This is a genomic window from Haloplanus salinarum, from assembly GCF_024498175.1.
In the GTDB taxonomy this organism is placed as follows: Archaea; Halobacteriota; Halobacteria; order Halobacteriales; family Haloferacaceae; genus Haloplanus; species Haloplanus salinarum.
The window spans coordinates 2,470,343-2,523,136 of record NZ_CP101823.1; the positions used below are offsets into that span (position 1 = coordinate 2,470,343).

At 64.2% G+C, this 52,794-nt stretch carries 69 protein-coding genes, 2 tRNA genes and 3 rRNA genes (2 of these 74 only partly in view); 41 read left to right on the forward strand and 33 right to left on the reverse strand.

All coding sequences use genetic code 11. The features are described from left to right. Positions 1 to 275 carry the 5' portion of an NAD(P)-dependent oxidoreductase gene (locus tag NO364_RS12820; RefSeq protein ID WP_157691248.1) on the reverse strand. Its footprint begins 655 nt before the window's first position, so the window shows 275 of its 930 coding nt (coding positions 1-275); the start codon lies at positions 273 to 275; the stop codon falls past the left edge of the window. Between the two features lie 67 nt (positions 276 to 342). On the opposite strand from NO364_RS12820, the gene NO364_RS12825 reads away from it, so the two are divergent. Next, entirely contained in the window at positions 343 to 870 is a 528-nt protein-coding gene (locus tag NO364_RS12825) for a CinA family protein (protein WP_157690460.1), read from the forward strand. Here the strand turns inward: NO364_RS12825 and NO364_RS12830 are convergent. Beyond that, on the reverse strand, positions 867 to 2,057 hold the full coding sequence (locus NO364_RS12830) for a redox-regulated ATPase YchF (protein ID WP_257627706.1): 1,191 nt from the start codon (positions 2,055 to 2,057) through the stop codon (positions 867 to 869). The two genes, NO364_RS12825 and NO364_RS12830, sit on opposite strands and share 4 nt — an antisense overlap. 134 nt (positions 2,058 to 2,191) lie before the next feature. On the opposite strand from NO364_RS12830, the gene NO364_RS12835 reads away from it, so the two are divergent. Continuing rightward, entirely contained in the window at positions 2,192 to 2,485 is a 294-nt protein-coding gene (locus NO364_RS12835; RefSeq protein WP_157690458.1) for a DUF8124 family protein, read from the forward strand. Next, positions 2,482 to 2,847, forward strand: a complete 366-nt coding sequence (locus NO364_RS12840) for a hypothetical protein (RefSeq protein WP_157690457.1) — start codon at positions 2,482 to 2,484, stop codon at positions 2,845 to 2,847. Before NO364_RS12835 ends, NO364_RS12840 begins: the two co-directional genes overlap by 4 nt. Positions 2,848 to 2,856: 9 nt before the next feature. Here the strand turns inward: NO364_RS12840 and NO364_RS12845 are convergent, their stop codons facing one another. The 5 genes from NO364_RS12845 to NO364_RS12865 form a co-directional block, all read right to left on the reverse strand. Beyond that, a complete protein-coding gene (locus tag NO364_RS12845; protein WP_257627707.1) occupies positions 2,857 to 4,710 on the reverse strand; it encodes a hypothetical protein in 1,854 nt (617 codons plus the stop codon). Between the two features lie 196 nt (positions 4,711 to 4,906). Further along, positions 4,907 to 5,028: ribosomal RNA gene (gene rrf, locus NO364_RS12850) — 5S ribosomal RNA — on the reverse strand. Positions 5,029 to 5,154: 126 nt separating this feature from the next. Next, positions 5,155 to 8,072: ribosomal RNA gene (locus tag NO364_RS12855) — 23S ribosomal RNA — on the reverse strand. Positions 8,073 to 8,283: 211 nt separating this feature from the next. Then, a tRNA-Ala gene (locus NO364_RS12860) sits at positions 8,284 to 8,355 on the reverse strand. Between the two features lie 132 nt (positions 8,356 to 8,487). Next, a 16S ribosomal RNA gene (locus tag NO364_RS12865) occupies positions 8,488 to 9,957 on the reverse strand. The 16S, 23S and 5S rRNA genes sit together here with 1 tRNA gene alongside, the layout of an rRNA operon. Before the next feature lie 464 nt (positions 9,958 to 10,421). On the opposite strand from NO364_RS12865, the gene NO364_RS12870 reads away from it, so the two are divergent. Continuing rightward, entirely contained in the window at positions 10,422 to 10,982 is a 561-nt protein-coding gene (locus tag NO364_RS12870) for a TATA-box-binding protein (RefSeq protein ID WP_157690455.1), read from the forward strand. Between the two features lie 79 nt (positions 10,983 to 11,061). Next, positions 11,062 to 12,873 (forward strand): DEAD/DEAH box helicase family protein, encoded by a 1,812-nt coding sequence (locus NO364_RS12875; RefSeq protein ID WP_257627708.1) that lies wholly within the window; start codon positions 11,062 to 11,064, stop codon positions 12,871 to 12,873. Between the two features lie 19 nt (positions 12,874 to 12,892). On the opposite strand, the gene NO364_RS12880 is transcribed toward NO364_RS12875, so the two are convergent. Further along, the gene (locus NO364_RS12880) at positions 12,893 to 13,951 is read right to left on the reverse strand and encodes a pyridoxal-phosphate-dependent aminotransferase family protein (protein ID WP_257627709.1); all 1,059 of its coding nucleotides are present in this window, start codon (positions 13,949 to 13,951) and stop codon (positions 12,893 to 12,895) included. A gap of 101 nt (positions 13,952 to 14,052) precedes the next feature. On the opposite strand from NO364_RS12880, the gene NO364_RS12885 reads away from it, so the two are divergent. Further along, positions 14,053 to 15,015, forward strand: a complete 963-nt coding sequence (locus tag NO364_RS12885; protein ID WP_257627710.1) for an AIR synthase family protein — start codon at positions 14,053 to 14,055, stop codon at positions 15,013 to 15,015. 37 nt (positions 15,016 to 15,052) lie between these two features. On the opposite strand, the gene NO364_RS12890 is transcribed toward NO364_RS12885, so the two are convergent. Then, positions 15,053 to 15,823: a hypothetical protein gene (locus NO364_RS12890; protein WP_257627711.1), complete on the reverse strand. Its 771-nt coding sequence runs from the start codon at positions 15,821 to 15,823 to the stop codon at positions 15,053 to 15,055. Between the two features lie 96 nt (positions 15,824 to 15,919). Here NO364_RS12890 and NO364_RS12895 point away from each other — a divergent pair. The 12 genes from NO364_RS12895 (at position 15,920) to NO364_RS12950 (ending at position 24,913) form a co-directional block, all read left to right on the forward strand. Beyond that, positions 15,920 to 15,993: transfer RNA gene (locus NO364_RS12895), tRNA-Tyr, on the forward strand. Positions 15,994 to 16,858: 865 nt separating this feature from the next. Next, positions 16,859 to 17,125, forward strand: coding sequence for an HNH endonuclease signature motif containing protein (locus NO364_RS12900; protein WP_257627712.1), 267 nt, complete (start codon positions 16,859 to 16,861; stop codon positions 17,123 to 17,125). Further along, complete coding sequence (locus NO364_RS12905; RefSeq protein ID WP_257627713.1) at positions 17,125 to 19,014, forward strand: hypothetical protein; 1,890 nt, start codon at positions 17,125 to 17,127, stop codon at positions 19,012 to 19,014. Before NO364_RS12900 ends, NO364_RS12905 begins: the two co-directional genes overlap by 1 nt. A 97-nt stretch (positions 19,015 to 19,111) precedes the next feature. Next, the gene (locus tag NO364_RS12910; RefSeq protein ID WP_257627714.1) at positions 19,112 to 19,450 is read left to right on the forward strand and encodes a hypothetical protein; all 339 of its coding nucleotides are present in this window, start codon (positions 19,112 to 19,114) and stop codon (positions 19,448 to 19,450) included. Beyond that, positions 19,450 to 19,854, forward strand: coding sequence for a DUF8023 family protein (locus tag NO364_RS12915; protein WP_257627715.1), 405 nt, complete (start codon positions 19,450 to 19,452; stop codon positions 19,852 to 19,854). Before NO364_RS12910 ends, NO364_RS12915 begins: the two co-directional genes overlap by 1 nt. Before the next feature lie 118 nt (positions 19,855 to 19,972). Further along, the gene (locus tag NO364_RS12920) at positions 19,973 to 21,337 is read left to right on the forward strand and encodes an Env/VP5 family phage fusion protein (RefSeq protein WP_257627716.1); all 1,365 of its coding nucleotides are present in this window, start codon (positions 19,973 to 19,975) and stop codon (positions 21,335 to 21,337) included. After that, the gene (locus tag NO364_RS12925) at positions 21,334 to 21,480 is read left to right on the forward strand and encodes a hypothetical protein (protein ID WP_257627717.1); all 147 of its coding nucleotides are present in this window, start codon (positions 21,334 to 21,336) and stop codon (positions 21,478 to 21,480) included. The genes NO364_RS12920 and NO364_RS12925 overlap by 4 nt, the downstream gene beginning before the upstream one ends. A 53-nt stretch (positions 21,481 to 21,533) precedes the next feature. Continuing rightward, positions 21,534 to 22,082, forward strand: coding sequence for a DUF8063 family protein (locus tag NO364_RS12930; RefSeq protein ID WP_257627718.1), 549 nt, complete (start codon positions 21,534 to 21,536; stop codon positions 22,080 to 22,082). An 88-nt stretch (positions 22,083 to 22,170) separates the two neighbouring features. Beyond that, positions 22,171 to 23,016: a DUF8125 domain-containing protein gene (locus NO364_RS12935; protein ID WP_257627719.1), complete on the forward strand. Its 846-nt coding sequence runs from the start codon at positions 22,171 to 22,173 to the stop codon at positions 23,014 to 23,016. Then, positions 23,009 to 23,134 (forward strand): hypothetical protein, encoded by a 126-nt coding sequence (locus NO364_RS12940; protein ID WP_257627720.1) that lies wholly within the window; start codon positions 23,009 to 23,011, stop codon positions 23,132 to 23,134. The genes NO364_RS12935 and NO364_RS12940 overlap by 8 nt, the downstream gene beginning before the upstream one ends. Further along, positions 23,134 to 24,096: a hypothetical protein gene (locus NO364_RS12945; RefSeq protein WP_257627721.1), complete on the forward strand. Its 963-nt coding sequence runs from the start codon at positions 23,134 to 23,136 to the stop codon at positions 24,094 to 24,096. The genes NO364_RS12940 and NO364_RS12945 overlap by 1 nt, the downstream gene beginning before the upstream one ends. 133 nt (positions 24,097 to 24,229) lie before the next feature. Beyond that, the gene (locus NO364_RS12950) at positions 24,230 to 24,913 is read left to right on the forward strand and encodes a hypothetical protein (RefSeq protein WP_257627722.1); all 684 of its coding nucleotides are present in this window, start codon (positions 24,230 to 24,232) and stop codon (positions 24,911 to 24,913) included. A gap of 15 nt (positions 24,914 to 24,928) precedes the next feature. Here NO364_RS12950 and NO364_RS12955 read toward each other — a convergent pair whose 3' ends face one another. Then, on the reverse strand, positions 24,929 to 25,411 hold the full coding sequence (locus tag NO364_RS12955) for a Med9 domain-containing protein (protein ID WP_257627723.1): 483 nt from the start codon (positions 25,409 to 25,411) through the stop codon (positions 24,929 to 24,931). Positions 25,412 to 25,702: 291 nt separating this feature from the next. Further along, positions 25,703 to 25,993: a helix-turn-helix domain-containing protein gene (locus NO364_RS12960; protein WP_257627724.1), complete on the reverse strand. Its 291-nt coding sequence runs from the start codon at positions 25,991 to 25,993 to the stop codon at positions 25,703 to 25,705. Between the two features lie 235 nt (positions 25,994 to 26,228). Here NO364_RS12960 and NO364_RS12965 point away from each other — a divergent pair, with 235 nt between their 5' ends. Genes NO364_RS12965 through NO364_RS12980 form a run of 4 tightly spaced genes read left to right on the forward strand, consistent with a single transcriptional unit; the run spans position 26,229 to position 27,770 of the window. Beyond that, entirely contained in the window at positions 26,229 to 26,417 is a 189-nt protein-coding gene (locus NO364_RS12965) for a hypothetical protein (RefSeq protein WP_257627725.1), read from the forward strand. Further along, positions 26,414 to 26,542, forward strand: coding sequence for a hypothetical protein (locus NO364_RS12970; RefSeq protein ID WP_257627726.1), 129 nt, complete (start codon positions 26,414 to 26,416; stop codon positions 26,540 to 26,542). The genes NO364_RS12965 and NO364_RS12970 overlap by 4 nt, the downstream gene beginning before the upstream one ends. After that, positions 26,539 to 26,724 carry a hypothetical protein gene (locus NO364_RS12975; protein WP_257627727.1) on the forward strand — a complete coding sequence of 62 codons (186 nt, stop codon included), beginning with the start codon at positions 26,539 to 26,541 and terminating at the stop codon, positions 26,722 to 26,724. The genes NO364_RS12970 and NO364_RS12975 overlap by 4 nt, the downstream gene beginning before the upstream one ends. Then, positions 26,721 to 27,770 (forward strand): site-specific integrase, encoded by a 1,050-nt coding sequence (locus tag NO364_RS12980; RefSeq protein ID WP_257627728.1) that lies wholly within the window; start codon positions 26,721 to 26,723, stop codon positions 27,768 to 27,770. The genes NO364_RS12975 and NO364_RS12980 overlap by 4 nt, the downstream gene beginning before the upstream one ends. Before the next feature lie 104 nt (positions 27,771 to 27,874). On the opposite strand, the gene NO364_RS12985 is transcribed toward NO364_RS12980, so the two are convergent. Genes NO364_RS12985 through NO364_RS12995 form a run of 3 tightly spaced genes read right to left on the reverse strand, consistent with a single transcriptional unit; the run spans position 27,875 to position 29,731 of the window. Then, the gene (locus NO364_RS12985) at positions 27,875 to 28,885 is read right to left on the reverse strand and encodes a tyrosine-type recombinase/integrase (RefSeq protein WP_257627729.1); all 1,011 of its coding nucleotides are present in this window, start codon (positions 28,883 to 28,885) and stop codon (positions 27,875 to 27,877) included. Continuing rightward, entirely contained in the window at positions 28,878 to 29,465 is a 588-nt protein-coding gene (locus NO364_RS12990; RefSeq protein WP_257627730.1) for a J domain-containing protein, read from the reverse strand. The genes NO364_RS12985 and NO364_RS12990 overlap by 8 nt, the downstream gene beginning before the upstream one ends. Next, positions 29,462 to 29,731, reverse strand: a complete 270-nt coding sequence (locus NO364_RS12995; RefSeq protein ID WP_257627731.1) for a hypothetical protein — start codon at positions 29,729 to 29,731, stop codon at positions 29,462 to 29,464. The genes NO364_RS12990 and NO364_RS12995 overlap by 4 nt, the downstream gene beginning before the upstream one ends. A 555-nt stretch (positions 29,732 to 30,286) precedes the next feature. Here NO364_RS12995 and NO364_RS13000 point away from each other — a divergent pair. The 3 genes from NO364_RS13000 to NO364_RS13010 are packed head-to-tail and all read left to right on the forward strand — an operon-like array spanning position 30,287 to position 31,350. Then, positions 30,287 to 30,595: a winged helix-turn-helix domain-containing protein gene (locus NO364_RS13000; protein WP_257627732.1), complete on the forward strand. Its 309-nt coding sequence runs from the start codon at positions 30,287 to 30,289 to the stop codon at positions 30,593 to 30,595. Then, complete coding sequence (locus NO364_RS13005; protein ID WP_257627733.1) at positions 30,596 to 30,934, forward strand: hypothetical protein; 339 nt, start codon at positions 30,596 to 30,598, stop codon at positions 30,932 to 30,934. It begins immediately after the preceding gene. Between the two features lie 56 nt (positions 30,935 to 30,990). Then, the gene (locus NO364_RS13010; protein ID WP_257627734.1) at positions 30,991 to 31,350 is read left to right on the forward strand and encodes a hypothetical protein; all 360 of its coding nucleotides are present in this window, start codon (positions 30,991 to 30,993) and stop codon (positions 31,348 to 31,350) included. Positions 31,351 to 32,144: 794 nt separating this feature from the next. On the opposite strand, the gene NO364_RS18215 is transcribed toward NO364_RS13010, so the two are convergent. The 5 genes from NO364_RS18215 to NO364_RS13030 all read right to left on the reverse strand — a co-directional run bounded on the left by NO364_RS18215 (position 32,145) and on the right by NO364_RS13030 (position 34,322). Further along, positions 32,145 to 32,378, reverse strand: coding sequence for a tyrosine-type recombinase/integrase (locus tag NO364_RS18215; protein ID WP_343218003.1), 234 nt, complete (start codon positions 32,376 to 32,378; stop codon positions 32,145 to 32,147). Further along, the gene (locus NO364_RS13015) at positions 32,345 to 32,734 is read right to left on the reverse strand and encodes a PIN domain-containing protein (RefSeq protein ID WP_257627735.1); all 390 of its coding nucleotides are present in this window, start codon (positions 32,732 to 32,734) and stop codon (positions 32,345 to 32,347) included. The genes NO364_RS18215 and NO364_RS13015 overlap by 34 nt, the downstream gene beginning before the upstream one ends. Beyond that, entirely contained in the window at positions 32,731 to 32,934 is a 204-nt protein-coding gene (locus NO364_RS13020; RefSeq protein ID WP_257627736.1) for a DUF7557 family protein, read from the reverse strand. The genes NO364_RS13015 and NO364_RS13020 overlap by 4 nt, the downstream gene beginning before the upstream one ends. A 40-nt stretch (positions 32,935 to 32,974) precedes the next feature. After that, positions 32,975 to 33,556, reverse strand: a complete 582-nt coding sequence (locus NO364_RS13025; protein WP_257627737.1) for a tyrosine-type recombinase/integrase — start codon at positions 33,554 to 33,556, stop codon at positions 32,975 to 32,977. Between the two features lie 454 nt (positions 33,557 to 34,010). Then, on the reverse strand, positions 34,011 to 34,322 hold the full coding sequence (locus NO364_RS13030; RefSeq protein ID WP_257627738.1) for a hypothetical protein: 312 nt from the start codon (positions 34,320 to 34,322) through the stop codon (positions 34,011 to 34,013). Between the two features lie 124 nt (positions 34,323 to 34,446). On the opposite strand from NO364_RS13030, the gene NO364_RS13035 reads away from it, so the two are divergent. Then, the gene (locus NO364_RS13035; protein ID WP_257627739.1) at positions 34,447 to 34,602 is read left to right on the forward strand and encodes a hypothetical protein; all 156 of its coding nucleotides are present in this window, start codon (positions 34,447 to 34,449) and stop codon (positions 34,600 to 34,602) included. Positions 34,603 to 34,620: 18 nt separating this feature from the next. Here the strand turns inward: NO364_RS13035 and NO364_RS13040 are convergent, their stop codons facing one another. The 4 genes from NO364_RS13040 to NO364_RS13055 all read right to left on the reverse strand — a co-directional run bounded on the left by NO364_RS13040 (position 34,621) and on the right by NO364_RS13055 (position 36,655). Beyond that, positions 34,621 to 35,100, reverse strand: coding sequence for a PD-(D/E)XK family putative nuclease (locus tag NO364_RS13040; protein WP_257627740.1), 480 nt, complete (start codon positions 35,098 to 35,100; stop codon positions 34,621 to 34,623). Positions 35,101 to 35,203: 103 nt separating this feature from the next. Beyond that, entirely contained in the window at positions 35,204 to 35,821 is a 618-nt protein-coding gene (locus tag NO364_RS13045) for a hypothetical protein (RefSeq protein ID WP_257627741.1), read from the reverse strand. Then, the gene (locus tag NO364_RS13050) at positions 35,821 to 36,204 is read right to left on the reverse strand and encodes a hypothetical protein (protein WP_257627742.1); all 384 of its coding nucleotides are present in this window, start codon (positions 36,202 to 36,204) and stop codon (positions 35,821 to 35,823) included. Before NO364_RS13050 ends, NO364_RS13045 begins: the two co-directional genes overlap by 1 nt. After that, on the reverse strand, positions 36,197 to 36,655 hold the full coding sequence (locus tag NO364_RS13055; RefSeq protein WP_257627743.1) for a hypothetical protein: 459 nt from the start codon (positions 36,653 to 36,655) through the stop codon (positions 36,197 to 36,199). The genes NO364_RS13050 and NO364_RS13055 overlap by 8 nt, the downstream gene beginning before the upstream one ends. Before the next feature lie 219 nt (positions 36,656 to 36,874). Between NO364_RS13055 and NO364_RS13060 the strand changes: the two genes are divergently transcribed. From NO364_RS13060 to NO364_RS13115, 12 genes are all read left to right on the forward strand, one after another. Next, positions 36,875 to 37,096, forward strand: coding sequence for a hypothetical protein (locus NO364_RS13060; RefSeq protein ID WP_257627744.1), 222 nt, complete (start codon positions 36,875 to 36,877; stop codon positions 37,094 to 37,096). Positions 37,097 to 37,098: 2 nt separating this feature from the next. After that, positions 37,099 to 37,611 (forward strand): hypothetical protein, encoded by a 513-nt coding sequence (locus tag NO364_RS13065; RefSeq protein ID WP_257627745.1) that lies wholly within the window; start codon positions 37,099 to 37,101, stop codon positions 37,609 to 37,611. Positions 37,612 to 37,685: 74 nt separating this feature from the next. Then, complete coding sequence (locus NO364_RS13070; RefSeq protein ID WP_257627746.1) at positions 37,686 to 38,246, forward strand: hypothetical protein; 561 nt, start codon at positions 37,686 to 37,688, stop codon at positions 38,244 to 38,246. Then, a complete protein-coding gene (locus NO364_RS13075) occupies positions 38,239 to 38,685 on the forward strand; it encodes a hypothetical protein (RefSeq protein WP_257627747.1) in 447 nt (148 codons plus the stop codon). Before NO364_RS13070 ends, NO364_RS13075 begins: the two co-directional genes overlap by 8 nt. Continuing rightward, on the forward strand, positions 38,682 to 38,888 hold the full coding sequence (locus NO364_RS13080; RefSeq protein WP_257627748.1) for a hypothetical protein: 207 nt from the start codon (positions 38,682 to 38,684) through the stop codon (positions 38,886 to 38,888). Before NO364_RS13075 ends, NO364_RS13080 begins: the two co-directional genes overlap by 4 nt. Beyond that, positions 38,888 to 39,433, forward strand: coding sequence for a hypothetical protein (locus NO364_RS13085; RefSeq protein WP_257627749.1), 546 nt, complete (start codon positions 38,888 to 38,890; stop codon positions 39,431 to 39,433). The genes NO364_RS13080 and NO364_RS13085 overlap by 1 nt, the downstream gene beginning before the upstream one ends. Positions 39,434 to 39,435: 2 nt before the next feature. After that, a complete protein-coding gene (locus NO364_RS13090; RefSeq protein ID WP_257627750.1) occupies positions 39,436 to 39,858 on the forward strand; it encodes a hypothetical protein in 423 nt (140 codons plus the stop codon). Between the two features lies 1 nt (position 39,859). Beyond that, on the forward strand, positions 39,860 to 40,384 hold the full coding sequence (locus NO364_RS13095; RefSeq protein WP_257627751.1) for a hypothetical protein: 525 nt from the start codon (positions 39,860 to 39,862) through the stop codon (positions 40,382 to 40,384). A 2-nt stretch (positions 40,385 to 40,386) separates the two neighbouring features. Then, positions 40,387 to 40,770: a hypothetical protein gene (locus NO364_RS13100; RefSeq protein ID WP_257627752.1), complete on the forward strand. Its 384-nt coding sequence runs from the start codon at positions 40,387 to 40,389 to the stop codon at positions 40,768 to 40,770. A gap of 3 nt (positions 40,771 to 40,773) precedes the next feature. After that, positions 40,774 to 41,022, forward strand: a complete 249-nt coding sequence (locus NO364_RS13105; RefSeq protein WP_257627753.1) for a hypothetical protein — start codon at positions 40,774 to 40,776, stop codon at positions 41,020 to 41,022. Then, on the forward strand, positions 41,019 to 41,171 hold the full coding sequence (locus NO364_RS13110; RefSeq protein ID WP_257627754.1) for a hypothetical protein: 153 nt from the start codon (positions 41,019 to 41,021) through the stop codon (positions 41,169 to 41,171). Before NO364_RS13105 ends, NO364_RS13110 begins: the two co-directional genes overlap by 4 nt. Then, on the forward strand, positions 41,155 to 41,337 hold the full coding sequence (locus tag NO364_RS13115) for a hypothetical protein (RefSeq protein ID WP_257627755.1): 183 nt from the start codon (positions 41,155 to 41,157) through the stop codon (positions 41,335 to 41,337). Before NO364_RS13110 ends, NO364_RS13115 begins: the two co-directional genes overlap by 17 nt. A gap of 42 nt (positions 41,338 to 41,379) precedes the next feature. Here the strand turns inward: NO364_RS13115 and NO364_RS13120 are convergent, their stop codons facing one another. The 6 genes from NO364_RS13120 to NO364_RS13145 all read right to left on the reverse strand — a co-directional run bounded on the left by NO364_RS13120 (position 41,380) and on the right by NO364_RS13145 (position 45,224). After that, complete coding sequence (locus tag NO364_RS13120; protein ID WP_257627756.1) at positions 41,380 to 41,574, reverse strand: hypothetical protein; 195 nt, start codon at positions 41,572 to 41,574, stop codon at positions 41,380 to 41,382. A 30-nt stretch (positions 41,575 to 41,604) separates the two neighbouring features. Beyond that, a complete protein-coding gene (locus NO364_RS13125; protein ID WP_257627757.1) occupies positions 41,605 to 42,012 on the reverse strand; it encodes a hypothetical protein in 408 nt (135 codons plus the stop codon). Positions 42,013 to 42,337: 325 nt separating this feature from the next. Continuing rightward, complete coding sequence (locus NO364_RS13130) at positions 42,338 to 42,697, reverse strand: hypothetical protein (protein WP_257627758.1); 360 nt, start codon at positions 42,695 to 42,697, stop codon at positions 42,338 to 42,340. Positions 42,698 to 43,208: 511 nt separating this feature from the next. Further along, a complete protein-coding gene (locus tag NO364_RS13135; RefSeq protein WP_157690450.1) occupies positions 43,209 to 43,433 on the reverse strand; it encodes a hypothetical protein in 225 nt (74 codons plus the stop codon). Between the two features lie 52 nt (positions 43,434 to 43,485). Further along, positions 43,486 to 44,982 carry a sodium:solute symporter family protein gene (locus NO364_RS13140; protein WP_157690449.1) on the reverse strand — a complete coding sequence of 499 codons (1,497 nt, stop codon included), beginning with the start codon at positions 44,980 to 44,982 and terminating at the stop codon, positions 43,486 to 43,488. Beyond that, positions 44,979 to 45,224, reverse strand: a complete 246-nt coding sequence (locus NO364_RS13145; protein ID WP_157690448.1) for a DUF3311 domain-containing protein — start codon at positions 45,222 to 45,224, stop codon at positions 44,979 to 44,981. The genes NO364_RS13140 and NO364_RS13145 overlap by 4 nt, the downstream gene beginning before the upstream one ends. A 158-nt stretch (positions 45,225 to 45,382) precedes the next feature. Between NO364_RS13145 and NO364_RS13150 the strand changes: the two genes are divergently transcribed. After that, a complete protein-coding gene (locus NO364_RS13150; RefSeq protein WP_257627759.1) occupies positions 45,383 to 46,315 on the forward strand; it encodes a DMT family transporter in 933 nt (310 codons plus the stop codon). Here NO364_RS13150 and NO364_RS13155 read toward each other — a convergent pair. Together NO364_RS13155 and NO364_RS13160 are read right to left on the reverse strand one after the other, a co-directional pair. Beyond that, positions 46,309 to 46,707, reverse strand: coding sequence for a VOC family protein (locus NO364_RS13155; protein WP_157690446.1), 399 nt, complete (start codon positions 46,705 to 46,707; stop codon positions 46,309 to 46,311). The genes NO364_RS13150 and NO364_RS13155 overlap by 7 nt on opposite strands. A 73-nt stretch (positions 46,708 to 46,780) precedes the next feature. Next, positions 46,781 to 47,260, reverse strand: coding sequence for an SRPBCC family protein (locus tag NO364_RS13160; RefSeq protein WP_157690445.1), 480 nt, complete (start codon positions 47,258 to 47,260; stop codon positions 46,781 to 46,783). Between the two features lie 115 nt (positions 47,261 to 47,375). On the opposite strand from NO364_RS13160, the gene NO364_RS13165 reads away from it, so the two are divergent. Then, the gene (locus NO364_RS13165) at positions 47,376 to 48,422 is read left to right on the forward strand and encodes an N-acetyltransferase DgcN family protein (RefSeq protein ID WP_157690444.1); all 1,047 of its coding nucleotides are present in this window, start codon (positions 47,376 to 47,378) and stop codon (positions 48,420 to 48,422) included. Further along, on the forward strand, positions 48,419 to 49,450 hold the full coding sequence (locus tag NO364_RS13170; protein WP_157690443.1) for a dipeptide epimerase: 1,032 nt from the start codon (positions 48,419 to 48,421) through the stop codon (positions 49,448 to 49,450). Before NO364_RS13165 ends, NO364_RS13170 begins: the two co-directional genes overlap by 4 nt. A gap of 228 nt (positions 49,451 to 49,678) precedes the next feature. Here the strand turns inward: NO364_RS13170 and NO364_RS13175 are convergent, their stop codons facing one another. Beyond that, positions 49,679 to 50,662, reverse strand: coding sequence for an FAD:protein FMN transferase (locus tag NO364_RS13175; protein ID WP_157690442.1), 984 nt, complete (start codon positions 50,660 to 50,662; stop codon positions 49,679 to 49,681). Beyond that, positions 50,655 to 52,794: the 3' portion of a 4Fe-4S binding protein gene (locus NO364_RS13180; protein WP_257627760.1), read on the reverse strand. It continues 122 nt past the right edge of the window; the window shows 2,140 of its 2,262 coding nt (coding positions 123-2,262); the start codon falls outside the window, past its right edge — the gene reads right to left on this strand; it ends in the stop codon at positions 50,655 to 50,657. The genes NO364_RS13175 and NO364_RS13180 overlap by 8 nt, the downstream gene beginning before the upstream one ends.

A 52,794-nucleotide genomic window follows, 5' to 3' on the forward strand; every position in this document is an offset into this window, starting at 1 on the left:
ACGCCGTCCTCCTTGCGCATGACCTCCGCGACGACGTCGTGGTCGGGGAGACACATGATCGTCACGTCGGCGCGTTCGGCCGCTTCCTTCGGCGTCTCGGCCGCCTCGCCGCCGGCGGCGACGTGTTCGTCGACCGGTTCCTGCGACCGGTTGTGCCCGATCACGGTGTAGCCCGCATCGAGCAGGTTCTTCGCCATCGGTCCGCCCATGATCCCCAGTCCGACGAACGCGATCGTCTCGTCTGCCATGTGGGTTTCACTCACCTCGCCCGACATAAATGAGTCGGATGTGAGCACTCCGCGCGGCACGCGATTGATGGGCGTCGGCGTCGAACCGGAGGGTATGACAGCCGACACACCGACCGACTGCGGACCGGCCGACGACGCACCCGAACGCCGCCTGGGCCGGCGCCTCCGGGAGCGCGACGAGACCCTCGCCGTCGCCGAATCCCTCACCGGCGGGCTCGTCGGCTCGCGACTGACCGACGTCCCCGGATCGAGCGAGCACTTCGACCGGGGCGTGGTGGCCTACTCGAACGACGCCAAACTGACCGACCTCGGGGTGAGCCGGGAGTCGCTCGACGACCACGGCGCCGTCTCCGCGCCCGTCGCCCGCGAGATGGCACAGGGCGTCCGCGACACGGCGGGGACGGACTGGGGTGTCTCGACCACCGGTATCGCCGGCCCCGACGGCGGCACCGACCAGAAACCCGTCGGCCTCCTCTTCGTCGGCGTCGCCCACGCCGCCCCCTGGGGGAGCGGCGACTCCTTCGTCCGCGCCGAACGCCACGTCGTCGACGGCGACCGCTGGGCGGTCAAATCCGAGAGCGCTCGGCGAGCCCTCCTAGCCCCGCTGGCCGCGATGGGCTAGTTCGTCGTCACCAGCTCGACCACGTCGCGGTCGTCGAGTTCGTGGCTCCCGCCGATCTGCCGCGACGAGCGGCAGTCGATACCGTGGAGCAGCCCCTCGCCCAGGTCCGAGTGGATGTGGTGGGCGAAATCCGCCGTGGTCGACCCCTCGGGCAGGAGGAAACAGTCGCGGAAGGTTCCCTTCTCGCTCGTCGACCCGTCGTCGCTCCCCGGGAACACCGCGATGAGGTCGAGCGCGTCGAACAGCGCCGTCTCCAGCGACGCCTGTACGCCCGTGCCGCCGTACTCGGCGAGCAGGTCGCCGATCCGCTCCAAGCCCTCGGCCTGTTCGTCACTCGGCTCGCCCGTCACGTCGAAGTCGTCGTCGCCCGGCCGGTAGTCGATCGTTCCCGCTTCGTCGGCGGCCTTCAGGGCCTTCTCCGCGTGGGCGCTCGCCGGCACGACGGTGAGGTGGTCGTAGTCGGGGTCGTTCCGGACCGCCTCGAAGTTCGCCGCCGCCGCGGGGTCGTCGATCTTGTTCGCCGCGATCACGATGGGTTTGGTACGCTTGCGGATCTCCCGGGCCAGCGACTCGCGGTCCGTCCCGTCCCACGTCCCGGGGTCGAGTTCGAGCCCCAACGAGAGGATCACTTGCTTGATCTCGTCCTCGTTCGTCCGGAAGGCGCTCATCTGCTCGGCCAGGTCCGCCTCGATGGCCGCGTCGGCGCCGTGGTATTTCGTCTCGAACCGCTCGATTCCCTTCTCCAATATCTCCAGGTACCACTGGTCGAGCTCCGCCTCCAGGAAGTCGATGTCGTCGCGCGGGTCGTGACCCTCGGTGGGTTCGCCCTCGCTGTCGGTCTTCCCCGAGAAGTCGACGACGTGGACCAGGACGTCCGTCTCGTTGAGGTCGCTCAGGAACTGGTTGCCGAGGCCCTTCCCCTCGTGGGCGCCGGGGATGAGGCCGGCGACGTCGACGAGTTGCACCGGGACGAACCGCGTGCCGTCGTCGCAGTAGCCGACGCTCGGGGTGCAGGTCTCGCCGAACTCCGGGGCCGCACAGTCGACGCGGGCGTAGGCCTCTCCGACGCTCGGGTCGATTGTCGTGAACGGATACGCCCCCTCGGGCACGTCGTTCATCGTCGCCGCGTTGAAGAACGTCGACTTGCCCACGGAGGGCTTGCCGACGAGTCCGATGGCGTAGCTCATGCCCCCAGTCCGCGACGGCGGGGCAAAAACGCCGCCATCCCGCCGCAGTCCGACAGTCAGTCACTCACACGACACACGACTCGCCGGGCGCGGACGACCGCCCCAGTTATGTCGCCGGCGCACCGAACGCGGGTATGACCGACGACTCCGAGGCGCCGGCCGACACCTTCGGCGTCAGCATCGGCGTCGACGACGACGCCCTCCGGTTTCTCGTCCACGTCCCCTCGAACCTCACGGCCCCCTGGGACGACCGCGACGCCTTCCAGCGACTCGTCGAGGAGGCCGTCTGGGAGCGACTCGATCGGGAGCGAACGCTCGGGGCGGTCGGTCGGGTCGCCGACGCGGGCGAACGCGTCGAACTCGGAACGGTGACGCTGACGCCCGACGGAACCGTCGTCGACCACGACCTCTCCCTGCCCGAGACGTGACTTTCGAGGAGCTCCGGACGGCCGCCATCGACCGCGCGCTCGTCGGCGACGATCCGGAACCCGCCCTCGCCCTCGCCGGCGTCGTCGATGCCGCAACCCCCGACGACGACGGTGACACGAGCGAACGGCCCGTCGATCCACTCGCCGCTACACTCCTGGCCATCGGATCGCTCGCGGCCGAGCGCGACCGCTCGCTCGACGAACGGGCGTGGGTTCCGGGCACCGACGCCGACCCGTTCGTCCTCGCCGGCGCGGCCGCCGCCGTCCGCTCGCGAAACCTGTCGCTCGACCGGGCCGCCGACCTCGCGAACTGCTCGCCGGCGACGCTCGACGCCGCCCTCGACGACCGAACGGAGGAGTGATCGCGTCAGTTACCGGCCGTTGCCGCCGGCGTTGCCGTTGCCGCCAGCGTTGCCGTTCCCGCCGGCGTTGCCATTACCGTTACCGCCGTCATCGTCGTCATCGGCCTCGTCGTCTGCCTCGTTGGCTTCGTCCTCGCTCTCTTCTTCGTCCTCGCTCTCGCTCTCTTCTTCGTCCTCGCTCTCGCTCTCTTCTTCGTCCTCGCTCTCGCTCTCTTCTTCGTCTTCGCTCTCTTCTTCGTCTTCGCTCTCCTCTTCGTCCGATTCGTCTTCGCTCTCCTCTTCGTCCGATTCGTCTTCGCTCTCCTCTTCGTCCGATTCGTCTTCGCTCTCCTCTTCGTCCGATTCGTCTTCGCTCTCCTCTTCGTCCGATTCGTCTTCGCTCTCGTCGTCCTCACCATCGGACTGACCCGGGGCCGATCCGGAGTTGCCCGGCGCGTCGTCCGATTCGTTCCCGTCGGACTGATCCGGAGCCGATCCGGAGTTGCCCGGCGTCTCGGTGGGCGGACCGGCGGGGACGATCCGGGACTCGTTGCCCTCGTCGTCGGTCTCGTTCCCGTCGTCATCCTCGTCCGCGCCCCGATCCGGGCCAGCGTCGGCCGGCGGACCCGCGCTCTCCGGCGGACCGCGTTCGCTGGCGTTGTCGGAGGGGTTGTTGTTCGTCACGAACTCCGAGACCTGCTGTCCGAGCGGGCCGCTGAAGCCCGACCCCTTCAGCGCGTCGACGAACGCCGAGACGACCTGCCCGAACGGGCCGGTCGACTCCGGCGGCGACAGTTCGGTCGTCGTCGTGGCCGACTCGCCGCCCTCCGTCGCGGTGACCGTCACCGTCACGTTCTCCGACGGCGCGGGCAACACGACGGTCCCGCTCTCGCCGGTCTCGTACTCGCCGGCGCCGGCGTAGGTGCCGTTATCCGTGGCCGTCACCTCGACCGTCGCGTTCGCGACCGGTTCGCCGAGCCGACCGACCGACACGGTCACCGTCCCGTCGTCGGCCTGGTTCACGCCCACCGCGAGCGTCTCGACCGGCTGGACGACCACCGACGTCGACGCCGTGTCGTTGTCGGCCGTCGCCGTGATCGTCAGTTCGACCGGCTCCGACGGGTTGGCAAGCGCGACCGTCCCGTTCGCGTCGGTCGTGTACTCGCCCGCGTCGGCGTACGTCGCGTTCGCAGTCACGTTCACCGTCGCGTTCTCCACCGTTTCGGTCCCGCGCGTGACCGTCACGAGGACCGACCCGTCGTCGGCGCCCGTCACGGACGCGTCGAGGGAAGGATCGAGCGTCGCGGCCGTCGTCGCCGTCTCACCGCCGGCCCTCGCCTCCACGGAGACCGTCACCGGCTCCTCGGGCGCAGGCAGGGACACCGTCCCGTTCGCGTCGGTCGTGTACTCGCCCGCACCTGCGTACGTCTCGTTGCCGTCGGCGGTCACGTTCACCGTCGCGTTCTCGACCGTGTCGTTCCCGCGCGTGACCGTCACGACCGACGAGCCGTCGTCCGCCTCCGCGACGCTCACGTCGAGGACGGGATCGAGATCGGCCGTCGTCGTCGCGTTCGCGCCCTCATAGGTCGCCTCCACGGAGACCGTCACCGACTCGTCCGGTTCGGGCAGCGACACCGTTCCGTTCGCGTCGGTCGTGTACTCGCCGGTCCCCGCGTACGTTCCGTTCTCCGTCGTCACGTTCACCGTCGCGTTCTCGACGGCCGTTCCGTTACTCGTGACCGTCACCGTCGCGTCGCCCGTCTCTTCGTCCTGTGTCACGTCGACGGACAGCGACCCCGACTGTGCCGCCACCGCGGCCGGGGCCACCGCCGACACCAGCAACACGACTGCCATCAGTATCGCACCGGTTCGTTGCGTGTTCATTCCGTCCGATCGGTGTACCCCCACCCCGTTAAATCGGGACAGCGCTGAACCCCGGTTTGGCCGGGTTTACGCGGTTTCACGCCGATTAAATCGGGTTTAATTCGTCCGACGGAACCCGAACCGCGTGGCGGTCGCTGGTCGACGTATGAAAGACGGCGAGCGACGGTGCCGTCGCTCGCCAACGTGAGTATGAGTGGTGAGGCGGCGAATCGGCACTCCCAGAGGGTCGCCCACTCCAGTACTGCCCGATACGCAGGCGGGCTTAACGTCCGTGTTCGGGATGGGTACGGGTGTTTCCCCGCCGCTCTGGCCGCCTTCATGCCGACCGACGGAATCGAACCGTCGCGATGCCAATGCCGGTAGGGTCCAACCGTATGTACGTGCGATCCAGTTAGCGCCTGGACCCGACGGTCAAATCGAATCGGGTCACAGTGCGAAATCCAATGAATGTGGCTCGGACTGTTAGTGCTCGCGGGCTGAACGTCTCGTTGCCTTGACGCGTACACCCCGAGTCTATCTAACTCGTCTTCTACGAGTGTCCTCGGTGGTACCTCTTTTCCAGGTGGGTTTCGAGCTTAGATGCGTTCAGCTCTTACCCCGTGGTGCGTGGCTGCCCGGCAACTGCCTTTTCAGACAACCGGTACACCAGTGGCACCCAGGCGGAGTTCCTCTCGTACTATACGCCTGTTCCCGTCAGGTACCTTCAACACCCCCAATAGATAGCAGCCGACCTGTCTCACGACGGTCTAAACCCAGCTCACGACCTCCTTTAATAGGCGAACAACCTCACCCTTGCCCGCTTCTGCACGGGCAGGATGGAGGGAACCGACATCGAGGTAGCAAGCCACTCGGTCGATATGTGCTCTTGCGAGTGACGACTCTGTTATCCCTAAGGTAGCTTTTCTGTCATCCACGGGTCCCATAAATGAACCTCGTGGGTTCGCTAGACCACGCTTTCGCGTCAGCGATCCTCGTTGGGAAGATCACTGTCAGGCCTCCTTGTGCTCTTGCGCTCTCTTCCGGGTTTCCGACCCGGATGAGGAGACCATCGGGCGCGCTCGATATCTTTTCGAGCGCGTACCGCCCCAGTCAAACTGCCCGGCTACCGGTGTCCTCCGCCAGGAGTGAGAGTCGCAGTCACTACCGGGTAGTATTTCAATGCTGGCTCGGTGGCCCGCTAGCGCGGGTACCTGTGTAATGCCTCCTACCTATGCTGCACAGTAGCGACCACGTCTCAGCGACAGCCTGCAGTAAAGCTCTATAGGGTCTTCGCTTCCCCTTGGGGGTCTCCAGACTCCGCACTGGAACGTACAGTTCACCGGGCCCAGCGTTGGGACAGTGGCGCTCTCGTTGATCCATTCATGCAAGCCGCTACTGAAGCGGCAAGGTACTACGCTACCTTAAGAGGGTCATAGTTACCCCCGCCGTTGACGGGTCCTTCGTCCGATTGTACTCGGTGTTCAGATACCCGCACTGGGCAGGATTCAGTGACCGTACGAGTCCTTGCGGATTTGCGGTCACCTATGTTGTTACTAGACAGTCGGAGCGCCCGAGTCACTGCGACCTGCTCTTCTCCAGAGCAGGCATCCCTTATTGCGAACGTACGGGACTAACTTGCCGAATTCCCTAACGCCGGTTGCTCCCGACGGGCCTTGCCTTTTGCCGGCAGAGCACCTGTGTCGGATCTCGGTACGATCACCACACTCGTCTTTTCACGGGCTCTAGGTACGACCGACTTGCGCTGTCTCGAGGGTCGTCCGCTTCCTGCCATTACGGCTTCCACGGATGTACTCGATTCGACCGGGCGAAAGCCCGGCTCGGTTGTCCCCAAAGCGTCGACTTTCAATGTGTGGCGGTGCTGGAATATTAACCAGCTTCCCTGTTGTCTCGGTCGAGTTACGGCGAGACTTAGGATCGACTAACCCTCGGCTGATTAGCAGTGCCGAGGAACCCTTGCTCGTAAGGCCGTCGGGTGTCACACCCGACTATCGCTGCTACTGTGACCAGGATTATCGTCACCACTCGGTCCACACGAAATCTCTCCCGTGCTTCCGCCCGAGCGGAGTGCCAGCCTACGCGATTGTCCTGTGACGGACACGGGTAGGTCTCGGTGGTGGATTTGAGCCCCGATCATTTTGGGCGCCCCGAACCTCGGCCGGTAAGCTGTTACGCTTTTCTTAGAGGGTAGCTGCTTCTAAGCTCACCTCCCGGCTGTCTAGGGCTCGGGACCACCTTCGATCGCACTTAATCCACACTTGGGGACCTTAACCTACCGCTGGGTTGTCTCCCTTACGGTGCACAGGCTTACCCCGCACACCGGACTCCCACCGTCTGTGGCGTCCGCAAGTTCGGAGTTCGACAGGATGGCCGACTCCTCTCGGAGGCGGGTCATCCAATCGGTCGCTCTACCTCGCGGACTACCTCAGGTGAGGTCATGCTTCGACATGTTTCGGCTGGAACCAGCTGTTGCCGGGTTCGATGGGCCTTTCACCCCTACGCATAGGTCACGGGAGGGTATTGTAGGACACCACCCCTAACGGGCCTCCACGTGCCTTTCGGTACGCTTCACCCTGCCCACGCGTAGATCACCCGGTTTCGGGTCGCATCCGCTTGACTCCCCGCGCTTGAACACGGTGGCCCTGGTCGTAAGACTGCGGCCGTATCGGTTTCCCTGTGCCTTCCTCGATGGTCGAGTTAGGCTCGCCAAGCAAATGCACTCCCTGGTTCGTTTTTCAAAACGCACGACGGAACATCGGCTTCCTTCGAGTCCTACTAACGGGTCGCCCCGTGTTCGTTTGTCGAAGGACCTTGTATGCCCCGTCGCTCGATCGCCAGCTGAGTTCAGGCTCTATTTCAGTTCCCTTCTCGGGATACTTTTCAGCGTTCGCTCACGCTACTTGTTCGCTATCGGTCTCGAGGAGTGTTTAGTCTTCCCAGTTGATGCCTGGGACGTTCACGAGGAATATCCAATCCCCGCTACTCTGGGACTGATTCCCATCGTACTGCAGCCCGATACGGGGCTGTCACCCTGTATCGCGCTCCGTTTCAGGAGACTTCTCGGGTTGGGTCGGATGTTGAAGATCAGCCCGACACCACATGTCTCGTAAGAGATTCGGTTTGGACTGGCCCGCGTTCACTCGCGGTTACTGACGGGATCGCGGTTTGCGTTCTGTTCCTGCTCCTACTGAGATGTTTCAATTCGGAGCGTTCCCCATTGCGCGAAGCAATTGCGAGGGGATTCCCATTCGGAAATCCTCGGTTCTTTCCCTCCATGCGGGTCCCCGAGGCTTATCGCAGCTTGGCACGTCCGTCGTCGGCTCTCGAGCCGAGCCATTCACCAGCTGGCACAGTAGCCAGATTGATGGTTTGTCACACTAGTGACCCGGTTTGACTGTCGGGTCCAGTGGACGCCTGGATCGCACGTACATACGGTCTCATTACGCTCTCGTGGATGCGAGCGCGTTCGACCCTTCCCATCCGCGCTTTCGCGGGATGGTGCATCGGTCTTGCGTGACTCAACCGAGCGCCGTCGTGCACTTAAGGCGTGCGATTCGGGCGTCGGGTGAGTCGGCATGGACCCGCTGGGATTCGAACCCAGGGCGTCCTCCTTGCAAAGGAGGTGCTCTACCGCTGAGCTACGGGCCCGGTCTCCGTGGAGGAGACGCGAGACGAGACGTGTGAGCCTTGGTGGTTCTACGGCGCCCGGTCGGCCCGGTGGCCGAACCGTGGACGGCAGTGGACGTGGTGGGCCATCCCGGAGGGATGGTCCCGATCAGTAGGAGGTGATCCAGCCGCAGATTCCCCTACGGCTACCTTGTTACGACTTAAGCCCCCTTGCGGAGCCCAGATTCGACCGAGGAACTCGGCCTCATCCGGACCCCACTCGGGTGCTTTGACGGGCGGTGTGTGCAAGGAGCAGGGACGTATTCACCGCGCGCTGCTGACACGCGATTACTACCGAATCCAGCTTCATGAGGGCGGGTTTCAGCCCTCAATCCGAACTACGACCGAGTTTAGGAGATTACCGTCCTCTTTCGAGGTTGGAACCCATTGTCTCGGCCATTGTAGCCCGCGTGTAGCCCAGCACATTCGGGGCATACTGACCTACCGTTGCCCGTTCCTTCCTCCGTGTTGGCCACGGCAGTCCTCCTAATGTACCCACCCGGGCGAACCCGGTGCTGGCAATTAGGAGTGCGGGTCTCGCTCGTTGCCTGACTTAACAGGACGCCTCACGGTACGAGCTGACGGCGGCCATGCACCTCCTCTCAACAGCTCTGACAAGGTCATCAACCTGATCGTCATTGCTGTTGTCGATGCTGGTGAGATGTCCGGCGTTGAGTCCAATTAAACCGCAGGCTCCTCCGGTTGTAGTGCTCCCCCGCCAATTCCTTTAAGTTTCATCCTTGCGGACGTACTTCCCAGGCGGTCTGCTTAGCGGCTTCCCTACGGCACAACACCCGCTCGTAGCGGGAGTCACACCTAGCAGACATCGTTTACGGCCAGGACTACCCGGGTATCTAATCCGGTTCGAGACCCTGGCTTTCGTCCCTCACCGTCGGATCCGTCTTCCCGAAGTGCTTTCGCCATCGGCGGTCCGTCCAGGATTACGGGATTTCACTCCTACCCAAGACGTACCCTTCGGGTCTTCCGGTCCCAAGCCACACAGTTTTCACCGGACGCCCGCCAGTTGGGCTGGCGGATTTCCCGATGAACTTGCGTGGCCGGCTACGAACGCTTTAGGCCCAATAAGATCGGCCATCACTCGAGCTGCCGGTATTACCGCGGCGGCTGGCACCGGTCTTGCCCAGCTCTTATTCCAGTACCTCCCTACGGTACTGAAAAGCGAGGACTGTATGCCCTCGCACTCGGGGTCCCCTTATCGCACTTGCGTGCAGTGTAAAGGTTTCGCGCCTGCTGCGCCCCGTAGGGCCCGGAATCTTGTCTCAGATTCCGTCTCCGGGTTCTTGCTCTCACAACCCGTACCGATTATCGGCACGGTGGGCCGTTACCCCACCGTCAACCTAATCGGCCGCAGCCACGTCCTCCAGCGTCGGAACATTTGCGCGTCCCGGCATTCCAGCGTGGGACGGGTATGAACTATTAGCCTCAGTTTCCCGAGGTTATGGTTCTCTGGAGGGTGGTTTGGCCACGTGTTACGGAGCTATTCGCCACGAGTGTAAACTCGTACGACTAGCATGGCTAAATCGGACCCCGATAGCAATGGCCTCCGGCAGGATCAACCGGAATGGGCTCACTCTTGCGAGTGAGGGGTGGCGGGAAACGTAATGTTTCCGCGTCGTGTAGACCACTGAGGTCCGTGGTTCGGGTCACCGGATCGACCGGGTGACACCGAACCACCAAGGCTCACATCAGATTCCGGCTTACGGCGGACCGCAGGGGTGGAATCCTCATGTTTCGTTCGGACCTGAACCGAGGAGGGCGACCCACATAAGCCCGTTGATCGGGGCCCGGGAATCGCCCGGTCGGTCTGACCGGTCCGAGTGAGGCCGAGGGCACCGTCGCCCTCGCCCTTCGCATTACATTCCGAGTGGAGGTTAATACTTAACCCCTCTGATCTCCGCCGAGATCGGCAGACGCGCTGATATTTGCGTGGTGATCCCTCTCGTGGGTGCCGGTCGCGTGGCGACCCCGCCGCTCGTCGGCCTGCCGTGGTCCTTTATAAGGATGGGGGACCCAATGTCGCGCATACGATGAGTGATCCGGCAGATTCGATCGAGATTCAGAACGTGGTGGCGTCGACGGGCATCGGACAGGAACTCGACCTCGAGGCCTTGGCGGAGGACCTCCCGGGAGCCGACTTCAACCCCGACAACTTCCCGGGACTGGTCTACCGCACGCAGGAACCGAAGGCGGCGGCGCTGATCTTCCGCTCGGGCAAGATCGTGTGCACGGGCGCGAAGAGCATCGACGACGTGCACGAGGCGCTCGGCATCATCTTCGGCAAGCTCCGCGACCTACAGATCCCGGTCGAGGAGGATCCGGAGATCACCGTCCAGAACATCGTCTCCAGCGCGGATCTGGGACATACCCTCAACCTCAACGCGCTGGCCATCGGGCTGGGGCTGGAGGACGTGGAGTACGAACCCGAGCAGTTCCCGGGACTGGTCTATCGGATGGACGATCCCGACGTGGTCATCCTGCTTTTCGGCAGCGGAAAGATCGTCATCACGGGCGGGAAGCGGACCGTCGACGCGGCCGAGGCGGTCGAGGTGATCGTCGACCGAATCGACGACCTGGGCCTTCTGGGGTAGCCCCGGTAGGTGGCCGCGTCGCGGGCGTCGTCACCGGCGGGTCACAACGCGTTTCTCCGTCGGGATCCTACGGCGGCCGATGACCGAGGACCCACCCGACGACGCCGTCACGCTGGAGTCGTTTCTCGACGCGTTACAGTCGGAGGGACGGCCGGTCGCGACGGCCCAGCAGATCGCCCGCCGACTCGATCGTTCACAGGCGGCCGCGAGCGAGGCACTCGACCGTCTCGCCGCCGCCGGCGACGTCGAACGTCTCGATGTCGAATCCGATCCCGTGGTCTGGTATCCGGCCGAGTGGGGCCGACTAGCCGACCGCGAACGGGTGGTGCTCTTTCCGGACCGCCGCGAACTCGTCGTCGATCAGCCGAGCCAGTACACCCGCGCCCAGCTCTCCCGTGTCGCCCACCTGGTCGACACCTCCGGAACCAAGGGCTATCTCTACCGGATCCGCCGGGAGGACGTGTGGGCGGCGCCGTTCGACGACCTCGACGATTTCCTGGGCACCCTCCGGTCGGTCCTCCCGCGACGATCTCCACACCTGGAGGAGTGGATCGAACGCCAGTGGACCCGCGCGCGCCAGTTCACCCTGCGGACCCACGAGGACGGCTACACGGTGCTCGAGGCGGCGAGCGAGAGCCTGATGGGCAACGTCGCCAGGCAGAAACTCGACGAGGAGCACCTCCACGCCCCTATCTCCGAGACCGAGAGCTGGGTCGTCGAGGGGAGCGAGGCGGCGATCAAGCGGATCCTCTACGAGTCGGGCTATCCCGTCGTCGACGAACGTGATCTCGAAACGGGCGACCCCCTCGACGTCGAGCTCCGGACCGAGCTTCGCGACTACCAGCGGGACTGGGTGGATCGCTTCCTCGACCAGCGGGCGGGAGTGTTCGTCGGGCCGTCGGGGAGCGGAAAGACCGTCGCCGCCATCGGCGCGCTGGTCGCCGTCGGCGGCGAGACGCTGATCCTCGTGCCGAGCCGGGAACTCGCCGGGCAGTGGCGGACGGAACTGCTGGAACACACGACGCTCGATCCCGCCGACATCGGGGAGTACCACGGCGGCGAAAAGGAGATCCGTCCGGTTACCATCGCCACCTACCAGGTCGCGGGCATGGACCGCCACCGCGCCCTGTTCGACCGGCGGGAGTGGGGGCTGATAGTCTACGACGAAGTCCACCACATCCCCAGCGAGGTGTACCGGCGGAGCGCGGACCTCCAGAGCAAACACCGCCTCGGCCTCTCGGCGACGCCGGTCCGCGAGGACGACCGGGAGACGGATATCTACACGCTCGTCGGACCACCGATCGGCACCGACTGGGACGCGCTCTTCGACGCCGGCTACGTCCAGGAACCCGAGGTAGAGATCAGGTATCTGCCGTGGGCGAACGACGAGGAACGGAACGCGTACGCGAGCGCGGAGCCGCGCGCGAAACACCGGATCGCGGCGGAGAACCCGGCGAAGGTCGACGAGGTGCGCCACCTGCTCGCCGAACACCCGACGTCGAAGGCGCTCGTGTTCGTCGACTGGCTGGATCACGGCCGCGAGATCGCCGCCGCCATCGACGCGCCCTTCGTGAGCGGCGAGACGCCACACCACGAGCGCGACCGACTGTTCGCGTCGTTCCGGGACGGCGAGCGCCGGACGCTCGTCGTCTCCCGCGTCGGCGACGAGGGGATCGACCTACCGAACGCGGAGCTGGCGGTGGTGGCCTCGGGGCTCGGCGGATCGCGCCGGCAAGGCGCCCAGCGCGCCGGGCGGACGATGCGCCCCGCGGGGAGCGCGACGGTGTACGTACTGGCGACGCGGGGGACGAGCGAGGAGGATTTCGCCCAGCGCCAGATGCGTCACCTCGCGGAGAAGGGCATCCGCGTGACCGAGAGCGGCGTGGAGTGAGGGGGGCGAAGCGGCCGGGTCAGTCGACCCGATCGAGGGCGGCCGCCAGCGCGTCCATCGTCCGCTCGACCTTCTCGACGTCGGCGTTGTACCCCATGTGACCGACGCGGAGCACGTCGTCCGCGAGGTCGCCGAACCCGGTCGAGAGCGTCACGTCGTGGTCCGTGCGCAGGCGTTCCTGCAGCGCCGTCGCCCGCCCCGGCACCGCGAAGGCGGTGACAGTCGGCGAACTCCGCTCGGGATCGGGGAACGGCTCCAGCCCGAGTTCGCGTCCGCGCTCCCGGCAGAGCCGCGCGGCCTCGCGGTGGCGGTCGTAGACGGCATCGAGACCCTCGTCGAGCAACAGGTCGAGCGCCGCCTCCAGCGCGACGACCAGGGTCGACAGATGGGTGTAGGGGTACGGCTGTTCGGCCCCGTGCCACGGGAGCAGGTTGGTGTAGAGCGGGTCGGGGTCGCGGGCCTCGATCCGCTCCCACGCCGCGTCGCTGACGGTGCAGACCGCGAGTCCGGGCGGCGCGCTGAAACACTTCTGTGACGCGCCGATGGCGACGTCGATGCGGTCGGTCGGGACGGGCGCCCCGCCGAGCGACGAGACGGCGTCGACGACGGTGGGAACGTCGTGGGTGTCGAACAGGTCGAGGGCGGGGGTCAGGTCGTTGAGCGTCCCCGTCGGCGTCTCGCAGTGGACCATCGTCGCGAGGTCGAAGTCCCCGTCGTCGAGGGTCCGCTCTAGGGCGTCGATCGGGAGGGGATCGTCGTAGTCGGCGTCGACGAGGACGGCCTCGCCGCCGTAGCGCTCGACGAAGTCCGCGAAACCGTCGCCGTAGGGGCCGTTCGAGAGACAGCAGACGCGGTCGCCGGGGGCGACGGTCGAGGCGACGGCCGCCTCCAGGCCGAGGATGCCCTCGCCGCCGAGGACGACCACCTCGTCGTCGGTCCCGTAGACCCGTCCGAGTTTCCGTTTCAGCGCGTCGTACCGGTCGGCGAAGGCCGGATCGACGTCGGGGTTGAGCAGTTCCTCGCCGGCCGCCTCCCTGACCGACGGCGGAAGCGCCGTCGGGCCGGGCGTCATGAGCATACGCCCCGTAGTCGACGGGGCGGCTTGTAGGGTGCGGTCCGACGCGGTGGGCTGTCGCGAGACGGGAAGGCACATGACAGAGGCGGGCCTACCGAACGCCGATGACCGGCAAACTCGATCCGTCGGTCCTGTCGGATCTGATCCTCTCGCGGACGGGGGCGTCGAACCCGAACCTGCTCGCGGGGCCGGCGTTCGGCGAGGACGCCGCGGCCATCCGGATCGACGGCGGGACGCTGATCGCCAGCACCGACCCCATCTCGCTCGCGGCCGAACGAATCGGACAGTTGGCCGTCGCCGTCGCCTCGAACGACGTCGCGGCCGCCGGCGGCCGCCCCGAGTACCTCCTGAGCACCGTCCTCCTCCCCGACGCGGACGTCGACCGCCTGGAGACGATCACCGGGCAACTCGACGCCGAGGCCGACCGCCTCGGGCTGACCATCGCCGGCGGCCACACCGAGGTCGTCGCCGGCCTAGAGCGGCCGCTCTGTTCGCTCACCTGTCTCGGGATGGCCGACCGCTTCGTCACCACGGGCGGGGCGGCACCCGGGGATCGGATCCTCCTCACGAAGGGCGCGGGCATCGAGGCGACTGGCGTCCTCGCGACCGACTTCCGCGACCGGCTGGACCTGTCCGCGGACGCGCTGGACCGCGCGACGGCCGCGTTCGACGACCTCAGCGTGATGCCCGAGGCGGCCGTCCTCGCGCCAACCGCGACCGCCATGCACGACCCCACCGAAGGGGGCGTCCTCCAGGGCCTGATCGAGATGGCACTCGCCGGCGGGGTCACCCTCGCCGTCGACCGCGACGCGGTCCACGTCCGCGAGGAGACCCGGGCGGCCTGCGCGGCCGTCGGGGTCGACCCGCTCCGGGTCCTCGGCTCCGGGGCGTTGCTGGCGACCGTCGACCCCGACGACGCGTCGGCGGCGCTCGCGGCGCTCCACGACGAGGGGATCGACGCCGTCGACGTCGGCCGGGTCGAAGCGGGCGACCCCGCGGTGGATATCGGCGGGGAGCGCTACACCGAGCCGATCCGGGACGACATGTACGCGCTCTGGGACGAGTGAGGGGGCCGCCGTCCGGTGTCGCCGCTCGGCCCCGCGCTCATCCGTCGTCGAACGACGGTTCGGACCACCGATCCGCCGGATCGACCGCCGAGAGCGCGTGGGCGACCCGTTCGTCGGTGTAGTCGTACTCGTCGAGCGCGAGGAAGAGCCGCTTCCACCGGGCGCTCACGTCCGTCTCGCCCTCGGGCCCGACGCGGGCGCCGTGGATCCGGAAGAAGGGAGAGCCACGGTTCAGGCGGGCACCCTCGCCGGTGTGACCGTCGAGCGCGACGTCGTACTCGCCGTCGGCCGACAGGTCGGCGGCGGTGACCGGGAAGGTGTGTGTCGGCTCCTCGCCGCGTTCCCGAGCCTCGGCGCGCCGCTTCGCGACCGCGTGGAAGGCGTTGACCGCGTTCGCCCCCTCGCGGGCGCTCCGGGCGCGGGCGACGGCGAGAGCTGCCTGAACCGCCGCCATCTGTCCCCGTCGGGAGTCCATGTCCCACCGCTCGGCCAGCTCCTCGTACCGGGCGACGAGCGACGGCGCTCGCGTGTCCGCCGCGAGGTCCTCGACGACGAACGTCTGCAGGCGGTCCCAGAGATTCCACCCGAACCCCGAGCGGGCGAGTTCCCAGGCACACCACGCCGCCACCTCCTCGTCGCCCCGGCGGATCGCCTTCTGGAGCAGGCTGACGACGGCGTAGCGGTTGAACCCGCCGTCCGTCTCGTCGGCACCCGTCTCCTCGCCGAAGTCGTTCGTCCCCGTCGCCTCCGGCGCCTCCGTCTCCAGTTCGCCGTCCGGCCCGAAGGTGGCCTGTCGCTCCTCGTCCATGCCGCGTGGGTGACGACCGACCGACGAAAGGGTTCGGGTCCGGCCGTCCGATAAATGAGAATCCTTAAGTCCAGTCTGGGGAGTAGATGTACGTGCCCGCCCTTAGCTCAGACTGGTAGAGCAGCCGACTGTAGATCGGCTTGCCCCCCGTTCAAATCGGGGAGGGCGGATACCTTCTCTCGCCGAATTACGGCAGAATAGAGACGCCTGTTTTCAGCCTTTTCAGCGACCCATATCCGCCGATTTCAATTTCACCCTGGTTCGGCCATTTCTTGAGTGTGGCGAGTATCAAGACGCACCCCGTCGCTGTCTCCCGATTCTAACAGTTGAACGGTGGTGGTCGTGGTGACGCGCGGCCCGTACTTCGTCCGCGCCAGCGAGCTGTACGATCCAGCGACGAGAACCAAAGTGGGCCACCCAGCCACCGGCCCCACCGACTCGAACGGGTCGGAGTCTCTCGCGGCGCCGAATTCACAGCGTGTCGAATACCTCTGTGACGACTGCTCGGTACGGATCGTCGAGCGTGATCCGTCAAGGACTGATCTCTGCCCCGTCTGTCGAACCGATGGTGATCCCTCGAACTATCCGCCGATCTCGCAGGTTCGAGGTGATTACCTGTGACCTGGCCCGAATCTGTCGCGTACGTTTGCGTCGTCTGCAAGGGCCACGCAATCAGTCTAACCGAGAAACCGTGGACGGAGGAACGCGAGTGTCGATCCTGTTACGAACTCCCCGATCTCGACCGTACATCGAGCGCCGAACCGGAAGCGATCCCCCCTCAATGGGGGGTCGACCCGGAAGCCGGCGCGGAATCCTCCTCTTGTGAGACGGAGGAATCGGGGAATCCGTTCTTCCCGACCCAGTCCGAGGACCCGGCGCCCGAGGGGGTGCGGTCACGAGAGAATCGCGGTGAACATGACCGGAGCGCGTCGCAACGGACTCGGCCCGGCAGCCCGCCCGCTACGCCGGCAGGCAGCCCGGTAAGCCGTACCGTCGCGCGGAGGGATTCAGTCGAATCATCGGACGGTGATCGGAGTGACTGACCGCGAACCACTCCGGCTCCACCATACCGGTGAGGGCTATGAGTACGTTCGTTGTCGCTCCGGTGACGACGACGCGACGGCCTACATCCACCGTCTGACCTTCGTCGCCGAACACGGCCTCGACGCGCTCCCTCCGGACTGGCACGTCCATCACGAGATACCGATCCCGTGGCTCAACACACCGGATAATCTCATCGCTGTCGAGCCGGTTTGCCACGGTCGCCACCACCTGCAGGACGAACCCCTCCCTTCGATCTGATGAGTCAGGACGCTTCACACCAGCGGGGCGGCTCTCGGCTCACCAACGGGACTAACTCTGTAACCCCCTCTGACGGTGGTAACTCGCCAGAATCGTCTCACGAGTTACCAACCCCCTCCGAACGGGCCGCAGAGTTCGACCGGGCGTATCCCGACCGATCCAGGCTCTCGCTCACGGAGAGACATGGCCGCCGGTTGCGTCGCTCTCTCGTCGAAATCGAGTACGTCGACCGGACGACAGAATCGGTCACTCCGATGGAAGACTCACAACAAGTGACCGAAATACAGGAAATCAGACCGCTGACGTGGAGCGCAGCCGTCGATGATCTGCTCGAATCGCACGAACGAATGCGGAATACCACCCTCAACTTCGAACACGATGACGGCACAGAGTGGTCTCGACCGTCCGAGAACCGCTGGACAGAGGGCTATCAGAAACGCTATTTCGCTCAAATGAAAGGCTGGCTCCGGGAACTAACCGGAGGTATCCGGCCGAGTGGTGGGGAAACAGACCCGTCGTACGCGAATCCGACGATCTGCCTCATCACCCGGTCGGCTTCCAGTACCCCGGATGGCGACCGACTCCCGCCGACGGATCACGATGCCGAACTCGCCGACTCCTGGTCGGACGTGTACCACACACTCCGAAACGTGATGCGGTCTCTCGGTTTCGAACTCGGTACGGACTGGCAATACGACCGTCGACAGGAACCCCACACCGGAAAGCGGGGCTCACACGGCACCAACACCTGCTACGGTCACGAACACATCGTGCTGGTCGTCGACGGCTCGATCACGCCGGGGTCCCTCCGGAAAGTCGTCGAAAAACACGTCGACGCCTGCGAACCGGCTGGCCCCAGCGCCCATGATCTCGACGTTCCCGACTGGGACGCAACCCCCGACGCAGTCGGAACTGTCGAGTGTTTCGACCCCGACGACGTGGAGGATATCGCGGCGTATGTCGCTTCGTACTGCTCGATTCAGCCGACGGATCTGCTCGAACGGAGTACCGAATACCAGGCATGGGCGGCGATCAAACACGCGACGAACACGCGCACGATCTCGCGGTCGGTCGCCGCCAAACAGGCGGCGAAGGCTGACCGGTGTCGCCAGCGTGCCGAGGATCCGAAGACAGAACAGGAGCAAGATCACGGTGAAGAGGTGGTTCGTGCCCCTGATGGTGCCCATCACGATGTCGAGTGTGCCGAATGCGGATCATCCCACGATATCCCTCAAGAAACGCTAACGCGTGCTCGACTCGAAACAGAATCTTCCTCGGATAACGGCCTTCCCGGGCGCGGCGGCCGCGCCGAGGCCGAAAGCGACGATGACGAGTTTCAATCCCGCGAGGAGAAGCTGGCCGAGCTATGGCCGTCGGCCGAATCTGCTGCGACAGTCGGTGAATCGTTGAAGCGTACTCGTCTCCGCTCGCAAATCCAGCGGGTGATTGAACAGGAACCCTCGATTACTGCACCCCGCCTTGCCGGTCGACTCGGTGAACCGCCTGATCTCGTTCAGGATATACTCGAGGAAGAGCGCCGGGGCGTTGACCCGGACGAAGTGGTCGGTATTTCGAACCCACCTGAACCCTCGTGGAGCTTATCGAGTGTCGAAGTGAACGGCGAAAAGCACACAGTCGCCTGCGACGGCGGCGGACCTGAGATGGTTCGTGTCACGAAGCCGTGGGAGAAAATCCTCCGAGAAACGAAACTGGGCAGACCGGACGCTGATCGCACGAAGTGGCGTTGTGGAAAGTGCAACTTCGCAACGTATGAACCGGATATCATGGCCGGCCACCTTGTCGAATGCCTCGACTGCTGGCGCCTCCCGGACCTGGAGATCGTCGATGAAGTCCTACTGGTTGATATTCCGCCAAAGGAACGCCGTTGAAATCATCCGTGATGAACCTGTGTTCGTTTATCCGTTTCACTTTCACCCGGGTGGATTGTTCGCTTAAACCTAGTCTAGTATATGATACATATGTAGTATGGCAACGAACGAATCACCGTCGTTCGACGATCTCGACCCGGTAGAATCGACTCCACGAGAATCCGGTTCCGACTGGATCAACCTCGAAACTGGCGAGAAGTTCGCCGGTGAAATCACCGCCTTCAATCCCGGCGCCGGTGGCGAAAACGACGCTGGTGTCGTCGAGATTGAGGGTCGTCCCTACTCCCTCAACTGGGGTCAACGGAACGATCTCATCGACGCCCTCGTCGTCGGCTCGACGATGGGCCTTCACAAGCTCGACGAAGAGGAATCGTTCACCGATGACGACACCGGCGAGGAAGTCGTCTACAACCCGACCGAAGTGAGGTTCGCCTGATGGCGCTGAACCACTCCTCTCCGTCGAAAATCGTCAGCAACTACGCGAACATCCGGACGATCCCGGCCATGCTGTCGGTCGTGTTCGCGCTCGCGAGCCTCTACCAGTTCGGCGGCATCGCTACCGTCGAACTCGTGTGGCTCTCGAACTACACGCTGACCGCCGAACACTCCGTGATCGCGTCGATGGGCACCTTCATCATCGCTCTCGCATCAAGCGAAACCAAGTCCTTCGAATACTACGAGACGTGGGAACAGGGCGTCATCGCCCTCGGTCCCCTCGTGATCGTTCTGGACTACCTCACCACCGAGGTGACCGACTTCATCCTCGGCATCGGTGACCCCCTGGGCTACCAGATCGCCTTCCTCATCACGATCGTCTCGTGGACCGTCGCGGTGAGGTGATTCTCCCATGAACCGATCCCGTATTGTTTCGGCGCTGATCGCCTGCCTACTCATCACGGCTGGCGTCGCTGGTCCGCTGTCCCAACCTGCTGTTGCTCAAACTTCCCAGTGCAGTACCATGGATGCGTTCATCTACGATCTGTTCACGTTCCAGAACGTGAACGAGAACGAGGACCATCCCTGCTCAACCCATACGTCCGTCGAAAACGCACTCGAAGACGAGCAATGGTCTGATACACAGCAGGCCCGCGTAGACATCTACTCGCAAATCAAGGCAGAAAGCGAGGGCGTTGAGGCCTTCGACGCTTCCATGAGCAACTACGTCAACGACTCCGAAACTGTCGCTTGGAGCAAGATGCAGGTCGCCGTTGCTGAGGCCTACCAAAACGGCTCCTCGGAGTCCCAGGCGAAGTATGAAGCACAGAAGGCCATCGACGAATATTACGCTGTCAAACAACGGAACATCGTCGCTCGCTGGAATGCGATGGTGTTCAACGTCCGCCACGCGGCTGAGGTCCGAAACCAGGAAAACGTCTCGGCCCACTTCCTCATGTTCGACTTTGACGGCGGCAACGCCGACCAAATCGAACCTGATGTAGTCAACCATACCGTCACCCTGGTCAACGGCTCGACCGTCACGGCGGAGTCCATCAAAATCGGAACAACGTCGTCTGCGAAGTTCGACAACAGCAACTTCCCTGGCACCCCCCAGGACATATTCGTCAAAAAGCCGACTGACAGCTACGACTCACAGGTCCGCTTCGATGTTCTGCGGTTCCACCAACGATTCCAAGAAATTCAGAACAAGCGGGACAGCCTCGTGTCTGAGTCGGACGCCTACATCAACTCGACGTACTCCGAGTACGAATCGGGGAACATCAACGCATCCGATGTGATCTCGACGCAGACGGCCATGTTCGAGTACGGAACTCGGAGTGGGGGCGCGAACGAGTCTCTGTACGACTCGGTTGGTGCCCTGGCACTTGCTGGCTACGAATCCCCATCCCTCAACGGGTCGGGTACCATGGATGTCGTCTACCAGAACCAGACCTACACCGGCATAGTCATGGCTCGCACGGTCCCTGGTGGCTCCTGGTCGACGAATACGACGTACAATACGTCGAATTTCGATGGCCCGGTGTTCATCGCCACCACGACCGGCAAGAAGGTCGACATAGCGGAAGGCCATACCTTCCGAATTAAGTCGATGCGTGCCCGGGATGGTTCGCCGATCTCGTCTGTGAACACCACCCGATACAACTACAAAACGGCCAACGCCAGCGAACTCGCCAGCGTTACTGAGCAACTGTCGACACTCCGGTCAGAACTCGAAAGTCGCGACACATCTGGCGGAGCCGGTGGTGGCTCCGGTGGAATGAGTCAGAATGCGATGCTCATCTTGCTCGCTGTGGCGGCCGGCGCCGCGCTCGTGTACGGTCAGCAAAACGGCGGCAACGGAGGTGGACGCCGAGGTCGTCGATGATCCAACTCCTACTGGCACGCTACGCCGTCAAACTCGGCTTGGTCGTGTTGCTCGCCGTCGCACTCCAGGCCTCCGGCGTGCCGGTCTACGGGACCGCGCTCGATCTCCTGTCGGGCTTCGCTCCCAACTGGTTCCCAGTATAGCCACCTGACCACCTCCATTCCCGCCCATGAAACGCGTTATACTAATCACAATTATGATAAGTTGCATCGCTCCGACTGCACCCGCGCTCGCCCAAGAAACGAACACGTCGACGCCCACGGTCACGCCCACCCCGACGGACGCGCCGAGCAACGCGTCCGCCGAACTCGTGATCGACGAAACCCTACGCATCACCGAGTGGTCGTATCGAGGAGGGACGTTCATCATCACGTTCCACTCCGACACCTACCAGTCGGTCTCTCTGACCGCGGTGCCCGAATCATCCGGCTCCGGAGCATCCGCCGGCACCGTCAACTATCGCGAGCGAAACGTCCAGCCCGACGCTGAAACCGAAGTTCGGATCGACGTGCCACAGTCCGGCGGCCGAGCCCGCGTCTGGATCTTCACCTCACGATCCGCCGAAACGGGTGAGGTCCACTACCTCGAAGCTGGCCGTGACTCGTCCCTGCTCTCCGGACCGTTCGACGGCTCGGACGTTCGAGACGGTGCTATCGGTGGAGCCTCCGGTGTCGGCTTCGCCGTACTCTACACGGTCGCTCGTGCCAAGCTCGGCGCCGATCAAGAGGGGGAACGCCTCGCATGACCTTCGAGTTCAAACTGTTCCTCCTGATCTTCTGCTCGATGTTCCTCGCGCACATTTCGGGTGTCCTCGTCTGGAGGTGGCTCGGCCGATGAACGATCATGACCAGGACGTGCCTCTCGACGAGTACGAAACCGACCGAGATCTCGACCGTCGCGAGACCGTCGACGATTCCGGAACGCGTGTCCCCCGCGACTCCACGCTGTTCCGCGTGTTCGCGTGGTTCGTCATCGTCTCCCCGATTCTACTCGCCGGAGTCGCTGGCGCCGGTATCCTGCTCGCCGAAATGTTGGATGTCACGATCCCGCGACCGCTTCACGTCGCCGGAATCGCGTTCGCCGTTGTCGCACCGACGGCCGGCCGATGGGTCGGCGGCAAGGCCAAAGACTGGCTGTGGGACCCTAACTGGATCTACGTCGTCGATCTCGACGCCCGGTACCAAGAGGGGGCGATCTACCGATGGCCGTCCCAACAGTTCCGAGAGTTGGAGGTCACCGAGGGAAAACTCGACTGGCTCTCCCCGAATCTCGCCTGTGCCCGTGAGGTTGATCTACAGGAACAGACCCTCAAAGGAACGTGGCGCGGGACGTTCTCGGACCGCGACCTACTGCGGGCGCTCTCCGTCGTCCACGAGTGCCGTGAATCGCTCGAAGAGGACGCAAAGCGAGGCTTCGCCATCGAGGTCCAAGCGTTCGGTATCGTCCGCCGTGCCACCCGTAACGTCGTCCGTCGGGTCGTCTCGAACTTCGAGGACTGGACCCTTCCCGACGAAGGCGATTCCCTCTCCGACGAGATCGAGACGTCCATCTCCCAGTACGGGCTCGAAGACCGCATCCGTCAGATCAAGGAAGAGAACCCCGACGAAGAGGAGCTGAACCTCGGCCTCGACGATCTCGAAGGCTTCCAGAATGACCCGAAGGCGTCCGCCGATGACTGAGGTCGTCGCCATGACTTTCGCCGAGCAGGTCGTCGCCGGCTGGTTCGTCACGACCGGCGCGTTCCTCCTGGTGCTCTATCACTTCGTTCGGTACGCACAACGGAGGCGTGGGTACTGATGCCCGATCTCGATGAAGACCTGTTCACCGCCGCCAAACTGTACGAACAGGTCGCGGGCGATCTCGACGGGGACCGCCGCCTCCTCGATCACGCCGGACTCCCCGTCGACGACGGAACGAGCAAACACCTGTCGTTTCTCAAAACGGCGCTTGGCGACGACTGGTCCGCTTCCCGGCTCGCCGAGGCCTCCGAGGCGACCATAGCCTCCGGTGCGGCGTCCCGCGCAGTCACCGAGGGCGACGCGACGGCACTCTCCTATCTCGTTGGTGTAACGGAGACAGAACTCGACGGATCGTCGCTGCGCCTCCCGCTCCAACTGAACGCGGCGATGGACAACAACGACGCGACGGCCTTCATCGGCGGTGCCGGAAACCCGAACACGGGAAAAACCAACCTCGTTGCCCTACTGACTGAACTTCGACGGGCGACCGTCGACGATCTCCTGGTGATCTCGAACTCGCGCACCTGGCCCGGTACGGACGAACTCGTGACCAGCGCCCACGATCTCGCCGTGACCTGCCTCGAACACCGGGACCGACCGAAGTTCGTCTTCATCGACGAAGGCTCGACGCACTTCGACGCGCGGACCCACAGCCGCGAGGTGGCCGTTCAGTTCACCCCGCTGGCGAAACGATTCGCCAAGATCGGCGTCGACGTGTTCGCTACGGTCGGCCACACCGGCAAAGACCTGCACCCCGAGGTGAAGCGTCTGCTCACGCTGGCGTTCTTCAAGACCGAAAAGAAGAGCGTCGACTTCTACGGAAACTGGCCCGCTGACGCCGATATGCCGACTGATCGGTTATTCGGTGGGACTGTCGAGGAACTCGAACCCGCGCTCGAAGAGCCCGACCCCGACGACGCAGCGCCGTGGGCGTGGAATCTCGAAGCCGAACTGTTCGCTCGTGATCTTGACTGGTCCGAACTCCTTGACCGACTACGAACCGGTGGTCCCCCCGACTAATCGATCACCGACCCACCGAAACCACGTTCTACTGACTCCACGCTGGAAGAGTACGGATAGACCTGTGTTCCACTCTCGCCGGTGTCAGTCTACTCTCCCAAAATCATATCCATTCTGGATTTCATTTCATATTATGAGCAAGTCTGATACTGGAGAATCCGAAACTAATCTCCGCAATCCATCACTTCATACGGACGACTTCGAGAGACTGTTATCCGACAACTATAAAATATTCACTATTTTGAGCGTTTTCGCGGCACTATCCGTCTATTTATTCAATCTAAGTTCCGAGATTCAAGCAAATTACGTAGACTGGGGTGTTGCTGGTGCTTTATTCATGTTTATGTTGTCTGTCTTAGTGTTAGTTTATAAGTTGATGTATCAATTGGCCAATTATGAGGAGATCGGCATTGTCTTTCGAACCCTCACCAGTGGAATATTAGTTGGGCTTATAGCTGTTACAGTTGGTATTTTTAGCATCGTTTCAGAATTTTTCGGTGAAGTTGTTGTTCTTTCTTCTTTTGTCGTTGTTGGGATCATATATTCTGCATATATTAACTGGTTTCCTTGGGATGAATTTCGTGATCTCAATAACGTTCCAAAGAACGCGCGGGAAAAAATCAAAGAGGCTCCCAGTAAGGCTAATTTGTGGTGTGTGACCCTGTTACTAGTTTTTTCCAGTTTCTTGCCTTCTTTTCCAAAGTTGGACGGGGAATCAGGATATATCGTTATTCCTATGATTATTTGTATTGTTCCGTTCCACTACGCTTTGAGTTTCGGTATTCGAAAGTGGCACTTATCGAAAATTCAAAGCTAATCCAGCTAAACCAAATCATACCCCCAGTAAAATGAGTCTAGTTAGCAGATCTTTGTGTTTATACATTTTTGCTCGAAATCGTATCGTATCTACTTCCGATCGTAGACTTTCTGCCCATTCACGCATTGTTTCCTCGTCCATTTCGTAGGGTTCTGTCGGGTCTTTCGTAGCTTTTTGATAAAGCTGTAAACGCTCCATATTTATCAAGTATGTTTCAAAACCGTCAACAGTCGTAATTACATCATGACAAATATTCGGAGATCTATATCGAGCAGCCTCGACAGCGGATGTCTTTACAATAACATGAGAGTCGCCATCCCATTCTCCCTGATCGATGACTTCTATCGTTCCCTCAATTTTAGATTGATTCTCTTTGATTTCAGAATAGATCGACGAGAATGCTGATCTTTTCGTTGATATGATTCCAACTGTACGAATCGCAATTGCTCCCAGTATAGCGGACAATACAGGAGGAACGTATATCAGGTAATCAGTCATGCTTAGCAGGAATCTTGACTATCCGATAGAATATCGTGGTAAGTGATCTGCATCAAGATCTCCACGTAGGTACGCTTGTCCCCACCTCGTGATCTCGAACATATCCGCGTAAACCGGAACGACCATCTCTCGTTCGACCAACGTCCAACACCTCGACCGAATCCTTGACGAACTCGCTGTGAATCGGAAGGTGTGAGCCATCACGGTCGGTGTTGCCATCCCTTCCTCGTCGAGATATTCTAAGATTCGGTCGTCTAACTGGGCCATCCAGTTCCCCCACTTGCGCACGGACTACACCCCCTCAGCCGCGCTCGGTCCCCCCTGGCTGTTATCCTGCTCGTCGTCGACTTCGGTCATCGACTGAGCGTCAAACTCACCTTCAAGATACGCCTCCCCACGTTCCGTGATCTGATACACCCCATTCCCGAGGTTCAGGAGAAAACCCTTCTCAGCGAGTTTCTGACACCGCTGGTTGATATAGGGCCTACTGAATCGGATTCTTCCGTCGTCGTGTATCTTTGACGGAGCGGCTGGATTTTCTTCGGAGAGATATTCCAGAATCCTATCATCAGCGCCCGTCATCCAGTCTCCACTAAGCCGCATTGGTTGGTTATCGTACTCTGTGTACTTTTTAACACCGCACAAATTATTCGGAGTAAGAGTAGCTACTTCGTTAGTATAGCCGTAATCTATATCAACTGTCCGTAGTACATACAATTTGCAGGCCTGCCTCGACGACACTCATGGCTCGTCGGTGTCGTCAGCAAATGAAGCGGTGCTGGAACACCGCTTCGGCAGGTTTCGCAGGGCAGAACCAATGCAAAGCGAAACCAACGCGGGCGAGAAAGCCCGCGCACGACTGGACGAACCGAATACTGAAACACCCTCCGATGATCGCTGTTTCGAATGCGGCGACCTGCTCGTCGTCCGGACGGGCGACGGCCATCGCTGTGTCGAGTGCCTGCTCGATCACCTCGCGGTCGGTGACCGGGGTGGTCGTCGATGACGATTCCCTACGAAGTGTGGGGCTCGCTCTGTTTCCTGCTCGGGTTCCTCGGCCGCGCGTCATGGGATCGATTCGGTACTGACGACGTCCAGGAGGAAGAGGAAACGGAGGAGGGTTCTGAATGACGGTCGTCGACGAACACTATCCGCACACCTGTACGGAGTGCGGAGGAACGACTCACCATCATCGGTTTCTTCACGAAGAGCGCGGCGATCTGGTGACCGCGTGGTGTGACTACTGCGAAGCTGACCGGGAGTGTATCATCGGAGAGATAACGACGGTCATGCCCACGGGTGGTTCGGAGTGAGCGACCTCGAACCCCTCGCACCCCGCGAGGCCGTCGATCTCTACCTCGACGCCCGGCAGGACGACGCCACCGAGAAGACTATCGAGGGACAGAAGTACCGCCTTCGAGCGTTCATCAAGTGGTGCGAAGAGGAGGAAGTCGAGAACCTGAACGAACTCTCCGGACGTGATCTGTACGCCTATCGCGTCTGGCGTCGTGACGGTGGATACTCCGGCGAGGAGATCGCGCCGGTCACCCTGCACGGTGATCTTGCTACCCTCCGAGCCTTCCTTTGGTTCTGTTCCGATATCGACGCTGTTCCCGACGAACTTCCCGACACGGTGCAGCTGCCGACAGTCAACGGCGACGGGGAGGTGTCTGAATCGACTCTCGAACCGAATCGCGCCGAGGCGATTCTCGATTATCTCGGCCGCTATCACTACGCATCGAGGATGCACACCGCCTTTCTCATTCTTTGGCACACCGGGTGTCGAGTGAGCGCCCTTCGCGGCCTCGATCTCCGCGATCTCGATCTCGACGGTGACCGTCCACAGTCGGACGGCCCCGGCATCCAGTTCGTCCACCGGCCTGATACGGGTACTCCACTCAAAAACAAGAAGCGCGGCGAGCGGTGGAATGCGGTGAGCGAGTACGTCGCCGACGTGATCCGGGACTACGTGGAGAACCGGCGCGTCAGCGCCACCGACGAACACGGACGAAAGCCACTAATCACCACGAAGAACGGTCGAAACTCGCGTTCTAATCTTCGGGATCTTCTCTACAAGGTCACTCGTCCCTGCTGGTACGGTGAGGGGTGCCCCCACGACCGGGATATCGAGGACTGCGAGGCGGCGAACCACCGTAGAAGTCGCTCAACCTGTCCGTCGGCTCGGTCACCCCACGATGTTCGTTCGGGACGGGCGACTTACTACGCGCTGGCTGATGTGAATCGCCGGGTGGTCTCCGACCGGATGGATGCGAGCGAGGATATCCTCGATAAGCACTACGACCGTCGGAGCGCCCGTAAGAAGTCCGAACAGCGCCGTGACCACCTGCCTGATTCATGACTTGGTTCAAGCCGCTGAGTTTTGACCCCGTCGCCTTCTGTCGACACGTTCGGGGAGGGCGGATACGAAATAAAGCCGGGCCCCTCGCGGGCCGTCAGTCGATTTCATTCCAGATCACCCAGTTTCTCGCGGCGCTGTTCCATCCGTTCACGGGGCGTCCGTTCGTCGTAGTAGTCCTCGATCACTTCCTGCGTAGCGTTGACCCGCGCCGAGACCACCTCAGCCGGGATGTCGAGCCCGCGCATCCGCATGATCGCCGCCGCACGGACGTCGTGAGGTGCGCGACTCGACGGACACCGCGACGCGCGGCCGGTCTTCATCGCCTCGCAGGCGTCCGGGTCGCGGTCGTGCGGGCACTCGCCGTACTCGCACGGTCGGGTCATCCGATACACCGTATCCCGCATCGCCGAGATACTCATCCGCCCCCGAGTCGTGGCGACGAGCGGGCGACGTCCCTGCTCGTCGGACACGTCGGGGCGGTTCACGCGCCGGTAGTCCTCGACGACATCGACGACGCGCTCCGAGAGGGCGACCGGACGCTCGCCGTGGACGTCGTTCTTGAGCGGCGTCTCCGGCTCGCGGTGAACGAAGGTCAGATACCGCTCGTCGGGATGGTAGTCGGCGACGTCGACGCCGTGGAGCGCACCGACGCGACACCCGATGTGGAAGAGCAGTTCGAGGATAACGTGTTCGCGGCTCGCGTACGCGAACTGACGGTAGTGTTCGAGCAGGTCCTCGACGCGCTCCGGGCGCAGGTCGTGGTCCCGGGCGAGTTGGTGCTTGTCGAGTTCGGGAATCATCACCTTCTCGTGGAGGTCCTTCGGCACCGCCTCGATGGCCTCGCAGTACCGCAGGAACGCGCGGTAGGTGTAGGAGTTCCCGCGGATGGTCGTCTCCGCGACGCCGTCCCGGCGCCGATCGGCGAAGTAGCGTTCGATGGTGCGCCCGGTGAGGTCGTTGAGGTTCGTGATACCATCGGCGTCCAGCCACTCGGTGAACTGCTTGAGACGGTAGCCGTGGGCCTGTATCGTCCGCTGGTGCAGGCTCCCGCGGCGGTGATCGAGGTACATCTCGACACCCTTCTCGGGCGCGAGGGGTTCGAGGTCGTCACTCATCGAGCAACGCCTCCCGTGCCTCTTGCACGCGCCGGAACGCCTCCTGGTCGCCGCCGGGCTTGTCCGGGTGCGTCTCCTGCACGCGCTCACGGTACGCGTTCTCGACGACGTGGTCGGGGGCGTCCGGGGCGACGTCGAGGACGTCGTGAGGCGACACGCCGGCGACGACGGTGTCCTCCTCGCCGGAGGGAAGCCGCGCCGCGGCAAACTCGTCTTGCCCGGTCTTCACCGGGCGGTTCCCGCGCATCCGCGTCTCGTGGACCCACAGGTACACCGCCCGGCAGTTGTCCCGAAGCCGCCGGTACTTGTCGCAGGCGACGGCGAACTGTTCCCCGTCCTTCGACCACCGGAGGACGAAACCGGGGTCGTCGGGGTTCGCGTTGTGCTTCGGCAGGCCGTTCGACTTCGTGTACGCACCGCCGCTCCCGGTCGACGCGCGCCAAGAGTCGACGCCCATCCGGTCCATCTCGGCGGCGATCGACTTCGTCGTGTCCGCGAGCGACGCCTGAAACTTCGATCCACTCGTCCGGCGGCGCTCGGTCGTCCGCTCGAAGCCCGCGGGCCAGTCGATCCGGCTCACGAGTAGATCACCTCACCGCAGTCCGGACAGGGATCACCGTCGAGGTAGCCGATAACGGTCGCGCCGCAGCTGCACTCCTCGACGCGGGAGCGCCGGCCCATCACGAGTTGGGGGTCACCGTCGAGGCGAATCTTCGCGCACCGCCGGCAGACGGGTGGGTTTCCGTCGCGTGCGGCGTCGATCCCGTCCGCTGGGTCACCACAGACCACGCAGTCGCCGTCGTCAAATCTTTCTCCGCTCGGTCCCTCGTCGGTCGCGCGGGACATTCGTCCCGTATGGTTTGCGGTTAGCATGGCTTAACCGCGGAACCGTAACGCGGGGGGTGTCGCAGCACCGCCCGCGTCACCGACCAACCTCGAAGTGCCAACAGAGTCTCGTGCGGTTCCGCAAATCACCCAAGGCATTCTCTATACGTAAATGTATGGTATATCCAAGAAAGCATAGTTAATTATTCAGAGCATAATTAGGTGCAATTAGAATAGTGGATACATTCGATGATCGTAATGAGGGCTTCCGCGGACTGGATGTCGATCTGGGATGACCGGATCCTAGAGTTCATTTCGGAGAACGACGGCGGTTCGGTCGGTGAAATTGCCGACCACAAGCTGATCCGAGTGTCACAACCACACGTCTCTCGCCGGTGTACGGTACTCGCGGATCACGACCTACTCCGACCGCTCGGGAATGGCGTCTATATGATCACGGACAAGGGAATGCAGTACCTCGACGGCGACCTCGACGCCGAGGAGTTGAACGGATCGAACGGAGAGCAGGGCGAAGCGCAGGCGTAGAAGCCCTCCATGAGAAAGACCGGCCTCTGGATGACCCACGCCGACGACCGCATCCTTGAGTATCTATCGTCGATGTCGACGGCGACAGCTTGGGAGATTGCCTACGAGCAGGGTGTCGAAAGTGACCGCCGTCGGATCGAACGGCGGTGTCGTGTCCTGGCGAACGCCGGGTTCGTCGACGTCTACTTCCGCGACGTCGGCCTCGACGACAAGTACGAGATTACCAGTTGGGGCGAGTTGTATCTTGACGGCGACGTCGACGCTGAGTTGCGGCGGCCGTTGCCGGCGGTTCGGCCGCCGGATAAGGTACGGCCGGGTTGGTGGGCGGGATTTGGATAGATGTTCCAGTTCCCTGTTGAATCTCTCTTTGAGTGGTTGCGCACTTGGTCAGGGATTATTGGCTCACTTGGATCGTTAGTTCTCTCCTTTTTCCTGGTCCTTCTCTACCGGCAGCAGAAAGATATCCTTGATGAGCAACGGAAGCTCAGGGAATCTGAACAGAAAGCTGTACTCCGTGTTGAAAAATACTCTTTTCTCAGAGGTTCCGATGCTGTCCCGTTCTTAGAGCATCACGGCATTAAATTAGAAGAAGCACGGGAGTTCTTCGTCCACACAGATTTCTCTATCTATATCTCTCAAATTTCGGAAAAAGCACCGCTCAGGAACTGCGTCCAGTAATTGAATTTGAAGACGTAAACAAAGACTCTGGAGGATACTATTTGATCAAATCGGCATTGTCAAACAGCATCTTTGTCAACGCACAGATGGCATTTAATGAAGATACAGGTGTTGTTGGTGCAAATGAACGAGTGGTTCCTTTATCGGCTCAGATAGGAGAGTCTGACATCAATAGTCTCCCTTCTGAGTGGGTTCCAAAGAATGAGGAAATCGGACATGCTGTCGCACTTTCCGAAATAATGTATCTTGCTGGTCAGAGTGGAGTAACAGAATTAGAAATTACGTTCAGTCTGGAGTATAATGACTCCACCGGAGAGCGTGAACCAATAGAAGTCGTTTCGACGAGAGTGAATCCCCAGGAATACGATAGTTTTGGCCGTGCATTGCAGGAAGGACAATTCAGGTTACCCGTGTAGAATGTCCCTGTATCGATTTTTATCAGAGCCACCCAACTTTCTCCCGCCCCCGTTGCTGCGCATCCAGACTGTACGCCCTGACATCTACTGGGGGCGACAGCTATTGTTCTGACTAACGTGAGACCAAAATCATAACGGCGGGATCACGCACGCGCTCGCCCGCAACGAACAGCGGGTATTTTTAACGCCCATACACAACACAGGGAGTGAAGAACGGCCCGCCAGTACTGGAAGACTGCGGAATCCGTTCTTCCGCACTCACGCGAGTGAGTGAGGATCGCCCTCGAACCGATCAGTCACAACCAAACGGAGGTGATAGACGGTGCTTGAGCTTAGCGTCTCGGCAGACCCGGCAACGATGGTCGCGCTCGTGATCCTCGTCCGTCAGGCCAAGGATCTACGCATCACTATCGGGTCGTAGGTACGGAGGCCCGAGTAACCCATCGGGCCCGCCAGTACTGGAAGCAGTTACTGGTAGACGAGACTCCGTGAAAAATTCTTCTTTACTGAGAGCGCAGACGGATCTGATCTGAACGGACTCAACACCGACAGTTTTGCGTGGTAATCAGGGTAATAAAGAAATTTCTGTTCTGTCCAAAATATCCAATCACAGGACCTCTGTCGCCTGTTGGGACGCTTTTGTTGTCTCCCCCCGAATCAAAGGATGGAATAATGATCGAAATCACCTTGAACATAGATTCAGCGATCATAGTCGCGTTGGTAGTTATGCTCAGCCGACGCGGAAGCCAGCGTGTGAGTGTCAGAAGGAGGTTGTAGTTGAGGGGAAGGAGTAGTCAGAGCCACCCAACTTTCTCCCGCCCTCGCCCCTGCGCGTCGAGGCTGTACGCGCCGAGATAGTGCTCCCGAAACGTCTCCCAGTCTTCCCAGCCGCCCCACTCCATCACCAGTCCAGGCTCGACTTCGCGCTCGACGAGCAGCGTGCCCCACGTCCGCCGGAGATCGTGCGGACCGAAGTAGGTCCACCCGTCGTCGATTACTTCCGCAGATTCGTCACGGTAAGATAGGATTCGAGCACATCCGTCTCGAAATCCCTATCAGCCACGACGAGTTCGTCGCCGGTCGAGCGGGCGGTCGCGGCGATCAGGGCGTCCGGCGTCGAGAGTCGAACGCCGTCGCTCATCGTCTGATCCTGAAGCCGCGCCGCTTCGAGCGCGATCTCCTCGGTTAGATCGAGCGCCTGCACGCCGCCGAATTGCTGACGTACGTTGCGTACATCGGTCGATCCCGAGCCGAGTTTGCCGTCGATGACTTCGTAGACACAGAGCGTCGAGGTGAAGAAAGGTTCCCGGCCGTCCAGATAGTCGATGACGGCGTCGACACCACCGAGGTAGTCGATGATCGCCGACGTGTCAAGAAAGGTCATCGGTCGTCCCAATTCTCGCGGGACTTGCGGACACGCTCTTTCGCCCGTTCCGCCTCGTCAGTCGACCACGCACCGGCCTTGATCGGCTCCTCGTCGGCCGCGATGCGCGTCAAGAACTCGTCCCACGTCTCGTCGTCACGCTTCAGGCCGTCAAGCAGGTCTTTCGTCGACGAATCGACGGGGATCGACGTTCGGCTCATACGAATTCATTGTGAATTCAGCGGTAAGTAGTTTTGTCAGCTACAGCCAGTCGACCTTCCCGCGTTCCCGCTCCTGCGCCTCCGGCGAAAACGTCCCCCGATAGTGATCCAAGAACGTCTCCAAATCGTTCCACCCACCCCAGTCACAGACCAGCAACGGATCGACATCGGCACTGGCCAGCGCCGTCGCCCACGTCCGACGCAGATCGTGGAATGTCAGATACGACCATCCCGTATCGTCGTCCTCGACGCGCCCAGCTGCGTCGGTGACCCACCGCCGAAGCGACCGCGTACTCGTGATGTCGACGAGCGACGCGTTCGACGGCGCATCACGCACGTCGTCGACTGTCCGGATCGTCGTCGCGAGATCGCGGGGGACGGGCGTCTCGCGGTACTTGTCGCCCTTGCCGTGGTGAACGCGGAGCATGGTGCCCGCGTCGGTGTCGACGACGTGTTCGGGAGCGACGTCAAGGACTTCGTGGCTCCGGAGCCCGCACCGCGCCCCGAGGGCGAACGCGATCTGCTGTTGCGTCCCGTCGGCGGCGTCGAGCAGGGCCGTCACTTCGTCCTGACTCAACCACACCTTCATGTCGTCGCGTTGGTCGTGTTCTCGGAGATTCATGTCCGGGTTCCTCGTATATCGGTCAAGAACGGCGGGGAATCTAGTCTTTTCGATGGGATTTGCGGGGTGATTGAAGCCGATTCTGGTCGACCATGTCCGACTCTGAGATGATTCTCGGACGGAGACAGAATCGTAGAAATTCCTATTGCATCAACAACTCAATTAAGCAATATGGTTGATATCCTTCACACTGGGACGCGAGCAGGTGAGGTACTAGTTGGGGGTATGGCCGGGGGAGTAGCGTATCAAATCATATCTGAGGAACAAATCATAGGTCTTGCAGGAGCTGTTCAGGTTGTGATTTTGTTTCTCGCAACGACTGTATTTATCGCCTTACTTCAGTTGTGGTATGAATATCGACGCGGGGAACGATTCAGATGATACACCTCCAATAGATTTTGTTTTCTGGTCTTCTCGGTCACGCTCATCCGTTGCTATCGTCATGGATCTCTCGCTATTTCTGATGGAAGTATACGCTGCAGTCACTACCCTCAATTTCGGAATCTGCGACGCAGACACGATCCACATCAATCGTCTCTCCGATTCTCGTCGCGGGTACGATCTCATCAGTCAAATCGCCACAAACAGGACACTTGTCACCGGCGTCGATATCCGCGGCCTGAGTCACCTCTTCTGGAGTAATCTCCATTTTCCAGTCTGAATCACCCTCACCAACGAGTACTGTGGGCTCACCCTCATCCACAACATCTGAGAACTCCATCGTGTGTTCTCCCCTGGAAAGGGTAATTTCAAGTTCAATTTCCATTACTGGAGTCATATCCGCTAACAATTTAGTTATTAGCCTGTGGGATCCGATTCTCGGATACACGTTTCCTAGCTCTCTCCCTCGCAAGTACTTTTGATCGCGGGACAAGATTAGATAGATAGCGATGGATGCTGAGGAGATTGGAGGAATTGTTCTCATCGGCATCGTCGTACTTGTTGTTCTACGAGAGGCTGCACGGCTTTTTCCCGATGTAGCTCAGTTCATATTCTTGTTGGCAACAGCCTTTGTCTTCATAATCGTCCTACTACTGTCTCGCTGATTGGGATCAGCTCTAATTTCAGAGTCGCTCGTCGAACACCTCGCCGATGGGAAGCTTGTACTGTCGCGCGTCGCGTCCCTCGTGGCTCGCGTCGTTCCACCGGCCGTCGACGAGTTTCGTCACCGTCGAGGGCTCGACGCGACGCATCACCTGGGGCGTCCCCTGTCGGTCACAACGCACGAACACGTACCAGCCCGCGAGGTCCGGCTGGGCGTCGTAGCCGACGATGCTCCGGTGTTGATCCTCCCACAGCCGGAACCGACCGTCCTCCGTTTCGCCGTTGCCCGAGCCGACCGTCGCGTTCGCCGATTTCACCTCGTACCTCGCCTGAGTTCGAGGGTTGCGTAAGTCGGCGTCTTCGGCGTCGTCGCCGCTCACGTCGAGCAGGTCGAACGCCTCGGCGACGATCCGCTCCTCGAGTTCGCCCGCGGTCCGCGCCCGTTCTTGGAGTTTCTGGAACCGTCGGTAACTCACCTCCTCGGTGACGTCGCGGATCATGCCGGCGTCGCACCCCCGCGCTTCGGTGGGTCACCACACACGGGACACTCCGCCTCGTCGCCGGCGGCGAGGTATCGGATCCGACAGACCGGACAGTAGTCGCTCACGCGTACACCTCCTTCGTCTCGGTCCGGTGCAGCACGTTCATCCGCTTGTCGAACACGACCACCTGGTACGGCTCGGTCGGGAGTTCCGACTGCGGCAGGTCGAAGTAGTTGATGAATCCGCGGTGGAACGTCGACCACTCACCGACCCACACCCAGTATTTGCACTGCTTCAGGGGCGTGTATTCGAGGTCCTGTGGATCCTGCGTCGCCACCTGCACCTTCAGGGCCTTGTCCCGATCCTCGTGGAGCATCCGCTTGATCGGGTTGTCCGCCTCGACGTCACCGTCGGCGAGCATCCCGTCCTGAGCCTCGTCGGCGATCACCTGCGTCGGGAACCCCGTCGACTCGTGGTAGTCGTGGGCGACCGCACGGGCGCCGCGAGCGGCGTCGAGCGGGTCGTCGCATCGCCACCGGAGCCGCGTCGCGTCCGACTGACGCGCTTCCCGTTCGCTCCGGACCGTCTCGGCGTCGTCGAGCGACCGACCGCCGATCCCGTCGACGCCGTGGTGGTCGATCCAGATAGACAACCCGGGATAGGTGGCGTGGGCTTCGCGGAGGTACGTGGTCTTCCCACCGCCCGAATCGCCCGCGACGAGCGTGTGGTACGCCTGCATCACGCCACCTCCGCGGCGTCGAAGGGCGCGGCGTCGTCGCCGTCCTGCTCGTCGTCGGTGTCGAGGTCGAGGTCGACGACGATCTCGGCGGCGCCGATGACGACGTCGACGATCGCCGGCATCCCGTCGACGCCGGTCATCTTCATGAGCCCGCGGTAGAGTCGCGTCTCGCCGCCGCGTTCGGGGTCCCACGGGTTTTCGACGTCGTGAAGCGACGGGGACGGGTCGGTCGACAGTAGCATATCCCGGAGCGTCGACGTGCTCCCGACGTCGTCGCTCGGCTCCGCGCCTTCGGCCGCGGCGTGACTCTCGACCGGCGACGCGGCCGCCTCGACGTCGTCACCGAGCGTCGATCCGGGCGTCGGTACTTCGTCGTCAGGCATCGAACACCACCCACGATTCGTCGTCCGAACAGTCCGGACATCCGTACTGGTACTCCGTGTGATCGCTCGCGTCGAAGTAGCGGTTTCCACCGCACTCCGGACACTCCGGTTCGTCGTCGGACGGGTCACCACCGTCCGTGACGACGGCGTCGGGGTCGGGATCGGGCGCGTCGAGCGCGGGGTTGCCACCGTCGGCCACCGTCTCGGGGCCGTCGTCGGTCACCGTGTCGGCACCGTCCTCGATTACCGTCTCGGAACCGTTCGGCGACGGTGATTCGTCCTCGACGCCGTCTGCGGGTTTACCGTCCGGATCACCGTTCTCGGTGACGAGGAGAAGCCCCTCGTCGAGCGATTCGACGTCCTCGTGGGCCTCGTCCTGTTGTTTCCACGCGTGTTGGCCGGCGGCGTGGACACTATCGAACGGTAACCCGCACCGTGGGCACGGTTCCATTACGGCATCACCTCGAAGGTGTAAATCGCCATCAAGGCGACCGCTACGGCCCACTCACACGGTACCAACCGTTTGTCAACACGATACGACAGAATCATCGCAAGGAGCGTCACACCCCCGAGGGCTCCGAGCATGATTCTCCCTAACCGTTCGGGAGTTAAATAGGTCGAACCGTACCGTTCGCCGACTATTCCGGCCCGGCCCCTACGTCGAGCCGGAATGCCCGAAGTACCGATTCCGTTCACCGACCAGGAAGTCGACACCGATGACGACGCGTCGTCCATCGTGATGACGCTCGTCGTCGTCGCCGTCGGCTTCGCCGCCTTCGTGTGGCTTCGAGACGTCGGTGGGTATCTCGCACAGCAGGCGAACAGTACGATCACCAACCTCGTCGGTATCGACCCGACGAGCGGAGACAGCCAGGAGGATCCCCTGTTCTAACCATGAGCCAGGACCTCATCCCGCGGTACTACTTCGGCCGCCGCCTCTCGACGAAGCGAATCGACGAGTCCGAGCTCAACGACCGGAGCCTCCAGGCCGGACAGGAAATCACTATCTGGTCGACGCAGGTGCCCGCCGACAAGGGCTACGTGTGGGGGTACGGCCCCGACAACCGGGACGCCGGGAACGCCAACTTCGTGTACGGCGAGTTCCTCGCCAGCGGATCCGGCACCGGTACGGACGGCAACGTCATCCGGGACGCCGACGTCGTGCTCGCGATCACCGACTCCACCCAGGAGGACACGATCGCCAAGACGACGATCAACCCCGACGCGGGCGACCTCGCCGACGCGAAGGCCGACCCGCGCACCGAGCGACCGATCCTCCCGGAGCACTACAAGGGAGCGAGCGAGGACCGCCACCTCGAACTCCGCCTTCGAGCCCGGTCGGGTGCCGACGGCAAGGTCGTCGGCAACGACTCCGACCTGCACCTCGGTTACGGCGTCGTGGGCTAACCCGGAGGTAACCACTCCATGACCCACTTTATCGACAACCAGACCGCGAGCGACAGCATCGGGAGGTGTGAGTAATGCCGAGCCGCAACGTCCCCGGCGACGAGTGGGTCGAACTCGTCCCGTCGACGCTCGAGGACGACTACTCGGTCGTCGTCGAGGACGCCCCGATCTACCTGTATCCCGGGGACAAGCCGGCCCAGCCGGTCGCGGGGCTCCCGCTCCGCGCCGGGGCGATCCAGTCCGGCGAACTCGACCGGGGCGTCGCGCTGTGGGGCCGATCCCAGACCGACGTCGACGCGTCGGTACGTGTGGTCCCGAACATCCGGATCGACGGATCGAACGAACGCGCCGTGACCGTCTCGACGTCGGTCCAGACCGACACCTACGACCGCGGGGGCGACTTCGACACGTCGACGTATCCGATCACGATCGATCCCGCCGAGACGATCCAGCAGGTACTCCTCTCGATCGTCAACACCGAGGTCGACGTCGAGATCACGACCGAGGACGGCGACGTCGTCACGATCCCGGTCGACAGCAAGTCGACCATCGATTCGTACTCGGCGGACGAGGTCGCCATCCAAAACCCGACCGACGCCACGCAACGCGTGGCCGGGGGGTGGGCCGGTGAGTGACTTCGCTCCCTCTGTGCCCGATCAGACCGCCGAAAACCCGCCGATATATGATGAGTATGTCTCCCCGACACTCTTCAACAGCTTCGGATTCACCAGCAACGCCACGGACGGAGATACGTCGACAGGAGACACGCTTACCCACACCGACGGCGGTGAATTTCGGGTGGAAACCGGGTGGGCCGACGGGGCCCGCGTCTACATATCCAGCATCACAAGCGCCGGCCCCATCGAGGCCGATGGCGTCCGTCCCGAGTTGGATAACGTGCTCCTCGACGGCGCCACCCCATCCTCGACAGGGTGGCTCGAACTGGCGTGGTCCGAGCACGTCCAAGAGGTCAATATATCGCTCCAAGAGTCCGGGGCGGAACTGACCGTCGGGGAGGTCGAACTGCATAGGGAATCGAACGTGCCGCACTTCCACAACATCAAGCAGAGATGAGCAGAGAACTAACCAACTTCCGCAGGGTCCGCGCGCTGATCGAGACGCTGCACAGCAACGGGGTCATCACCGACGCCGAGCGGTCGGCGTTGCTCGAAGGTGACAAGGAGAGGCAGAAAGACGTCGAACGATCGGCCCGTGAGGGACGTGGCCCCCCGGACTGGGCCCGTGGCCCCGACCGCAGCAACGGAGAGGGTCAGTAGTGGCCCGCGTCTCGATCACGTCCCACCTTCCCGGCGAGCGCGTCCGCGGGACCGGTCAGACCATCGGGGAGGACAGGCACAACCACGCCCCCGGCGAGCAGGCTCAACTCGACATCGGCTTCGCGAGCGACGGCCGGTATGGACACTACCGGATCGTTCGGCTCGTCGACGGCGATCCGGCAGGGTCCGTTTACGACTTCGGCGAGGTACAGCGCGACGGCGCGCTACGGTTTCAGATGCCGTCTGAGTCGGGACGATACGCGGTGACAATCGACGGCGAGGTCGTCGAGCGATTCGACGTTGGTAACGTCCAGACCCCGGATCGTCCCGAGACGGCGCCCGCGCTCGACGAGGAGGATGCCCTCGCGGGCGGCGGCCCGGCGGGCGACCCGGTCCCGGATGACCCGGCCGATCCGTCCTCGGGGTCGTCGAGCCCGCCGACGTCCACCTCGTCGGGAGGTGACGGTGGCGGCATGATCGGCACGACCGTCGCGGTGATCGTGGTGCTCGCCGCCGGCGCGGTCGCAGTACTTGGAGGAAACTAATCATGGCACAGAACGCTATCATCGCAGAAGACGGATCGCTCATCCCGACCGGCGACACGCAGGTCACGCAGGTCGGCGAGGCAACCTACGACGCCAGCGAGGCCGACGAGCGGACCGACATCGTCGTCGGCGGCGCCGACCAAGACGACACCTTCGCCCTCGAAGGCGACCGGGTATACGACTCCGGCGACGTCGTCGACGAAGAGTCGTTCGATGGGGGCGGATCGTCGCCGACCCCGACGTCAACCGATACGACGTCGTCCCCGGATCCGACGACCACCGACACGTCGACGTCGTCGAGCACGGGCGAGTCGGTCCGGGAGATCGTCGTGCCGACGTCCTCGGGCGGAGGGTCGGGCGTCGGCATCCTCGCGGTCGCCGCCGCCGCGGTCGCGGTGGTCGGTGTCCTAGTGGGGAGTGACTGACATGGCTACCAACCAGACCACCGACAGCGGCATCGCAGTCGTCGCATCGCTCGCCGCCGTCGCGGCCGTGATCTACGCCGTCGTCGGCAGGTCCGGTGCTCAACCTATCTTCATCGGCGGGACCGGATCGTCCGGCGACAACGACGAGATCACCGACGTCGACGGGATCTCCGAGCCGGACACCACGGTCCCGAGCGATGGCGGGTGGGTTTTCGACAATCCGACCGACGACCCCACCAGCCCGGAGTGGGACCCTGACGATTACGATTTCGGTGGCCCCTCGAATGGCTCCACCGACTCGGATGGCTCCACCGACTCGGGTGGATCGACAGGCCCGGCGGACGACGGGATCAACTGGCGCGGAGACTCCGGTGAGACGACGGTCGACGGATCCGGCGGCTCGGACTCTTCGGGGGGATCGGACTCTTCCGATCCGCTCGACGAAGCCACCTCCGGGGTCGTCGGGTCGATCGGTCAAACGATCCCCGGCGTGACCATCGGACGCGAAGTCCTCGGGAGGATCTGACCGTGTCGTGGGACGACTTCACTCGGGGCCTCGACCGCGCACTCTATCGCCAGTTCGATGACGTTCCGGGCGGCGGCATCGCAGACCCGGACACCTATCTCCCGGGCTCGTCCCCGGGCGGTGAGACGGACGTCCCCGAGGATCCGTCTTGGGACGACGAGTCGATCGCAGACACGTTCGGCGCGGAGGTCTTCGCTCCGATCGGCCGCCAGTTCGACGACGAACCGGGTGGCGGTGTCATCGACATCATCGTCGATCGGACGACGTCGGTCGGCCCGTCGTGGCTCGACGAGGCGACGATCGTCGTCGTCGTCCTGGTCGTCCTGGGCGCGGGACTGTGGCTCGCCCGCCCGCTGCTGACGATCGTCGCGGGGGTGGCTGAATAGACGATGATCGACGTCGGTTGGTTGGGATCGCCCGTCGACGTGGCGACCTTCGTCGTCGTGCTCGCCATGCTGGTGTTCCGGCTCCGTCCCCGCGTCGAGACGGTGGCCGCGGCGGTCGTGGCCCTCGCCGAGCGTCGCGACGACGTCGACGACGATCGGCTCCGTGACGACTTGGACGTCGACGATTCCGCGGTCGACGCGCTCCGGCCGCGGATCGTCCACGTCGACGACCGGGAGGGCTCGGAGGGATGATCGCAGCCGACGCCCCGGCGTGGCTCTACCACCCGGTGCCCCTGTGGGCCTTCCTGCTCGCGCTGCTCACCTCTCCTTGGCGGTGGGCGGGCTACGCGAAGCGGGTCATGAAACGAGCGTCCCCGTGGGGTGGTGACGGTGCCGAGTGAGCTACCTGCGGAGTGGGCGATCGTCCCGAGACACGTTCGGTGGCCCGATCCGATCCTCCTGCGTCGGTACGAGCCGGGCGCGGTCGTCGTCGAGGATCCCGACGGCGACGAGGTGATCCGGTCGGATACCGTAGCCGATGACGTCGTCGACGGGATCGAAAAATAGAGTTCCGGAACGTTCGGCCTTGCGTCCTTTCCGGAGATTCAGTTATCCGTCGTCTCCGGCTTGCGAGCCGTCTCGGTGAATCAGCATCGACCCACCTTCTTCGCCCTCCGGCGGCCTCTCGACGATGCACACTCGCGCCTCGTAGCTCTCTCCCTCGTCGAACTCGTCCATCCCGTCGACGAACTCGTCGCCACACACCGGACACTCGCCGCCGTAGATGAGGTCGTCGTCACTCATCCCGATCACCGGAACAGGAGAGTAGCCGGGTCATTGTAGTGCCTTCACCGCCGTATCGCCCATCACGTTGCTCGTTCGCTTCGCGTACCCGAGGTCGACGAGTGGGATGATGAGCCTCTGCCGAGCGACGGGCTTTTTCATCCCCTGCTGCTGGGCGAGCACCGACAACACGCGGTCCTCGGTCACGTACTTCTCCGGGGCGAGCGTCCGCAACACGTCGTAGGCTTCGGCGAGTTCGTCGTCGACCGGCGGGACCCGGCCGTCGGGATCCTCAGCACCGTCCTCGACGATCGACGCCATGAAGTCCCGGATCGCCTCGCTCCGCGAGTTCCACCGCTCGCTTTCCTCGACGGCGTCGTCGAAGTCGTCGAGGAGGTCCGCGCGGACGCGGACGCTCGGGCTCTTCATCTTCTCCTCGCCGGCGAGTTGGTTGCTCATCGGACACCTCCGTAGCACAAACTACCGTCGTGTGCTACGCGGTCGTTCTCGTCCCCGTCTTGCGATTCGTCCCGACAAACGGTGTGCGTAGCACAACCCCCCTGGGGGTTGTGCGGAGCACTCTCGCGTGCGGGCCCGTGTGCGCGCGACCCGTCACCGTCGCCACCGTCGTCCAAGGTGGTGGTCCATCCGCAGTGGTGACAACGCCGCTCACCGTCTCGCCCGCGGTCGGCGGCGACGAAGAGGTTCGTCTCGCAGGTAGGGCACTCCGGGGCCCGATCCCGGTGGTGGGCACGACGGTGGCTCGACGACGGGCGTGGACGGGTCACGCTTCACCTCCTTGCCGGTACTGGCGCCAGAGCATCGCCAGTTCCTCGTCGGGATCGGCGTCGAGGTCGGCGACGACGATCTCCTCGCGGACGTAGGCGAGCAGCATCGTCGCGAGGTGGGCGCACCACTCGTGGTGCGCGTAGCCCTTGCAGTCGCACTCGCCGACGGGCTGTCCGCTCCGCGTCCCGAAGACGACACGGTGACGGTCACCGTCACCGACGCGGACCATCCACTCGGCGCGGTTGATCGGCTCGATCGTCGTCTCCTCGTCGCGGGCGCGTTGCCAGCTCGTCGAGTCGCCGAAGTCGTCGGGGAGGTCGAGGTCGGGGTAACCGCCGACGCGCTCGGTGCTCACCGTCGATCCCCTCCGTTGCACTCCGGACAGGTTCGGCGTTTGAGTCCACCTCGGGACGTGGTCGTGACGAGACGGGTTCCGCAGGCCGGACAGTACCGTCTCACGCCGACCACCCCGAGTTAGCTTCACAGAAGTTGCCCGCGGGGAGGGCGGACTTTTCCTGCAGTCGATGTGGGGTCGACGGGGCATCGGCTTGCCCCCCGTCCCCGCGAGCACAGCGAGCGGGGAACAGCGAGACGACCAGCGGGAGTCTCACGCGTTTCAGATCGGGGAGGGCGGACTCGTTTTCGGGACGGGCTCGTCGCCTTGGGTGGGTAGCCGACGGTAGCCGCGATGCTGACGGGGTATGTCGTGTGAGATCGGACGCCGAGTATCAGAAACGGACCCCGACGATAGGGCGTCGGGTCCGCGTGGGCCTCCGTATCCTAAGCGGACGCCACGACGAACGACGGGATCGGGGGGCTTCAATGCTCCGCACGAGCGGGCGACACGTCGTTCGCGGGCCGACGCGTCACTCGGTGTACTGGAGTTCCTTCTCCGGGTCGGTCGGCAGGGAGTGGAAGATCTCCTCCATCTCGCCGTCTGCGAGGGGGATCTCTTCCAGGCTCCCGTCGCTTTGGTGGAGCGACCAGACGAAGTTGATCATCGTCGCCTGGAAATGCGGGCTCGGCTGGTCGTTCTCCCGGATGTACTTGACGAGTTTCGCCGCCGCCTCGTCGTCGAGTATGTCGCTCATGGGTCGACCTCGGTCGGGTCGGCAATCAGGGTGTCGGATGGCGGACGGGACGTCAGTCGCCGCCGACGGCGAAGCGGGTCGCGTCCTCGTCGATCGAGGGCGAAGAGACGAGCGAGACGCCGACGGTGAGGGCGGCGGCGAGCAGCATGAACGCGAGGGCGACGTCCCACCCGCCGTAGGAGCGCGCGAGGAGGGAGACGGTCGCGCCCCCGACCTCGACCGGCGTGGCCGGGACGAGGACGTGGGCGAGATACAGGAGTTGCGGGACGGCGACGCCGACGAGCATGCCGTCGCGGGTCGTCGCCTCCCAGTAGAGCGCGACGATGACGGGCGGAGCGAGCAGGGCGAACCCGGAGAACGCGGTGTCGCCGACTTCGATGAGCGTGCCGGGTCGCGAGAGGCTGGCGACGAACGCGAGGAGGGCGAAGACGGCGACGCCGATCCGGGCGATCCACGCCTCGCGTCGGTCGCTCGCTTCGGGGCGAACGAAGGGGCGGTAGAGGTCACGGGTGAAGTAGGCCGACCCCGAGAGGAGCATCGAGTCCGAGGAGGACATCATCGCCGCCATCGCGCCGGCGACGACGAGCGCCGCGAACCACCCGGGGGTGTACTCGCTCAGCAGGACCGACAGCACGTTCGCGCCCTCGGGCACCTCGATGGGGAGGCCGGCCGCCCACGCCCCGAGCATGAACGCCGGGACGAAAAGCAGGAGGACGAGCACCGGCCAGAGGGCGAACGAGCGTTTCAGCACCGTCGCGGACTTCGCGACGAAGAAGCGCTGGTTGATCTGCGGGAACATGGTCACGCCGAAGGCGATGGTGACTGCCGACGAGACGATGAACTGCGGGGTGTAGAGGCCGCCCCCGAGGGACGCGAACTCGGGGTTGGCCGCCACCATCCCGCGGGTGGCCGCGCCGAGGCCGCCGAGGCTGCCGAGGATCCAGACCACCGCGATCCACAGCACGGAGAGCATGAACAGCCCCTGGAGGGTGTCGGTCCAGGCGACGCCCCGCAGGCCGGCGAGCATCACGTAGACGATCATGAAGAGGGTGATGAGCGCGGCGCCGCCCCAGTAGGGGACCGCCCCGCCGGTGAGTCCGCGGAGCGCCTCGCCGGCACCCATCTGCTGGAGCATGACGTAGGGGAAGAGCCACAGGAGGCTAACGCCCGCGACCAGCCCCCGGAGACCCGGGGAGGCAAATCGGTCGCCGAGCATCTCCCCAAGGGTGACGTACTCGCGTGCGCGCCCGATGAGCCACTGTCGGTAGCCGATAACGTACCAGAGGATGGCGAAGAGGACGCCGTCCATCACACCCATGACGAGGATCCACTCGGGGCCGGCCGCGTAGGCGAGGTTCGGGCCGCCGAAGAAGGTGAACGCCGACAGCAGGGTCGCGAAGGTGGTAAACAGGAGGACGAGCGTCCCGAGGGTGCGGCTGGCGAGATAGAAGTCCTCGGCGTCGTTCCCGCCGACGCGGTAGGCCACGAGGCCGACGCCGAGCGCGAGGACGAGATACGCGACGACGATGCCGAGCGGCTGGAGGCTCACCGACTCTCACCCCCGTCGGGTCGCGGGGCCGCCTCGGTGTCGACGCCCATCAACCGATCCCACCCGGTTCGGGTGAACAGCGCGAAGACGACGGCCGCTACGCCCATCCAGCCGATATGCCACCAGAGCCAGACGGGTAACCCGGCGACCACCGTCGACGTGCCCCAGAGGAACCAGGGGACCGAGAACACGACGAGGACGACGAACGTCACGATCCACAGCCAATCGCGTATCGAACGCATCGTTGGATCGTATTCGTATCTCCAACTACGTAAATGATGCCGAATAATCCCCCATCAGATAGATTGAAGAAAAACTTTCTTCGAAACGGGAAAGAGGGGAACAGCACTCTTCGATTCGCGTCGACACCGGTAAACCGTCGCCCGCCGAGCGGGTTCGTGTGTCCGGGACGGACGGACGTGTCGTGTCGCCGCTGGTCGCGCTGGGAGTCGCGGTCCTCGCGATCAGCACGAGCGCGATCCTGGTCCGCTGGAGCGACGCCCCGAACGTCATCAAGGCGCTGTATCGGGTGACCTTCACCGTCGTCGCGCTCGCTCCGCTCGTCGACGGGGGCGACCGACTCTCGCTCGCCCGGATCGGGCGTCGCGACGCCGCCGTCGCGGTCGCCGCCGGGGTCGCCCTCGCGGTCCACTTCGTGGTCTGGTTCGAGAGCCTCGATCACACGACCGTCGCCGCGAGCGTCACCATCGTCCAGGCCCAGCCGGTGTTCGTCGCCGCCGGGGCGTGGGTGCTCCTCGGGGAACGCGTGAGCCGACGCGGCGCGCTCGGGATCGGGATCGCTCTCGCCGGGATGGTCGCGCTCTCGTTCGGCCCGGCGTTGCTGGCCGCCGTCGATCCGACCGCCGAACCGGCCGCCGACGTGACGGGGGCCCAGTACGGCAACGCGCTGGCCCTCCTCGGCGCAGTGGCGGTGGCGGGGTACTACCTCGCCGGCCGGTCGCTCCGGCGCGGACTGGGGGTGTTGCCGTACGTGACGGTCGTGTACACGGCATGTGCGCTCGTTTTGCTCGGGGTCGCCGTCGCGCAGGGCCTCCCCCTCGTCTCGTATGCCCCCCACGAGTGGGTGCTGTTCGCCGCGATGGCGCTCGGTCCGGGCGTCCTCGGGCACACCGTCGTGAACTGGGCGCTCGGCCATCTCGAATCCCACGTGGTCAGCGTCTCGCTTCTCGGCGAACCGGTCGGAAGTACGCTCCTCGCGGTCGTCCTCCTCTCGGAGGTCCCGCCGCCGGGAACGCTCCTCGGCGGCGCCGTCGTCCTCGCCGGGATCTACGTCACCGCGTCCGCGCGAACGCCCGGCCGCCCGGATCAGTGAAGTTTGAGTTCGATCCGCCGGCCGTCGGGGTCGCGAACGTACGCCGCCCAGTCGCGGCCGTAGGCGCCGTACCGCTCGTGGGGTTCCCCGGACTCCACCTCGACGCCCGCGTCCCGGAGGTCTGCGAGCAGGGCCTCGATCTCCGCCCGGGTTCCGGTGCCGTCCGACCGGAGGAGCAGACAGACGTGTTCGCCGTCGGGGTCGAACGGCTCGTCGGTCGGCACGAGGTGAAGGTGGCGGCCGCCGGCGACGACGGCGACGTAGGGCACCTCCCCGGCCTCGTAGCGGTCGCGGTCGCGGACTGGCATCCCGAGCAGGTCGTGGTAGAACTCGAGCGCGCGGTCGAGGTCACTCACGCGGAAGGCGGCGTGATCCAGGTCGACGACGTCCATACCGGGCGTTGGGGCGCCGGCTTCATACCGATTGTCGTCACCGCTCGCGGCGGCCCGTCTCACGACCGGCCGGTCACTCGAGGAGGTCGCGCGTCCGCCGGTGACGGAACCGAAACATGGGTTCGAAGCCGACCCGGGCGAGGGGCGCGACGGCCTCACCGAGGGCGCCGAGCGGGAGAGCGTAGACCACCCGATCGTCGACGACCGTCTCGGATCCGTCGGCGAAAAAGCGGTGGGTGTGCTCCCAGTGGCGAAAAGGCCCGTCGGCCATCTCGTCGGTGAAGTGAGCGGTCGCGCCCTCGCGTTCGCGCTCGGTGATGAGGGAAGTCCACCGCTGTCGCGGCCCGACGCCGAACGGTCGGACCGAGGCCTCGATGCGCGATCCGGGCTCCAGGATCTCCGGGTCGGGGTCGCCGTCCGGACCCTCGACCGCCTCGATCCGCAGGTGCATCCACTCCGGGGTCAGCGCCTCCAGTCCGCTCACGCGGGAGTGGAAATCCCACACCGAATCCAGCGACGCGTCGACGCGCGTCCGGCGTTGGTACACGGCCATGGGCGTCCCTACGGACGAACGGCGGATAAGCGCAGGGATCGGCCCCACGAACGGGCGCCGCCCGCGGCGTATCGTAACCCGGGGATTAATTCTCGATCCCTCCGTCGGGGGGGACATGTCGGTAACACTCGATCCGGACGACTCGGTGATCGTGCTCGCCCACGAGCAGTTCCCCGGCCGGGCGAAGACGGCCGTCGGCGTCCTCCGATACGCGGACTACGAGGTCGCGGCGGTGCTCGACCGCGCCCACGCGGGCGGGACGGTCACCGACCACGTCCCCGACGTGGACGACGCGCCGATCGTCGAGAACATGGACGCGGCGCTCGACTGCACCGATCCGGACGCGCTGGTGATCGGAATCTCACCCATCGGCGGCGAGTTCGACGAGTCCTGGCGGCCGGACGTCCGGACCGCCATCGAGGCCGGCTGTGACGTGATCTCGGGGCTGCATTACTTCCTCGCGGACGACGCGGAGTTCGCCGCCCTCGCCGACGAAACCGGGGTCGACCTGATCGACGTCCGCCGCCCGCCCGCGGATCTGACCGTGAGCGAGGGCCGTGCCCACGAAGTCGACGCCGAGGTGGTGTTGACCGTCGGCACCGACTGCAACACGGGCAAGATGACGACGACGCTCGAACTCGTCGCCGCCGCCCGGGAACGGGGGATCGACGCGGGGTTCGTCCCCACCGGACAGACGGGGATCATGATCGCCGGATGGGGGATCCCGATCGACCGGACGATCGCCGACTTCGCCGCCGGCGCCGCCGAACGGATGGTCCTCGAGGCCGCGGCGGACCACGACGTCGTCTTCGTCGAAGGACAGGGGTCGATCGTCCACCCCGCCTACTCCGGGGTGACCTGTAGCCTGCTCCACGGCTCGATGCCGGACTCGCTCGTCCTGACCCACAGCGCGGGCACGGAGGCGATCCACGGCTACGAGTCGTTCGCCGTGCCGCCGATCGAGACGTACGTCGACCTCTACGAGTCGCTGGCGGCGCCGGTCGCGCCGGCGGAGATGGCCGCCGGCGCGCTCGATACTCGGGCGTTCGACGACGACGACGCGGCCCGGGACGCCGTCGCGGCCTACGGCGACGCCCTCGGCGCGCCCGCGACCGACCCCATCCGCTTCGGGGCCGAGGAGATACTCGACGACCTGCTATGAATACGAACTTCGAGCGACTCGGCCTGTCGATCGACGGCGAATTCGCCATCTCGCGGGGTGCGCGGACCGACGTTGAGACGGTCGTCGTCCGGGTGTGCGACGACGCCGGGCAGACGGGGATCGGCGCCGCCGCCCCGACCGCCCACTACGGGGAGACGGCCGACACCGTGACCGCGGTCCTGCCCACCCTCCTCGACGCCGTCGAGGGGGTCGACGACCCGCTGGCGCTGGGGCGGATCGAGCGCCGACTGCGCGGGACGATCCGCGACAACCCCGCCGCCCGCGCCGCGGTCAGCGTCGCCTGTCACGACCTCGCGACCCGTCGGCTGGGGATCCCGCTCTACCGCCACCTGGGTCTCGATCCCGGGCGTGCGCCCCCGACCTCCTATACGGTCGCCATCGACGAACCGGAGGCGATGGCCGACACGGCGGAGACGGCCGTCGGGGAGGGATACGGGATCCTGAAGGTGAAACTGGGGACCGACCGCGACCGCGAGCGCGTCGAGGCGGTGCGGGCCGCGGCCCCCGAGGCGACGATCCGGGTCGACGCCAACGAGGCGTGGGCGCCCCCCGAGGCGGTCGCGAAAAGCGAGTGGCTGGCCGACCTCGGCGTCGAGTTCGTCGAACAGCCGGTCCCGGCCGAGAACCCCGAGGGGCTGCGCCGCGTCCACGAGCGGAGCGCCCTCCCCGTCGCCGCCGACGAGTCCTGCGTGACGCTCCCGGACGTCCCGCGGGTGGCCGACCGCGTCGACATCGTGAACCTGAAGCTGATGAAATGCGGGGGGATCCGCGAGGCGGTCCGGATGGTCCACGCCGCCCGCGCACACGGCCTGGAGGTCATGCTCGGCTGCATGGTCGAGTCGACCGCCTCCATCGCCGCCGCCTGTCACCTGGCGCCGCTGATGGACTACGTCGACCTCGACGGGGCGCTCCTGCTCGCCGAGGATCCCTACGAGGGGCCGAGCTACGCCGGCGGGACTGTCGCGTTTCCGGACCGACCGGGGACGGGCGTCCGGTCGATCGAATAGCGTCGGGGGCCGGAGCATCCCTCCGCGGCCACACGGCCGGGAACGCCCTCGGAGTGGGTGTCGGCTTCGATCGAATCGCTGGAGAACGTCATGTGTCCGACTGTCACGACGGCCCCCGAACGTCTATACCCCCCGTTTCATTCGACACCTCACACAACGGGGACGCAGGGCGCCGGACGGCCGACCGGAGCCGCCGTCCCGGGACCGACGCTTTCGGGCCGTCGGTGGTCAGTCGTCGGCCAGCCGGTCGGCCCACCCGTCGGTTCGGCGTCGGTCGCCGTCGCGGGTGAGAAACAGGGCTGCGACTCCCTCACGGTCGTCGAGCAGCGGCGACGCACGGTCGTCGTCCATCACGAACGCGGCCGTGGAGTAGGCGTCGGCGGTCGTCGCGTCGGGCGCGACGACGGTGACGCTGGTGTCCGCCGTGGGCGACCGGCCGGTTCCGGGCGTGACGATGTGGTGGTTCGTCCGGTCCTCGTCGTAGAAGATGCGGTAGTCGCCGGACGTGGCGACGCCGCCGCGGTCGAGACGGAGGGTCGAGACGGTGCCGTCGCCGCGGGGGTCCTCGACCCCGACGCGCCATCGGGAGTCGGCACCGGACCCGCCGAAGGCGCGGACGTCGCCTCCCGCCTCGACGAGGCCGGCGTCGACCCAGTCCCGGAGGACGGCCGTGCCGGCGTCGACCACCGCCCCCTTGGCGACGCCGTCGAGGGTGATGGGCGTTGGCGTCCGGAGTTCGGCGTCCGCGACTGCGACCGAGTCGAACGTCGCCTCGCCGACGCGGCGGCGGGCGTCGGTCGGGGCGTCGCGTCCCGACTCGTAGGCCGTCACGACCGGGAGGACGGTCGGATCGAACGCCCCGTCGGTGCGGTCGTAGACGCGCCGACACTGCCGGAGGAGCGAGACCAGCGCCGGCGACGGATCGGCGAGGACGCCCGCCTCGTTCAGACGCGCCACCTCGCCGTCGGGGTCGTGGCGCGTGAACACCGACTCCAGCCGCGACATCTCGGCGAACGCGCGTTCGACGCCGATCTCGGCCCGGTCGGGCGCTCGCGTGACCGCGGTGACGGTCACGAGCGTCCCCATCATGAGCCGGGTGCTGCGGACCTCGGTGAGGTCCCCGCGGACCAGGAGCGTCCGCCCGAGGAGACCGGCGCCGGCCACGCCGCCGGCGGCCGCCGTCAGGAACGATCGGCGGTCGAGTTCACGCATCGCCGTCACCCCCGTCGAGCCAGGCCGTCCCCGAACAGCCACACGACGCGTCCGACCCCGAACAGCCACACGACGCGTCCGAACCCGGGGCGTCGCCACCCGCCGTCTCCCGGCGGACCATGTCGACGACGGTGCCGTCGGGGACGAGGTCGGAACTCCCCGCGTACGGCTCCGTCTCACCGCCGTCGGTCACGGCGCGTTCGGCGAGGAGGCGCTGTTGCTCTGTCGTCCGGTCCTCGGGGCGAATCCGCTCGATGAGCGCGGGATCCCGCCACGCGTCGACCGTGAACCCGTGTTCGTTGTCGTACTGGAGGACGACCGGACACCCCTCGGGGTCGTAGTAGTTGTCGACACAGACCGAACACTGGAAACACTGGAACCGGTCGATCGAGCCGTCGTCCTCGATGGCCTGGAACTCGCAGTCGCTCTGGCATTTCACGCAGTCGCCACAGAGGTCGTATCGCTGGATCGGCTCCCGCTGGAGGACGTTGCCGAGCGCCAACCCGGCACCGAGCGGACAGACGTACCGGCAGTAGGGCCGGAACATGAACGCGCCCGAGACGACGAGCAGCGCCGACCACGCGATGTAGACGGGGTCGGTCACCAGCGAACTGTAGAAGGCCGCCTTGAACGGCTCGACCTTCGCCAACGTCGCGCCGAAGTCCGTCGAGATTACGAACCCGATCACGATGGCGACGAAAAGCGGATAACGGAGCTTCTCGAGTTTGACGTGGTACTCCCGGGGGAGTTCGTACTCCCAGGGCGTCAGCTTGTAGAGCAGTTCCGAGAGGGCCCCGAACGGGCAGATCCACCCACAGAAGACGCCACGGCCCCACTTCGGGATGACGAGCGCGATGCAGATGAACGTGATCGCGACGAGCGGGGCCGAGAAAAACAGCGCCCACCGGAAACCGCCGGCGGTCGCCCACGAGACGAGTTCCCGAACGAGGATCGCGATCTGTTGGGTGGTGGGCTGGGTGGGATGGTACCAGCCGATGAAGGCGAGTGTCACCCCCAGCGTGCCGATGCGGAGGCGGTTGGTCGTCCACCCCGTTCGGCGGCTGATCCGCGAGCGGAAGGTGAAGATGCCGACGATTCCCGTGAGGAAGACGACGAGCGCGGCGGCGGCGAGCCAGTTGTCCTGCCACGCGGACTCGACGGTTCCGACCCACGCCGGCACCGTCCGGGCGGCCACGGCGTCGACCGGGCGCCGGACGGCCAACCCGCCGGGACCGTAGGTCCGGCTGAGGCGCTCCCCGCCCACGGTCAGATCGAGGACGAACGGGCTGGCGGTGTCGAGGGTACCCTCGATCGCCAGAGCGGCGCTCCAGTCCACGCCGTCGATCCGCGTCTCGTGGACCGGCGGCGCGTACGACCGGGTCCACTGGTGGAGTCGGAGCCGCTCCGGCCGGGACGCCGATCCCGGGGCGTTCAGACCCACCCAGAGGACCGTCGCGTTGGCGTCCGGGGGGCCGGCGGCCCGGTCGGCGAACAGGCTCCGCTTGACGGGGTCGGATTCGATGGGCGCCGCATAGAGCGTCAGGGAGTCGTTCGATCCGGCCGTCGCGTCCGGCGCCCCGGCGTCCCACCGGGCGAGCGGCGCTCCACGACCCAGGTCGCCGAGCGTCATCCGGCGTTCCGACGACTGGTTCGTCGCCGTCTCGTTCGTCGACCCGTCGTCGAGCGCCGATTCGGAGACGATGCCCTTCTCTTTGGCCACGATCCGGGCCGACCGCGTCACCGTCTCGATGGAGGCCCGGGTCGTCACGGACGCGCCGGTGAGCGCGTCGACGTGGTGTTCGTTCCCGTCGGGGTCACGGAGCGTGACGTCCTGTGTGACCGACATCCCGACCATCTGGTAGCTGAACCGCCGCAGGCGCTGGATGGCCGATGCGCGGTCGAAGAAGGGTTCGTGCTGTTCGACGAGTTCGACACCGCGGAGGGTGCCGTTGGTGTCGAGCGCGACCAGAAACTCGATGGGTTCGTCGCCGTATCCCTCGACATCGACGACGTTGCTCGTGAGGAAGACGTAGCCCGCGAGCTGCCGTTCGCCGTCGACCTGCCGGTAGGCCCCGACCGTTCGATACTGGCCGGAGGGCTCGGAGAAGTCGTCGGCGCCGGGGTAGACCTTC

Coding starts and splice junctions, on each gene's coding strand:
- NO364_RS13120 (WP_257627756.1), bottom strand. CDS start 41,574: ATGAGTGACGACGACCTCATCTACGGCGGCGAGTGTCCGGTGTGTGGC.
- NO364_RS12965 (WP_257627725.1), top strand. CDS start 26,229: ATGCAAAGCGAAACCAACGCGGGCGAGAAAGCCCGCGCACGACTGGAC.
- NO364_RS13005 (WP_257627733.1), top strand. CDS start 30,596: ATGTTCCAGTTCCCTGTTGAATCTCTCTTTGAGTGGTTGCGCACTTGG.
- NO364_RS13135 (WP_157690450.1), bottom strand. CDS start 43,433: ATGAGCGACATACTCGACGACGAGGCGGCGGCGAAACTCGTCAAGTAC.
- NO364_RS13080 (WP_257627748.1), top strand. CDS start 38,682: ATGAGCAGAGAACTAACCAACTTCCGCAGGGTCCGCGCGCTGATCGAG.
- NO364_RS13070 (WP_257627746.1), top strand. CDS start 37,686: ATGCCGAGCCGCAACGTCCCCGGCGACGAGTGGGTCGAACTCGTCCCG.
- NO364_RS12880 (WP_257627709.1), bottom strand. CDS start 13,951: ATGCTCATGACGCCCGGCCCGACGGCGCTTCCGCCGTCGGTCAGGGAG.
- NO364_RS12905 (WP_257627713.1), top strand. CDS start 17,125: ATGAGTCAGGACGCTTCACACCAGCGGGGCGGCTCTCGGCTCACCAAC.
- NO364_RS12830 (WP_257627706.1), bottom strand. CDS start 2,057: ATGAGCTACGCCATCGGACTCGTCGGCAAGCCCTCCGTGGGCAAGTCG.
- NO364_RS13145 (WP_157690448.1), bottom strand. CDS start 45,224: ATGCGTTCGATACGCGATTGGCTGTGGATCGTGACGTTCGTCGTCCTC.
- NO364_RS12890 (WP_257627711.1), bottom strand. CDS start 15,823: ATGGACGAGGAGCGACAGGCCACCTTCGGGCCGGACGGCGAACTGGAG.
- NO364_RS12940 (WP_257627720.1), top strand. CDS start 23,009: ATGACTGAGGTCGTCGCCATGACTTTCGCCGAGCAGGTCGTCGCCGGC.
- NO364_RS13055 (WP_257627743.1), bottom strand. CDS start 36,655: ATGGAACCGTGCCCACGGTGCGGGTTACCGTTCGATAGTGTCCACGCC.
- NO364_RS12845 (WP_257627707.1), bottom strand. CDS start 4,710: ATGAACACGCAACGAACCGGTGCGATACTGATGGCAGTCGTGTTGCTG.
- NO364_RS13040 (WP_257627740.1), bottom strand. CDS start 35,100: ATGATCCGCGACGTCACCGAGGAGGTGAGTTACCGACGGTTCCAGAAA.
- NO364_RS12960 (WP_257627724.1), bottom strand. CDS start 25,993: ATGACGGGCGCTGATGATAGGATTCTGGAATATCTCTCCGAAGAAAAT.
- NO364_RS12915 (WP_257627715.1), top strand. CDS start 19,450: ATGGCGCTGAACCACTCCTCTCCGTCGAAAATCGTCAGCAACTACGCG.
- NO364_RS12950 (WP_257627722.1), top strand. CDS start 24,230: ATGAGCAAGTCTGATACTGGAGAATCCGAAACTAATCTCCGCAATCCA.
- NO364_RS12995 (WP_257627731.1), bottom strand. CDS start 29,731: ATGTCCCGCGCGACCGACGAGGGACCGAGCGGAGAAAGATTTGACGAC.
- NO364_RS12975 (WP_257627727.1), top strand. CDS start 26,539: ATGACGGTCGTCGACGAACACTATCCGCACACCTGTACGGAGTGCGGA.
- NO364_RS13090 (WP_257627750.1), top strand. CDS start 39,436: ATGGCACAGAACGCTATCATCGCAGAAGACGGATCGCTCATCCCGACC.
- NO364_RS12955 (WP_257627723.1), bottom strand. CDS start 25,411: ATGACTGATTACCTGATATACGTTCCTCCTGTATTGTCCGCTATACTG.
- NO364_RS13105 (WP_257627753.1), top strand. CDS start 40,774: ATGATCGACGTCGGTTGGTTGGGATCGCCCGTCGACGTGGCGACCTTC.
- NO364_RS12825 (WP_157690460.1), top strand. CDS start 343: ATGACAGCCGACACACCGACCGACTGCGGACCGGCCGACGACGCACCC.
- NO364_RS12875 (WP_257627708.1), top strand. CDS start 11,062: ATGACCGAGGACCCACCCGACGACGCCGTCACGCTGGAGTCGTTTCTC.
- NO364_RS13000 (WP_257627732.1), top strand. CDS start 30,287: ATGACCCACGCCGACGACCGCATCCTTGAGTATCTATCGTCGATGTCG.
- NO364_RS13095 (WP_257627751.1), top strand. CDS start 39,860: ATGGCTACCAACCAGACCACCGACAGCGGCATCGCAGTCGTCGCATCG.
- NO364_RS13065 (WP_257627745.1), top strand. CDS start 37,099: ATGAGCCAGGACCTCATCCCGCGGTACTACTTCGGCCGCCGCCTCTCG.
- NO364_RS12885 (WP_257627710.1), top strand. CDS start 14,053: ATGACCGGCAAACTCGATCCGTCGGTCCTGTCGGATCTGATCCTCTCG.
- NO364_RS13015 (WP_257627735.1), bottom strand. CDS start 32,734: ATGACCTTTCTTGACACGTCGGCGATCATCGACTACCTCGGTGGTGTC.
- NO364_RS13175 (WP_157690442.1), bottom strand. CDS start 50,662: ATGCGTGAACTCGACCGCCGATCGTTCCTGACGGCGGCCGCCGGCGGC.
- NO364_RS12935 (WP_257627719.1), top strand. CDS start 22,171: ATGAACGATCATGACCAGGACGTGCCTCTCGACGAGTACGAAACCGAC.
- NO364_RS13110 (WP_257627754.1), top strand. CDS start 41,019: ATGATCGCAGCCGACGCCCCGGCGTGGCTCTACCACCCGGTGCCCCTG.
- NO364_RS12970 (WP_257627726.1), top strand. CDS start 26,414: ATGACGATTCCCTACGAAGTGTGGGGCTCGCTCTGTTTCCTGCTCGGG.
- NO364_RS13035 (WP_257627739.1), top strand. CDS start 34,447: ATGGATGCTGAGGAGATTGGAGGAATTGTTCTCATCGGCATCGTCGTA.
- NO364_RS12945 (WP_257627721.1), top strand. CDS start 23,134: ATGCCCGATCTCGATGAAGACCTGTTCACCGCCGCCAAACTGTACGAA.
- NO364_RS13030 (WP_257627738.1), bottom strand. CDS start 34,322: ATGGAAATTGAACTTGAAATTACCCTTTCCAGGGGAGAACACACGATG.
- NO364_RS13045 (WP_257627741.1), bottom strand. CDS start 35,821: ATGCAGGCGTACCACACGCTCGTCGCGGGCGATTCGGGCGGTGGGAAG.
- NO364_RS12910 (WP_257627714.1), top strand. CDS start 19,112: ATGGCAACGAACGAATCACCGTCGTTCGACGATCTCGACCCGGTAGAA.
- NO364_RS13060 (WP_257627744.1), top strand. CDS start 36,875: ATGCCCGAAGTACCGATTCCGTTCACCGACCAGGAAGTCGACACCGAT.
- NO364_RS13020 (WP_257627736.1), bottom strand. CDS start 32,934: ATGAGCCGAACGTCGATCCCCGTCGATTCGTCGACGAAAGACCTGCTT.
- NO364_RS13125 (WP_257627757.1), bottom strand. CDS start 42,012: ATGAGCAACCAACTCGCCGGCGAGGAGAAGATGAAGAGCCCGAGCGTC.
- NO364_RS13155 (WP_157690446.1), bottom strand. CDS start 46,707: ATGGACGTCGTCGACCTGGATCACGCCGCCTTCCGCGTGAGTGACCTC.
- NO364_RS13170 (WP_157690443.1), top strand. CDS start 48,419: ATGAATACGAACTTCGAGCGACTCGGCCTGTCGATCGACGGCGAATTC.
- NO364_RS13025 (WP_257627737.1), bottom strand. CDS start 33,556: ATGAATCTCCGAGAACACGACCAACGCGACGACATGAAGGTGTGGTTG.
- NO364_RS12985 (WP_257627729.1), bottom strand. CDS start 28,885: ATGAGTGACGACCTCGAACCCCTCGCGCCCGAGAAGGGTGTCGAGATG.
- NO364_RS12925 (WP_257627717.1), top strand. CDS start 21,334: ATGATCCAACTCCTACTGGCACGCTACGCCGTCAAACTCGGCTTGGTC.
- NO364_RS13050 (WP_257627742.1), bottom strand. CDS start 36,204: ATGCCTGACGACGAAGTACCGACGCCCGGATCGACGCTCGGTGACGAC.
- NO364_RS12920 (WP_257627716.1), top strand. CDS start 19,973: ATGGATGCGTTCATCTACGATCTGTTCACGTTCCAGAACGTGAACGAG.
- NO364_RS12930 (WP_257627718.1), top strand. CDS start 21,534: ATGATAAGTTGCATCGCTCCGACTGCACCCGCGCTCGCCCAAGAAACG.
- NO364_RS13160 (WP_157690445.1), bottom strand. CDS start 47,260: ATGGCCGTGTACCAACGCCGGACGCGCGTCGACGCGTCGCTGGATTCG.
- NO364_RS12835 (WP_157690458.1), top strand. CDS start 2,192: ATGACCGACGACTCCGAGGCGCCGGCCGACACCTTCGGCGTCAGCATC.
- NO364_RS13165 (WP_157690444.1), top strand. CDS start 47,376: ATGTCGGTAACACTCGATCCGGACGACTCGGTGATCGTGCTCGCCCAC.
- NO364_RS12870 (WP_157690455.1), top strand. CDS start 10,422: ATGAGTGATCCGGCAGATTCGATCGAGATTCAGAACGTGGTGGCGTCG.